Raw genomic sequence first — 53,783 nt, forward strand, 5'->3', positions numbered from 1 at the left:
ACGGCGAGGGCAACCCCGGCGCGCAGGAGACGAGCCTCGGCTCCTCCATGGGCTGCAACAACAGCGCCTTCGGCAAGTGACGTAAGGGAGTTCTCTCCCGAGGTGCCCCCGGCCGCCGGCCGGGGGCACCCGTCGTTCGGCCGGGCGGCCCCGCACCGGGGCACGAAGAAGCCGGACCCGGAGTGATCCGGGTCCGGCTTCTTCGTGTGCGGGGGGGCAGGCGTCAGAAGTCGAACTTGGGGAGCTTGAACCCCTTCGGCAGCTCCGCCCGGTTGTTGCACTCGATGACGGGACCCGAGTCCGTGGCGCCCTCGTCCACCGCCCTGCCGTCGACCCCGACGAAACGCGGCCGCTCGGTCGTCGAGCAGTCCTGCTTCTGCTGGACCACGTAGCCGTTGCGCTTGTCCTTGCGGACGACCTCGGTCTTCTTGACGCAGACGATGTCGCCCTGCGACGTGATGGTGCAGACCCCCTTGGAGTCGTCCGCGAACGCGGGTGCGGCACCGCCGTACAGGACGGCGAGCGCTCCGATGAGCCCCGAGACGGTTGCGATCTTCTGTCGACCGGTCATGTGCTGCGTTCCTCTTGTCCTGGAGATGGTCGAGTTTCGAAAAACCCGTCGCCCGGCGCGAACTCGTACGCGCCCGGCGACGGCACCGCCGCAGCCCGGCCGCGCACCCCGAAGGGTCTGCCGCGCGGCCGGGCTGCGAGTCGCTGAGGGTTTCACCGGCACACCGCGTGCGGCGTACCGGGGGAATCCGGTGCGAGGCCCTGAATCTCGTGCACCGGTTCCCGCGGGGAGATGCTTACTTGGCGGCGTACTCGCCGTAGCCGTACTCCGGGGCGGCAGCCACGGGAGCGGCCTCCGGGGCGGCCTGCTGAGCGGCCTCGGGGGCGACGACCGGAGCAGCCTCGGGAGCGGCCTCGGGAGCGGCCTCGGGAGCAGCCTCGGGAGCGGCCTCGGGAGCAGCCTCGGGAGCGGCGACCGGGGCAGCCTCGGGAGCGGCGACCGGGGCAGCCTCGGGAGCGGCGACGGGAGCGGCCTCCGGCGCGACCTGCGGCTCGGCGGCCACAGGAGCGGCCCCCGGGGCGACGGCCTTCTCGTCCTGCGGGGCACCCGCCGTGGCGACGGCGTTGGCCGAGGAGTTGGCCACCGCGGTGACGAACTGCCCCTCCCACTCACCCTCGTCGGCGAAAGCGGTACCGGCACCGATACCGAAGGCGGACAGCCCCGCAAGAGCTGCGGCTACCACCGCGACGCGCTGAAACCTGCGCATGGATTGACCCTTTCTTCCCGGGCACGAAGCCCTGGTTGACTACTTAATGTGAGCATATACAGTCAATCCGTAGCAATTTGGGATCTTTCGCTGTGGCGATAGGTGTGTCGGCGCCGTTTTCCTTCAAGGGAAAACGACGTCACCCCGGGTCCTGGTCACGGCTCGGAAGGAAGGGTCACCCAATTGCCGAATTACCGGGCCAGGCGCACAAGAAAGCGACGGCCGGATCAGGTCTCCCTGATTCCGGCCGTCCGCTGCTTCTTCCGTACCGCGGTCGCCCGCTCAGCCCAGGAGGCGGGCGATGAGCGGGCTCACCTCGCTCTGCTCGCCGCTGTCGGCGGGGGCCGCGGGCGCCGGCTCGTTCATGTCGGCGCACGTGATCTGGGGGCCGATCCGGGTCTTCCCGTTGGACAGGACACCGGGGGCGGGCAGGGTGAGGGGCTGCGACGGCTGGCAGTTCACGCTGCGCCGCAGGACGAAGTCCTCGCCCTCGGGCGTCTGCCCGGTGACCGTCTGGGTGCAGATGATGTTGCCCTGCGCGTCCACGGCGCAGGCGGGGTTCGCGGCGTGGGCCTGCCCGGCGCCGAGGCCGGCCAGGGCGAGGCCGCCGAGCAGCCCCGAGACAGCCAGGATCTTCTTGCCGTTGAACATGTGTTGCGTCTCCTTCATGGGGGTGGGCCCGGACACGCCTTCCCGGGGGCCGCGCAGGAACGGGCCCCCTCGGGGGTGACTCCGAAGGGGCCCGGGGAAGGCGTCGCGCACGACTACGCCGCCGACTGTCAGCGGGTGAAGGCGTTGTTGAACTGACCGCAGGTGGTGTCGAAGGTCTCGGAGAGGCCGAGGACGGCGACCGGGACGTCGGTGGCGGCCACGGTCTGCGGGCTGCACTCCTGGTACGGGCGGTACATGTCGGTCACGGACGGCGTGGCGTCGTGGGCGACGCTCGTACCGGCGCCGATGGCGGTGAGCCCGCCGGCGGCGGCAGCGGCGATCATGACCTGGTGAAGCTTGCGCATGGAACCCTCGGATTTCATTACATGTACATGAGGCTGATTGCCCACTGTGACTGCGTGAACACTAGCAGTAGCCACCCTATTCCATGACGGCACATGTCCCGTGTCCCCGGCGGGACATGGAGGTGTGAAAGGGGACGGGAAAAGACGTGCGGGGCGGCCTCTTTCGAGTCGCCGCCCCGCAGTCGCGAAGAGCCCCCTGTCGGATTCGAACCGACGACCTGCTGTTTACAAGACAGCCGCTCTGGACCAACTGAGCTAAGGAGGCATGCGCGCGGTGTCTCGCACGCGCCCGTGCAGTGTACCCACCCCAGCAGCGGGCTCCGTCGGGAATTCCCGCGAAGTTCACATGCTCCATGTACTGACAGACCAGGCGAACGCCAGGTAGCGTCCAGTGCCAGTCCGCGCAAGTGGACTACACCAACCACCTTCCTACAACGGATCGTCCGGCACGTTCCTGCCGGTAGAAGGGGGCCCATTCACCATGGCCACTGTTTCGTTCGACAAGGCGACCCGGATCTACCCGGGTTCCGACAAGCCCGCCGTCGACGCACTCGACATCGAGATCGCGGACGGCGAGTTCCTCGTCCTGGTCGGCCCGTCGGGCTGCGGCAAGTCCACCTCGCTCCGGATGCTCGCGGGGCTCGAGGACGTCAACGCCGGAGCCATCCGTATCGGTGACCGCGACGTCACGCACCTGCCGCCCAAGGACCGGGACATCGCCATGGTGTTCCAGAACTACGCGCTGTACCCGCACATGACGGTCGCCGACAACATGGGCTTCGCGCTCAAGATCGCCGGCGTGCCGAAGGCGGAGATCCGCCAGAAGGTCGAGGACGCCGCGAAGATCCTCGACCTCACCGAGTACCTGGGCCGCAAGCCCAAGGCCCTCTCCGGCGGTCAGCGCCAGCGCGTGGCGATGGGCCGCGCCATCGTGCGTGAGCCGCAGGTCTTCCTCATGGACGAGCCGCTGTCCAACCTGGACGCCAAGCTCCGCGTCTCCACCCGTACGCAGATCGCGTCGCTGCAGCGCCGCCTCGGCATCACCACCGTCTACGTCACCCACGACCAGGTCGAGGCCATGACGATGGGCGACCGTGTGGCGGTCCTCAAGGACGGCCTGCTCCAGCAGGTCGACGCCCCGCGCAACATGTACGACCGCCCGGCCAACCTCTTCGTCGCCGGCTTCATCGGCTCCCCGGCCATGAACCTGGTCGAGGTCCCGATCGCCGACGGCGGCGTGAAGTTCGGCAACTCCGTCGTCCCGGTCGACCGTGACGCGCTCTCCGCGACCACCGACAAGACGGTCACCGTCGGTGTCCGCCCCGAGCACTTCGACGTGGCCGGCGCCGACTCGGACCAGGGTCTCGCCGTCACGGTGAACGTGGTCGAGGAGCTCGGCGCCGACGCCTACGTCTACGGCACCGCCAAGGTCGGCGGCGACGACTCCAAGGACCTCGTGGTCCGCGTCAGCGGCCGTGACGTCCCGGCGAAGGGCAGCACGCTGCACATCGTCCCGCGGTCCGGTGAGACCCACGTCTTCTCGACGTCGACGGGCGAGCGCCTGTCCGACTGAGCCGGAGATCACCGGGTGAGGCACCCGCGGTGAACGAGGAGGGCCCCGCAGATCCCTGCGGGGCCCTTTTCCATGTCGACAAATACTCCGGCATACCGGGCATTTCGAATGATGTGCGTCAACACGCAACCCACGAAAGGGGACTGACCGTCCCTCGAACCGGTGACTAAATGTCGCCATATCCGCACTGACCGCTACCCTCACTCGCGTGAAGCACTCCACCACCCAACAGACACGACGCGGCCACCGGGGCCCCGCCCGCCAGCTCGGCCGCACTCTCGCCCTCGTCCTGCCCGTCGTCCTGGTGCTCTCCGGGACACTCGCGGTCACCCGGGTCAACTGGTCGGGGAACTCCTCGGACTCGGTGCTCACGGCGACCGACGTCACGAGCGTCGGCGGTGCGAAGAACGCCGCCCCGCGCGCTCCGCAGGACGTGCTGCGCGACCGGCTGCTGACCGAACTGCAGGAGAAGGACCCGGGGATCGCCCTGACCCATCTCCAGCAGGCGGTCGACGAACGTCCCTCGCTGGGCCGGCACTGCGCGTCCATCGCCCGCGCCCTCGGCCGCGCCGCGGTCCGCGCGTACGGCCCGAACCGCGCGCAGTCCTTCGCCCGGCCCGTCTGCGACACCGCGTTCGCGTCGGGGGTGGCGGCCGCCCACAGCTGACCGGGTGCCTCCGCGGAGGCACCCTCGCGCTTCCGGACGGTTACGTCCGATGGCGGAACGGTTTCCCGCGCATGCCCGGAGCGGGGCGCCGCGTACAGTGCGGTCATGACTGATCCGAACGCCGCGTCCCGCCCCGTTCAAGCCGTCGTCCTGGCCGGTGGCCAGGGCTCCCGGCTGCGCCCGTACACCGACGACCGGCCCAAGCCGATGGTCGAGATCCCCGGCACGGGGACGCCGATCATCGGCCATCAGCTCGTCTGGCTCGCCGAGGAAGGCGTGACGGACGTCGTGATCAGCTGCGGGCATCTCGCCGAGGTGCTCCAGGAGTGGCTGAAGACGGCCGACCTGCCGGTACGCGTCACGACCGTCGTCGAGACCGAGCCCCTCGGCCGCGGCGGCGGTCTGAAGTACGCCGCCGCCCATCTCCCGCACCCCGACCAGCCCTGGTACGCCACCAACGGCGACATCTGGACGCGTTTCTCGCTGCGCGACATGGCCGACTTCCACGCCGAGCGTGACGCCGTCGCCACCCTCGCCCTCGCGCGGCCGCGTATCCCCTGGGGCGCCGTGAAGACGGACGGCTTCGGGCACATCACGGACTTCATCGAGGCCCCGCCGTCGACCTTCGAGATCAACGCGGGCGTCTACGTCTTCTCCCCCGTCTTCGCCGGCCTGCTGCCCGAACTCGGCGACCACGAGCGCACCACGTTCCCGCATCTCGCCCGCGAACGGCGCCTGTACGGCTTCCCGATCCCGCAGGGCGCGTACTGGAGGGCCATCGACACCGCGAAGGACCTCACGGAGGCCGCGAAGGAACTGGCGGCGCTGGGCCGCTGAGCGCCGCCCGGCGGCCGTACGACGGCGCCGCACAGCGGAAGGGGCCCCGGACACGAGATGTCCGGGGCCCCTTCGGCGTCCTGCGGTGGCGGCTACCCCAGCAGACCGCCCACCAGGCCGGGCCGGTCCGGCTCGGAGCCGCCGCCCGTGGAGGCGCCTCCACCGGAGTCGGGGCCGCCGGACGTCGGGTCGGTGGTGCCGGGCTCCTGGTCGGCCGGCGAGGACTGCTGGGGCGGCGCCTGCCCGGCCGTCCCCTGCGTCTGGCTGGGCGTCCCGACACCGGTCGAGCCGGTGTCGCGGCTGGCACCCGGGGCGCTCGCCGCGCCGGACGGGGACGCGGCGCCCGAGGTGGCGCCCTGCGTCGGCGAATTGGAGGCCGACGGCGTCTGCCGGTGCCGCTTGTGGGGATCCTGCGGCAGGGGCGAGCCCGGCAGTTCGTTGCGCGGGGCCTCACCCGGGCCGGGCACCACCACACGGTCGGCGTCCCGGACGGCACCGCCGAGCAGGGAGCCGACGAGCAGGGTCAGCCCGGTGGCGAGCGCCGTGATCAGGGCGCCGCGGCGCAGCACGTACTGGCGCAGCTCCCAGATGTCGGAGCGAGGGCCGAGCCGTCGCCAGGCCATGCCCGCGAGGCGTCCGTCGATGGAGTAGACGGGCGCGCCGGCGATGATGAGCGGGGACCAGGCGGCGAGGTAGATGATGTCGGGCGCGTCGTAGGCCGGGACGCTCTTCCAGCTGACGGTGACCAGCAGCGCGGCGGACAGCAGTGCGCCGACGACCGCGGCGACCCGCTGCCAGCACCCCAGGACCGTGAGGACGCCCACGATGACCTGGAAGAAGGCGATCACGAGGCCGGAGCCGACCGGGTGCGCCAGCGCGAACTGGCGCAGCGGCTCGGCGACTTCCCACGGGTGCAGGGTGTTGAGCCAGGTCACCATGGAGCCGCGCTTGCCGCCGTCGAAGTAGACGGGGTCGCACAGCTTGCCCATGCCGGCGTAGATCGAGATGAAGCCGAGGAAGACGCGCAGCGGGAGCAGGACGACGCCGAGGTTCATCCGGCGCCCGGGGAAGTACGCGTGCCGGGCGGGATCGTCGCCGGAGCGCCTGGGCGCCGCCTCGGTCCCGTCGTCCGCCTCGTCGGCGTCGTCGTGCGGCCCGAAGTCGTCGGCGGCGTACGCGAACTCCTCGTCGTACGCGCTCTCGACCGTGCGCATATGGGGCAGCAGACGGGTCTGCAGGGACTCGTCGTACGTGCGCTGCGCGCCCACGATCGGGGTCTCGACGGTCCGGGTCAGGTCGTCGTCGTAACCGCCGTCGTCGTAGCCGCCGGCATAGCCGGCGCCGACGTCGACGCGCGGGATGACCTGGGTGCCGCCCGCGTAGGGCGCCGGTTCGTCACCGTGCCGGACGCTACCGTCCCGTGCGGCCTGGAGGAGGCGGTGGGCGCCGGTGTCGTCGGGCGCCGACATGCCGTTCCAGACGGACACCCGGCGCCGGGCGCCGGACGCCGCTCCCGCGGCGTTGGCGACGGGCACGCGGGCGGGGTTCTCGGTGGCGCTCAGGTGCCGTGCGATCCGCTGGGACGTGGGGCGCCCGGTCGACGCGCCCAGCAGCACGCGGAAGCTCGCGTGATTGACGATGATCTGCGCCGGATCGCTCGGCACCTTCACCATGCTCAGCGCGGGAGCGTCGTCGTATCCCGACGAGCGGTCCCCCGTGGGAGTGCGGGGTGTTCTGGTGTCCACGCTCAACTAACCGAGTGACGCGAGGTTAGGACACTGCCTTGACCGGTCCGATCTGTCCGGACCCCGTCAAGGATGCGCAGGTCGCACCACTGTCACCACAATTAGCCCGCACGGGTGACCCCACGGACAGGTGTTCAGCGGCGCCGGCGGGCCGCCTCGTACAGCACGATCCCCGCCGCCACACCGGCGTTGAGCGACTCCGCTCCACCGGGCATCGGGATGCGGACCCGGACGTCGCACGTCTCGCCGACCAGGCGCGACAGGCCCTTGCCCTCGCTGCCGATGACGATGACGACCGGGCCGTCCAGGGCCTGCAGCTCAGCGAGATCGGCCTCCCCGTCGGCGGCGAGACCGACGACCACGAGGCCCGCCTTCTTGTACGCCTCCAGCGCGCGGGTCAGATTCGTCGCCCGGGCGACCGGTGTCCGGGCCGCCGTGCCCGCGGACGTCTTCCAGGCGCCGGCCGTCATGCCCGCCGCGCGCCGCTCGGGCACGACGACGCCGTGACCGCCGAACGCGGAGACCGAGCGCACGACCGCGCCCAGGTTGCGCGGGTCGGTCACCCCGTCGAGGGCGACGATGAGCGGGTCCTCGCCCGCGTCCGCGGCCGCGCCCGCCAGATCCTCGGGGTGCGCGTACTCGTACGGCGGGACCTGCAGGACGAGGCCCTGGTGGTTCAGGCCGTTCGTCATGCGGTCCAGCTCGGGGCGCGGGGCCTCCATGAGGTTGATGCCGCCGCGCTCGGCGGCGAGCTGGAGGGCCTCGCGGACGCGCTCGTCGTTGTCGATGAACTGCTGCACGTAGAGGGTGCTGGCGGGCACGCCCTCGCGCAGCGCCTCGACGACCGGGTTGCGGCCGACGACCAGCTCCGAGGTGCCCTTGCCGCCGCGGCCGCGCGGCGCGGGACGGCGTACGGCCTGCTTCGCCTTGGCGTTGGAGATGCGGTTCTTCTTGTGCCCCTTGCGCATCTCGGCGGGCGGCGTCGGGCCCCGGCCTTCGAGACCCTTGCGTCGCTGGCCGCCACTGCCGACCTGCGCGCCCTTCTTGCCGGACATGCGGCGGTTGTTCGCGGCCATGACCTACCTGTCTGTCGTGAGCGTTCGAAAGTACGTACTGTGCAGTGTGCCGCCCGGAGGGCCGGGCGGCACAATCGATCTTCCCCGGGAGCCGGTCCGGTCAGCGCGGGCCGAGGCTCCAGCGCGGACCCTGCGGGCTGTCCTCGATGACGAGTCCGGACTGGTTGAGTTGGTCACGGATGGCGTCCGCGGTCGCCCAGTCCTTGCGGGAGCGGGCCGCCTCGCGCTGGTCGAGGACCATCCGGACGAGGGTGTCCACCACGCCGTGCAGATCCTCGCCCCGGTCGGTCTCACCGGCCCAGTGCGCGTCGAGCGGGTCCAGGCCCAGCACGCCGAGCATGGCCCGCACCTCGGCGAGGCGCGCCACGGCGGCCTCCTTGTCGTCGGCGGCCAGCGCGCTGTTGCCCTGCCGGACCGTCGTGTGCACGACCGCGAGCGCCTGCGGGACGCCGAGGTCGTCGTCCATCGCCTCGGCGAACGCCGGCGGCACGTCGGCGGAGGGCTCGACGACGCCGGCCTTCTCCACGACGCGCTGCACGAAGCCCTCGATCCGGGCGAACGCCGACTCGGCCTCGCGCAGGGCCTCCTCGCTGTACTCGATGGTCGAGCGGTAGTGCGGGGTGCCCAGGTAGTAGCGCAGGACGATCGGGCGCCACTGCTTGACCATCTCGGACACCAGCACGCTGTTGCCGAGGGACTTCGACATCTTCTCGCCGCTCATGGTGACCCAGGCGTTGTGCACCCAGTACCGGGCGAACTCGTCGCCGTAGGCCTTGGCCTGGGCGATCTCGTTCTCGTGGTGCGGGAAGATCAGGTCGAGTCCGCCGCCGTGGATGTCGAAGGCGGGGCCCAAGTACTTGTGGGCCATCGCCGAGCACTCCAGGTGCCAGCCGGGACGGCCCCGCCCCCACGGCGTCTCCCAGGAGGGCTCACCGGGCTTGGCGGCCTTCCACATCGCGAAGTCGCGCGGGTCCCGCTTGCCGGTGATGCCCTCCTCGGTGGGCTGGCGCATCTCGTCGAGGTTCTGCCGGGACAGCTCCAGGTAGGAGGGCCAGGAGCGGACGTCGAAGTAGACGCTGCCGTCCGCCTCGTAGGCGTGCCCGCGCTCGATGAGGCCGCGCATCATCTCGACCATCTCGGTGACATGGCCGGTGGCGCGCGGCTCGTACGTCGGCGGGAGGCAGCCGAGGGCGGTGTAGCCGTCGGCGAAGGCGCGCTCGTTCTCGTAGCCGATGGCCCACCAGGGGCGGCCCTGTTCGATGGACTTGGTGATGATCTTGTCGTCGATGTCCGTGACGTTCCTGACGAACGTCACGTCATAGCCGCGGTACGCGAACCAGCGGCGCATGATGTCGAAGTTGAGACCGGAGCGGATGTGCCCGATGTGGGGCGCGGCCTGCACGGTGGCGCCACAGAGGTAGATCGAGACATGGCCCGGCTTGAGCGGGGTGAAGTCACGGATCTGCCGGGCGCTGGTGTCGTACAGCCGAATAGTCACGACACCTAGGGTAGTGGGCCGATCCCACTGCCCGGTGCCTTGGCTGCGATTCGCCGCCGTCCCGTGCCGCGGCCGCCGTCACCCGTCCCCGGCGACCCGCACGACCAGCGCCGTCGCCACGGCCATCAGACCCTCGTCCCGGCCGGGGAAGCCGAGGCCGTCCGTGGTCGCGCCCGACACCGCCACCGGTGCCCCCGCCGCCTCGGAGAGGATCTTCTGGGCCTCGTCGCGCCGCTTGCCGATCTTCGGGCGGGGGCCGACGACCTGCACGGCGATGTTGCCGATCCGGAAGCCGGCCTCGCGCACGATGCGGGCGGCCTCCGCCAGCAGGACGGCCCCCGGCGCCCCCGACCACTCGGGGCGCCCGGTGCCGAAGTGCTGTCCGAGGTCGCCGAGCCCGGCCGCCGAGAACAGCGCGTTGCAGGCGGCGTGCGCGACGACGTCCGCGTCCGAGTGACCCGCGAGTCCGGGTCCCTCGCCCTCCCACTTGAGGCCGGCGCACCACAGTTCGCGGCCGTCCTCGAAGGCGTGGATGTCGGTGCCGATGCCGACCTGGGGCAGCGGGGGCGTCTCAGAAGCCATCGTTCAGCCTCCTGCGGGCGAGGACCGCCTCGGCGAGCAACAGGTCCAGGGGCCGGGTGACCTTGAAGGCCTCCTCGTGGCCGGGCACGACCACGACGGTCAGGCCCAGCCGCTCGACCATGCTCGCGTCGTCGGTGACGTCCTCGGTGACGGTCTCGTGCGCGCGGACCAGCGTGGCGCGGTCGAAGCCCTGCGGGGTCTGCACGGCGCGCAGCCGGGCGCGCGACGGGGTGGCCACCACCGGTTCGGGGGTGCCGGGCACCTCGGCGGGCTCCACCTCCTTGACCGTGTCGGCGAGCGGCAGGGCGGGCACGACGGCCGGCGCGCCGTCGCGGACGGCCTCGATGACGGCGTCCACCGTGTCGACGGGGACCAGCGGGCGGGCGGCGTCGTGCACCAGGACGATGTCGTGGCCCGGCGGCAGCGCGTTCAGGCCGTGCCGGACGGACTCCTGCCGGGACTCGCCGCCCGGCACGACCAGGAAGTCGGTGCGCTCGGGCAGCGCGTGCGCGTCGAGCAGGCTCTTGACCTCGGCGGCTCCCTCGGGCGGGGCCACGACGACCACCAGGGAGACGGAACGCGAGGCCGCCATGGCGCGGACGGCGTGGATGAGCATGGGCGTGCCGCTCAGCGCGCGCAGCGCCTTGGGGGCGCCCGGACCGAGGCGCACACCCCGTCCGGCGGCCGGGATCACGACGGCCGTACGGGTGCCGGCGCGCGCTTGCGGGGGCGAGGGACGCGATTCGTCGGACATCGGTTCCTGTCAGGTTTGTGTGCTCGGCCCAGGTGGGTATGGCCTGGGCGTGCCCCCTGCTCGAGCGGCAGCCTGAGCTGGGGGAGTGCCGGGCGCGACACCTCGACCGGACCCTTCCGTGACAGTCGGTCGAGTCAGCTGCCCGGGCCCGGCACGTCCAATATCGGGGGCGCCCCCGAGATCAGACGTCAGCGCAGTGCGAACATGCCGCAGCGCCCGGCGACTGGAGGGTCATCGGGCACCGCGGCACTTTTTTCGATCACACAGCACTGGTGGGTGCTGAGCTGAGGCGGATGGACCGCGTCAGGACGCGAGGACCTCGTCGAGCAGGGCCTCGGCCTTGTCCTCGTTCGTGTTCTCCGCGAGCGCGAGCTCGCTCACCAGGATCTGCCGGGCCTTGGCGAGCATGCGCTTCTCGCCGGCGGACAGTCCGCGCTCGCGCTCACGACGCCACAGGTCACGCACGACTTCCGCGACCTTGATGACATCGCCGGAGGCGAGCTTCTCCAGATTTGCCTTGTAACGACGCGACCAGTTCGTGGGCTCCTCGGCGTACGGCGCGCGCAGCACCTCGAAGACCCGGTCCAGCCCGTCCTGACCGACCACATCACGTACGCCGACGAACTCCGCATTGTCCGCTGGCACACGTACCGTCAGGTCACCCTGGGCGACCTTCAGCACCAAGTAGGTCTTGTCCACGCCTTTGATCTGGCGAGTTTCGATGGCCTCGATCAGCGCGGCCCCGTGATGGGGATAGACCACGGTGTCGCCAACCTTGAACGTCATGTGACAGGTACCCCTTCCGTGGCTATCCAGGGTAACACGGAAACGGCGGGTTCTGAATGGCGTTTTCGCAGGTCAGGGCATATCTCAGGGCTTGACAACTCCAACAGGAACGTGCTGCGCGAGCCGAGCGGAAGCAGGTATTCGCAGGTCGGAGGGGCTCTACGGGTGGACCGAAACGCGCACGCTACGCGCCTCCGAGCCCGCCCGCGAGCGCCCTAACGTACACAAATGTCCGGTTCCATGTGTGCGACTTCCGCTACTCCGTTCGGCGTCCCGGGCCGGGTCCCGGCCGAATCCGGAATTGATCACGACCCGGTCGGCGGTACGTCCGGTGATCAATTCCGGGGCGTCCGCGCATTCCTTCACAAAAATGCCGCGCGCGGCCGTGCGGCGCTCCTTATGTGAATGACGGACCACCTCACGGGCAATGCGACGGGCGGAGCACAAGTGGGTGAACGGACGGGTGGTGGAAGAGGGACTTCGGCGGCACTTGGCCGCTCAGGGGAGGGTCGGGTGCGGCCGCGCGGGAACGGATCGGTAACCTGAGGCCGCTGACAGACACTTAGGGCGGCTTCACGCGCCCGCCCCGTTCGAGTCAAGGAGTTGCCGCCGCCGTGAGCAGCAGCCTTCGACGCGGCGTCCTCGCCGCCGCCGCCCTCGCGTTCTCGATGACCACGCTCGCCGCGTGCGCCGCCGGCAACAACGCGCAGACACTGCAGATCAAGCCGGACAACGCGGCCACCAGCGTCGGAGTCATCGAGATCCAGAACGCCCTCGTCATCACCCCGTCCGAGCTGGAGTCCACCGGCTCCGCCACGGTCGCCGCGACCCTGTTCAACAACGGCGACACCGCCCAGACGCTGGACGCGGTGAAGGTGAAGGGCACCGGCGAGAAGGCCATGCTCTCGCCCGCCGAGGGCGGCAGCCTGACCATCCCGGCCGGCGGCTCGCTCATCCTCGGCGGCAAGGGCAACGCCTCCGCCGTGCTTCCCAAGGGCCGCAAGAGCATCCAGGACGGCAACGCCCAGCCGATCACCTTCACCTTCAGCAAGACCGGTGACGTGAGCCTGCGCGCCCTGGTCGTCCCAGCCGAGAGCTACTACAAGAGCTGGGGCCCGAGCGACGTCCCGTCCGCCCGGGAGACGGGCGCCACGCCGTCCGCGTCGGCCACCGGCACCCCGACCGCCAGCACCACGCCGAGCGGCGACGCCTCCGCGGACTCCACCGCGACCGCCGGGGCCGGCGCCGAGGAGACGGGTGCCGCCGTGCTCCCCTCCGACAGCGCCTCCCAGTCGGCCGGCGCCGGGCACTGAGCGCCGTGGACACGCCGAAGGGCGGGACCCGCACACGCGGGGTCCCGCCCTTCGGCGTGTCGGCACGGTCCGGGCCGGTCTACGGCTCGAACTTGTAGCCGAGGCCGCGCACGGTCACCAGGTACCGGGGCGCGCCCGGGTCCGGCTCGATCTTGGCGCGCAGGCGCTTGACGTGGACGTCGAGCGTCTTGGTGTCCCCGACGTAGTCGGCGCCCCAGACCCGGTCGATCAGCTGCATCCGGGTGAGGACCCGGCCGGCGTTGCGCAGGAGCATCTCCAGCAGGTCGAACTCCTTCAGCGGGAGGTCGATCTTGGCGCCGGAGACCGTGACCACGTGCCGGTCCACGTCCATCCGGACCGGGCCCGCCTCCAGGGCGGCCGGGGTCACCTCCTCGGGCTCGCCGCGGCGGCGCAGGACGGCCCGGATACGGGCGACCAGCTCGCGCGAGGAGAACGGCTTGGTGACGTAGTCGTCCGCGCCTATCTCCAGGCCGACGACCTTGTCGATCTCGCTGTCCTTGGCGGTGACCATGATCACCGGGACGTTGGAGCGGCCGCGCAACTGGCGGCAGACCTCCGTGCCGGGCAGCCCCGGCAGCATCAGGTCCAGGAGGACGAGGTCGGCGCCGTTGCGCTCGAACTCGTCGAGTCCGTCGGGCCCGGTGGTCGCGACCGCGACCTCGAAGCCCTCCTTGCGGAGCATGTACGACAGGGCGTCGGAGAAGGACTCCTCGTCCTCGACGACGAGCACTCGGGTCACGGAAGGACCTCCGGGGCGGAAAGCGTTTCGTACGCGGCTGACTCGGGGGTGGTGCGGGAATGCGTGGGGGCTTCGAACCCGGTCTCGTCGCCGGGACCGGGCGGCTGCTGCCCGCGATCGCGGGACTCGCCCGCCTCCGGCAGCCGCAGAGTGAAGGTGGAGCCCTGTCCCTCGGAGCTCCACACCGTGACCTCCCCGCCGTGCGAGGCGGCCACGTGCTTGACGATCGCCAGACCGAGGCCGGTGCCGCCGGTGGCACGGGAGCGGGCCGGGTCGACGCGGTAGAAGCGCTCGAAGACGCGCTCCTTGTCCTTCTCCGAGATGCCGATGCCCTGGTCGGTCACGGCGATCTCGATGTGGTCGCCGCCCGGCGCGGTGATCCGGCGGGCGGCGATGCCGACGCGGGTGCGGGCGGGCGAGTAGTTGACGGCGTTCTCCACGAGGTTGCCGAGCGCGGCGGCGAGCTGGCCGCGGTTGCCCCAGATCCTGAGGTCGGCGGTGCCGCCGACGGCCATGGTGATCTGCTTGGTCCCGGCTGCGTGCCGGCAGCGGTCCACGGCCTCGGCGACGAGTTCGTCCACCCGGACCGGCTCGGCGTCCTCCAGCGGGTCGTCGTTCTGCACCCGGGAGAGGTCGATGAGCTCCTGCACCAGGTTGGTGAGCCGGGTCGCCTCGATCTGCATGCGCCCGGCGAAGCGCTCGACGGCCTCCGGGTCGTCGGCGGCGTCCATGACGGCCTCGGACAGCAGCGAGAGCGCGCCGACCGGCGTCTTCAGCTCATGGCTCACATTGGCGACGAAGTCCCGGCGGACCGCCTCGATACGCCGGGCCTCGGTGAGGTCCTCGACCAGCAGCAGGACCAGCCGGGAGCCGAGGGGCGCGACACGCGCGGACACCGCGAGGGCCTCGCCGCGTCCGGTGCCGCGCCGCGGCAGGTCCAGCTCGACCTGCCGTATCTCGCCGTCGCGTCTGGTGTCGCGGGCCATCTGCAGCATGGGCTCCACCGACAGCCGGCCGCCGCGGACCAGGCCGAGGGCGTACGCCGCCGAGCTGGCCTTGACCACGGCGTCGCCCTCGTCGAGGACGACGGCGGAGGAGCGCAGCACCGACAGCACGGTGTCCACGCCGGGCGGCAGGACCGGGTCGGTGTGCAGGGAGGTGCGGGTGGGGCGCTTCAGGTCGCGTTCGCTCCAGCGGAACGCCAGCACGGCGATGACACCGGTGAGCACCCCGGCGATCGCAGCCGCTGCGGCGACCGCCGCGTTCACGTCCATGCGTCCAGGTTAGGCATGGCCCAGGTCATGCCCACAGCCGCCGGAGTGCGACCTCCGACACTCGTCGCCCAGAGTTCACCTGGGAGACGGAGCCGGTTCACTCGGGGTGGCGCAAACGGACGCGTGGCGCCCGCATCGTGGGACCGTCGGGAGCGGTACGGCGGCTCGGCGGGAGGCCGGGGCGGATCGGAACGACGATCCGCACCGATGATTTCCCGACCGTCGGACCATAGTGCCGTCGGACCGTAGCGCTGTCGTGCTGTCGCACCGTAGTGCCATCGGACCGTAGTGCTGTCGTTCTGTCGGCCTGTAATGCTGTCGGACCGTCGTTCTCCCGACCGTACGACTGTCGACGGTTCTACTGTCATAGGGAATGACCGTAGGACCGTCGGACACCCGGCAAAGCGGCTTTTCCGGTGAGACGACAGGCTGCCGGGCCACCCCTGAGGCAGATGTGAGAGAGGGACCCTGATGCGGGACGCGTACCACGAGGAACTGGACTCGATCGGCGACGGACTGGTCGAGATGGCCCGGCTGGCCGGGTCGGCGATCGGGCGCGCCACGACGGCCATCCTCGACTCCGACCTGAAGCTGGCCGAGAGCGTCATCGAGGCGGACCAGAAGGTCGACGACCTCCAGCACGACCTGGAGGCCCGGGCCATCGCCCTGCTCGCCCGCCAGCAGCCGGTGGCGACGGACCTGCGGATCGTGGTGACCTCCCTGCGCATGTCGGCGGACCTGGAGCGGTCCGGCGACCTCGCCCAGCACGTGGCCAAGCTGACGCGGCTGCGCTACCCGGAGCGGGCGATCCCGCAGGACCTGCACGCCACCATCCTGGAGATGGGGCAGCTGGCGCAGCGCCTGATGGCGAAGGCGGCCGAGGTGATCGTCACCAAGGACGTCGACCTCGCGCTGCAGCTGGAGCAGGACGACGACGAGATGGACCTGCTGCACCGCACGCTCTTCCAGCACCTGATGGACGAGCGCTGGAAGCACGGCATCGAGACGGCGGTCGACGTGACGCTGCTCGGCCGCTACTACGAGCGGTACGCCGACCACGCGGTGGCGGTCGCGAAGCGGGTCGTCTACCTGGTCACCGGTGAGCACGCCGACGAGCTCCAGGCCGACGTCCAGCCGGAGATCCCGTCGGCCCCGGGCGCGGACGGCGCGTAGCGCGCGCGGGCGCTGCGAGGGTCCGAGCGGGCTCGCGAGGTCCGGTCCGGGCGCGTGCGAGCCTCCGTGCGCCGTTGATGCGCCCAGCGGGGCGGGCATCCAATGGGCACAGGCACGAGCCTTCTAGGAGGGACCATGGCCGAATCTCCCAGCACCCCCGCCGCGACGCCCGACCCCACGCGGGAACGCCCGACCGAGCAGCCCGCCGACGTCCGGAGCCTCCCCCTGTTCGGGGCCTGCGGCTGCGGCTCGGGCTGCGGATGCGGGTGCCAGTCCGGGAACCCGTGCCAGTGCGGGTGAGATGAGGGGCGGGACCGCGCTCAGGGTGCCGTGGGCACGGCACCCGGCAACGCCTGCTCGGCCCAGATGACCTTGCCCTGCGAGGTGTACCGGGTGCCCCAGCGCTCGGTCGTCCGGGCGACCAGGAAGAGCCCGCGGCCGCCCTCGTCGGTCGTCGCGGCGTACCGCAGATGCGGTGAGGTGCTGCTGGAGTCGGAGACCTCGCAGGTCAGCACCCGGTCGCGGATCAGCCGTACCTGGATGGGCTCGCCGCCGTAGCGGATGGCGTTGGTGACGAGCTCGCTCAGGACGAGTTCGGTGACGAAGTCCAGCTCGGCCAGACCCCACTCCGCCAGCTTGCCGGAGACGGCCTCACGCACCCCCGCTACGGCGGACGGGTCGGGCGACACGTCCCAGGTGGCCACGTGGTCCGCCGGCAGTGCCTTGGTACGGGCGATCAGCAGGGCCACGTCGTCCTTGGGGCCGGCCGGCAGCAGTGCGTCCACCACCGCGTGGCAGCTGTCCTCCGGTGACCGCCCGGGGTGGCCGGTCAGGGCCCGGCGCAGCAGTTCCTGGCCGACGTCGAGGTCGCGGGTGCGGTCCTCGATGAGACCGTCGGTGTACAGGACGAGCTGGGTGCCGTCGGCCAGGTCGAACTCCGCCGTGCGGAAGGGCATCCCGCCCAGCCCGAGCGGCGGCCCGCCCGGCAGGTCGGGGTAGGTGACCTCGCCGTCGGCGCGGACCAGGGCGGGCGCCGGATGGCCGGCCCGCGCCATGGCGCAGCGGCCGGTGACGGGGTCGTAGATCGCGTACAGGCAGGTGGCGCCGACGACGGCGGCCCGGTCGGCGCAGGCCTCGTCCTGGTCGATACGGCCGACCAGGTCGTCGAGGTGGCTGAGCAGCTCGTCGGGGGGCAGGTCGAGCGTCGAGAAGTTGTGCACGGCGGTGCGCAGCCGGCCCATGGTGGCGGCGGCGTGCAGGCCGTGCCCGACCACGTCGCCGACGACCATCGCGACCCGGCTCCCCGGCAGCGGGATCACGTCGAACCAGTCGCCGCTCACCCCCGACTGGGCCGGAATGTAACGGGAGCCGACCTCCAGGGCGCTCTGCTCGGGCAGGGCCCTCGGCAGCAGGCTGCGCTGGAGGGTGACCGCCATGGTGTGCTCGCGGGTGAAGCGGCGGGCGTTGTCGATGCTGACCGCGGCCCGCGCCACCAGCTCCTCGGCCAGCGACAGCTCCTCCGCGTCAAACGCCTCGTGCTCCTTGCCGCGGTAGAAGTTGACCAGGCCCAGGACGGCGCCGCGGGCCCGGATCGGCGCGGCGATGAGGGAGTGGATGCCGTAGTCGAGGATCTCCCGGGTGCGGTCCGGGTCTTGGGCCTGCCAGTCGTCGGCGGTCGCGAGGTCGGCGACCAGGACGGAACGGCCGGTGCCGTAGCCGCGGGCCTGCGGGGTGGTGGGCAGGAAGTCGATGCGCCGGTCCACCTCGTAGAGGGGGTGGTCGTCGCGGACGCCGTGCGCGGCGACCCGCCGCATGTCCGTCGCCGTGAGCCTCGGCTCCTCCCCCTGCACCACGCCGTCGGCAAGGTCCACGGTGACGAAGTCGGCGAAGCGGGGGACGGCGATCCGGGCCAGTTCCCCGGCGGTGCCGATCACGTCGAGAGTGGTGCCGACGCCGAGGCCCGCGTCGTACAGCAGCTTGAGGCGTTCCCGGGCGGTCTCCGCCCGGCCGGAGACCGCCTGCAGTTCGGTGGTGTCGCGGAGGGTGACCACGGTGCCGCGGGGGCCGGCCCGGTCGGTGTGCCGCTGGTTGATCGCCAGCAGGCGGTCGCCCGCGAAGTGCACCTCGTCGGTGGCCTCCCGGCCGGAGACGAGCAGATCCACCGTCTCCGGGTCGAGCCCGGACAGCTCCGCCACATACCGGCCCTCGGCGTCCGGGGACAGCTCCAGCAGGCGCCTCGCCTCGTCGTTGGCGAGCAGCAGCCGGCCGTCGTCGACGATCAGCACGCCCTCCCGCACCGAGTGCAGGACCGCGTCGTGGTGCTCGTAGATGCGGTTCATCTCGTCCGCGGCCAGGGCGTGGGTCTGGCGCCGCAGCCGCCGGCTCACCAGGGCGGTGCCGCCCGCCGTCACGGCGAGCGCCACGGCGCCGGCGCCCAGGATGATCGGGAGCTGGCGGTACGCCTCGCCGGTCACGCTCTTGACCTTCAGCCCGGCGGAGACCAGGGCGGTGACCTTGCCGTTCCGGTCCTCGATGGGGACGGTCGCCTGGACCTCCTTGCCGAGCGGCCCCTGCACGCTCTCCGTGTACACCTGGCCCGCGAGGGACGGCTCGATCGTGCCGACGAAACGCTTGCCGATGCGGTCGGGCAGGGGGTGGGTGTAGCGGATGCCGTGGGTGTCCATGACGACGATGAAGTCGACGCCGGCGGCGCCCCGTCCGGCCTCGGTGAGCGGCTGGAGCACCTTGGAGGGGTTCTCCGACCGCAGGGCCGCGAGGACGCCGGGCGCGTGCGCGAACGTCTGGGCCACGGCGACGGAACGGCGCTTCGCCTCGGTCTGGGTGTCGCGGCTCGACTGGAGGATCAGGGCGACGACGGCGCAGACCCCGAGCAGCAGGACGAGCGCCACCTGGAGCACGAACACCTGACCGGCGACACTCCGAGGGCTCCTGCCGACCAGCGAGCGCCATCGCCCCCGCGTCCACCGGTCGAATCTGTCCGACATGTCGCTATTTGTACCATCGGTATTTTCTGCTGGCTACGGTGTGTCCACGATAGGGACGGCCACCCTGCTGTCGCGCGCGACGGGTGAGCGGCGACTGAGCGGCGATTGAGCAGTAAAGACGGAGGCGGCCGGGACCTTTCGCGACTGGGGCCTTTTCGCGACCGGGGCCTTTTCGCCGCTGCGGCCGCGCACGCTCATCCGCGCGGGAGGACACCCAGCAGCATCGAGATGAAGGCCGTCCGCAGGGCCTCGCGCAGCTCCACGTGCAGGACGCCGAGGGCGGGCTCGTCGGCGTAGGCGGCGAGGACGCTGGGCGGCGGAGGGACGTACGACGAGAGCGCGCCCGCCGAGGCGAGGCCCGTGAGGCAGAACAGCCGGGCGCCTTCGCCGAGTTCGGGCACATGGCGGCACAGCAGTCCGGTCATGGCCTCGAGCTTGGCGAGGGAGGCGCGCTTGTGCCGCTTGACCACCTCGACGGACACGTTGCGCTCGAGGACGCCGCCCTGGGCGCCGAAGAGATCACACAGCACCGTACGGTCCGCCAGCGACCGGCTGAGGATGTCCGCGAGCTGGGCCGCCCGCTTCTCCGCGGGGGCGTGTGCCTCGATCCCCTCGGCCAGCTCGCGCTCCAGCTCGGCGATCCAGCGGCCCAGGAAGTCGTCGAGGAGTTCGAGCAGGACGGCCTCGCGTGACTCGAAATAGCGCAGGACGTTCGACTTGGCCAGACCCACGCGCCGGCTGAGCTCGTTCAGGCTCAGCTCGGCCACCGGCATCTCCTCGAGCATCGCCGCCGCCGTGTCCAGGATCGCCCGGCGGCGGGCCTGTCGCTGCTCCTCGCTTCGCGCTCGCTGAAAAGTCACGCCTCAGCCTAACTTGCAGACCGGCGGTCTCTTGCTAGCAGACCGCCGGTCCCTTAGGGTCGGAGACGTAACAGACCGCTGGTCCGTTATGCCTCACGGGGCGACCTGGGCGACCCGGCGCCCCAGGCGCACGACGAGAACGAGGAGAAGACGATGACTGACGAGAAGTGGACCGAACAGCACATCCCCGACCAGCGCGGCCGGGTGGCGATCGTGACCGGCGCCAACACCGGGCTCGGCTTCGAGACCGCCCGGATGCTCGCGGAGCACGGTGCGACGGTGGTCCTGGCCGTACGCGACGTGGAGAAGGGGAAGCGGGCGGCCGCCCGGATCAGGGGTGAGGTCACCGTCCAGGCCCTCGACCTGACGTCCCTGGACTCGGTCCGGACCGCGGCGGCCGGCCTGCGCGCCGCGCACCCGCGCATCGACCTGCTGGTCAACAACGCCGGTGTGATGTACACGCCGAAGAAGACCACCGCCGACGGCTTCGAGCTGCAGTTCGGCACCAACCACCTGGGCCACTTCGCCCTCACCGGCCTGCTGCTCGACCGGCTCCTGCCCGTCCCCGGCTCCCGTGTCGTCACGGTGAGCAGCACCGGGCACCGCATCCGGGCCGCGATCCACTTCGACGACCTGCAATGGGAGCGGTCGTACAGCCGCACCCGCGCCTACGGGCAGTCCAAGCTGGCCAACCTGCTGTTCACGTACGAACTGCAGCGCCGACTCGCCCCGCACGGCACCACGGTGGCAGTGGCCGCCCATCCCGGCCTGTCCAACACCGAGCTGCTGCGCAACACCCCGGCGGCGCTCCGGGTGCCGGTCAGCCGCCTCGCCCCACTGCTGACGCAGAGCCCCGCGATGGGCGCCCTGCCCACCCTGCGCGCGGCCACCGACCCGGCCGTGACCGGCGGCCAGTACTACGGCCCCGGCGGCCGCGGCGAGATCCGCGGCTACCCGAAGCCGGTCGAGTCCAGCGCCGCCTCACACGACGAGACGGTCATGCACCGTCTGTGGACGGTCTCGGAGGAACTGACGGGGGTGTCGTTCCCGGTGGGGCGGGTCGCGACGGCCTCCTGAGCGACGGCCGGTTCCGTCCTTCGGCGTACACGACGCGGCCGTCCACCACGTCCAGGCCCGCCCCTCACGCGCCCGGCCCGGCAGGCTTCTCTCCTCCGAAGCGGACAGGAGTTCGCCGCGCTCAGCCTGAGCCGCTTCGGCGTCGTCGGGACCTCTCGGCTGGACTGGCGGGGCGCCGAAGTCCTGCGGAGCTCACCGGCGTTCGACGATGCGGCCTCCGGAAGACGGTGGTGACCTGGTACGTCCGGATGAACTGGTCGTGCTGCTCCGGGGCAACCGCGCGGTGCCGTCGACCGCCGTGGCTGCCCGGCGGGTGGCGAAGTCGAGCGGCCTCGGACGGCCTGGAGACGGCCCAGGCAACGCCCCGTTGGCAAGGCCTACGAGCTGATTGGCAGCTCCCTCGCTCGCTGCCGTGCTTGGGCCCGTAGCTCCCGCAGTCGACTGTGGAAGGCGTTGTGGCGGTTCTGGGCAAGGTTCAACGGGAGGTCGAGCTCGGAAATGAGCTGGGACTCCAAGGTCCACGGTTCGTTCTGCTCGATCCAGCACACTCGCGCGTTGTCCGCCATCCACTGACTCAGCGTGGCTTCGCCAGCCTTGCCGAAGGTCATCTTCTGACCGCTGCCCACGCGGCGCAGCTCAAGTCCGAGCAGGCAGCCGAGGGTGAGTCGTAGCGTCGAACTGGCCGCGTTGCCCCGGTAGTGGTTCCGCACCCGCTTGCGCAGGTTCTGCGCGCTGGTCCGGTTCGCCATGTACCGCGGGGCTATACCGACGTAGAGCAGGCGCCCGGCATCCAGGTACGAATGGGGCGGCTGCTTGAAGTGCCATCCATAGATCCCTGCCACTGCTGGGACAGGCGTCGGGCGAGCCAAGACCTCGCGCGCGTTCCACAACCGGTCGGGACTGACGAGAGCGGTAGCCTCCACGAAGCCTCCAGGCGTGCCACGGATGATCGTCGCAGGCTACTGGTAGACGCTGACAGGACGTGCCTGGCCTGCGCAGCGTTGGACATCAGTTTGGGGAGCCCGCATCTCCCGGCCCGGTCGCCCTGCTGACTTGCGACCAAGGGGGCTGGCGCCTCCGGGAGCCCACCCGCTACCTGGCGGCCGAAATGCCACGGCTGTCCGCTATCGGTCAGTGACCTGCCGGGGAAGCGGCTGACGGCCGAGGTCGGCGACGACGGCAGTTGTCCGGCTGGCAGCTTGCCTGACCTGCCGCAACGCGCGGGCCACGGGGGGAAGTGGGGCCGTTTTCGTCGCTGCGCCGACTTGGTCAGGGATATCTGATACAGGCTGGGGGTACCCGCGTCGCAGGATGGTCCATGGCCGAGTCCGGTACGCGGTGACAGCAACGGAGAACCAGATGAAGGCCCGCCAATCAGCAGCCCCGCCCACGCCGCTGCCGGTTCCAGCGGATGAGCAGCCCGCCGAAGTCCTCTCCGGCCGCTACCGGTTGGGCGCGAGAATCGGGTCGGGAGGCATGGCCGACGTGTACGAGGGCGTTGACACGCGCCTTCGGCGGTCCGTGGCCGTCAAGGTGTTCCGGCCCGGCCCCGACCCGCAGACGGAGGACCGTCTCACCGCGGAGGCCGTCCTTCTGGCCCGCCTGCAGCACCCGGGTCTGGTCACTGTCTACGACGCCGGCCGCCACGACGACCGCACCTATCTGGTCATGCAACTGATCAAGGGCCCCACGCTGCGGAGCCTTTTGGAGTGTGGAGCGCTGCCTGAGCGGCGTGTGGTCGATGTGGGCGCCGCCCTCGCTCGGGTGCTGGCCTACGTCCACCAGGCCGGCGTCGTCCACCGAGACGTCAAACCGTCGAACATCCTCCTCGATGCGGCCGGTGATCCTCACCTTGCTGATTTCGGCATCGCGCGCCTGGCCGATGCCACCCGCCACACGGCACCGGACGTGCTGATAGGCACCGCCGCCTATCTGGCACCGGAGCAGGTTGAGGGCAGGCGGATCGGGCCGGCGGCCGACGTCTACGCGCTCGGCCTGGTTCTGCTGGAGTGCTTGAAAGGTGAACTGGAGTACCAGGGCACCCCGTTGGAAGCGACAGTCGCCCGCCTGCACCGCCCACCCGAAGTCCCCACCTGGCTCCCCCCGGAACTCGCGGCCCTGCTGCGGGCCATGACCGCCCAGGACCCCGAGGCCCGCCCGGACGCCGAGCAGTGCGCGCAAGCCCTCGCCTCCCGGCACGCCGGACCTGATCCATACCCCCTGCCGCTCCCGGCGCCCCCCGAGGCATACCTTCCGATGCCGCCGGCCGCCCACTCCGGAACGAAGGAGCACATTCGCTCTCACGGGGCGGCAGCCACCCGACGCAACCTCCCCGGCGGCACTCGCCACATCCGTCGCGTGGCAGCGGGCACGGCCCTGGCCCTCTCCGTGGCCCTGGGCGCGGCCCTTGCCGTCACATCGAGCACGAGCGGAAGCGACGACCGGGAAGCAGCGACGCCCGCCGAAACTCCCGCGCACCCGCCCTCCGGTACGGCGTCTGCCAAGAGCGGGCCCGGCGCCCTCCCACCCACCCGATCTCACGGCGCTCAGCCCCCCTCCGGGGCATTCGGTGCGTCCCACCCCGCGGCTGCGGCAACCGGATCTCATGCCCAGCCCGTCTCCAGAACACTCGACGCCTCTTATCCGGCGGCTGCCCCGAACTCGAGCCGCAGCGCCTCCGCACCGCACGCGAGCTCCGGGCCGCCCGGACCGGCGTCACCGCCGCCAGGATCCGTACCGACCGCAACCGGGCCCGCCGGCTCAAGCCGGACGACACCCGCGGCGACGCCGACCACTGGCACGGCGTCCCCCTCACCAAGGCCCACGAAGGGCGGCGCCACTACCAGCGCACCGCCCAGCCCAAACCCGACGCAGTAGAGGCCCAGGACCAAACCCGCCGTGCCGTTACATGCTCAACCTTCTCGAGATGCACCCGCTTCAGGAGTTCGATCCAACCCCGGGCTGGTCGGGTCTCGCCTCGTGCGTCGATGCCGTCCGCGACCGTTGTGTGTGGCTCGTATCCGGGGTCGTTGACGGCATCGTTGGATGTCGGCGGAACAGCTCCGGCACCGGACATGCCACCAAAGGCTCATCTGCCCGATCGGCCCAGCGCCACCAAACAGTCCGCTGTCCGTGCTCCAGAGCGCCGGCGCCAGAGCGGAGTGGAGACAGGAGCCGGAGCCCGGAGATCGCACGGTCCCATCGCCCTGACGGCCCAGAGGCAGCGAAAAGCCCCCTCCCAGCGGAGAACTCGCAGGCAGGGGGCTTGTTCGCGGACGACTACTTCTTCTTGCCCTGGTTCTTGACCGCCTCGATCGCCGCCGCCGCGGCCTCCGGGTCGAGGTAGCGGCCGCCCGGGGTGAGCGGCTTGAAGTCGGCGTCCAGGTCGTAGGCGAGCGGGATGCCGGTCGGGATGTTCAGGCCCGCGATGTCGGCGTCCGAGATGCCGTCCAGGTGCTTGACCAGGGCGCGCAGCGAGTTGCCGTGGGCCGCGACCAGGACCGTGCGGCCGGTCAGCAGGTCGGGGATGATCGCGTCGAACCAGTACGGCAGCATGCGGACGACGACGTCCTTGAGGCACTCCGTGCGCGGGCGCAGCTCCGGCGGGAGGGTCGCGTAGCGCGGGTCGTGGAACTGGGAGTACTCGGAGTCGATGTCGAGCGGCGGGGGCGGGGTGTCGTAGGAGCGGCGCCACAGCATGAACTGCTCCTCGCCGAACTCGGCGAGGGTCTGGGCCTTGTCCTTGCCCTGCAGGGCGCCGTAGTGGCGCTCGTTCAGGCGCCACGAGCGGTGGACCGGGATCCAGAGGCGGTCTGCCGCCTCCAGCGCCAGCTGGGCCGTGCGGATCGCGCGCTTCTGGAGCGAGGTGTGGACCACGTCGGGCAGGAGTCCGGCGTCCTTCAGGAGCTCGCCACCGCGGACCGCCTCCTTCTCGCCCTTCTCGTTGAGGTTGACGTCCACCCAGCCGGTGAACAGGTTCTTCGCGTTCCACTCGCTCTCGCCGTGGCGGAGGAGGATCAGCTTGTACGGTGCGTCGGCCATGCCTCAGAGCGTAATCCACGCATTCGGGCCCCCGGCGGTCCCGCCCAGCAGGCGGACGGTTGACGGGATCTGTTAATCGAGTGGCTCGCCCTCGCCGTGGTTTTGTAAGTTGCGAATGCCGTTCTGGCTTCTTACATCCGCTGCCGGTGTCCGGCTCGTCCGTGGGGGATCCCTAATGTCACTCGCCGCCGTCAGACGCGCCACCAGGGAGAGCGTCTCCGGGCTCCCCCGTGAGTTCTGGTGGCTGTGGACGAGCACCCTGGTGAACCGGCTCGGCGCCTTCGTCGCCACCTTCATGGCCCTGTACCTGACCCTCGAGCGCGGCTACTCCGCCTCCTACGCCGGTCTGGTCGCCGCGCTCCACGGCCTCGGCGGGGTCGTCTCCTCGCTCGGCGGCGGGGTGATGGCCGACCGGCTCGGCCGCCGGCCCACCCTGCTGATCGCGCAGTCCGCGACCGCCGTGTCGGTGGCGGTGCTGGGCTTCGTGCAGCACCCCGCGGCCATCGCCGCCGTCGCCTTCGCGGTGGGCGCCGCCTCCAACGCCTCCCGGCCGGCCGTGCAGGCGATGATGGCGGACATCGTCCGGCCCGAGGACCGGGTCCGCGCCTTCTCCCTGAACTACTGGGCCCTCAACCTCGGTTTCGCGATCTCCTCCATGGCCGCCGGTTTCATCGCCGAGGTCAGCTACCGCGCCGGATTCCTGCTGGAGGCCGGGATGACGGCCGTCTGCGCGGTCGTCGTCTTCATGAAGCTCCCCGAGTCGCGGCCCGGGAAGGCGGACACCGGAGAGCCCGGCGAGGAGATCGGGCTGGGGACGGTGCTGCGCGACCGGCGTTTCATGGGGGTCGTCGGGCTGTGCTTCCTCGTCGCCCTCGTCTTCCAGCAGGGCGCGGTCGGGCTGCCGGTGGCCATGGGCGCGGCCGGGTTCTCCCCCGCCGACTACGGCCTCGCCATCGCCGTCAACGGCGTCCTGATCGTCGCGCTGCAGATCCCGGTCACCCGGTTCATCGAACGCCGGGACGCCGGCCGCATCCTCGTCGTGTCGTCCCTGGTGGCGGGCTACGGCTTCGGGCTCACCGCGTTCGCCGGGTCGGTCGGTGTCTTCGCGCTGACGGTGTGCGTGTGGACGCTCGGCGAGATGCTCAACGCGCCCACCCAGACAGGCCTGGTCGTGCGCCTGTCCCCGGCCCACGGACGCGGCCGCTACCAGGGCGTGTACACGCTGTCCTGGTCGGTGGCGGCCCTCGTCGCCCCGCTGATGTCGGGCCTCGTCATCGACCACCTCGGCGCCGGGTGGCTGTGGGCGCTGTGCGCGGCCGTCGGCACGGTCGCGGCGGCCGGGTACGGCGTGCTGATGCGCCGGCTGCCCGCCGACGCGCCCGGCGCCACCGTGCCCGTGGCCGCGTCCAGGCCGGAGACCAGCGCGGCCTGACCGGCTCGGACGGACCCGCTCAGGGACTCCGGCCGTCCCGGACGGACCCGCTCAGGGAGTCAGGGGTGCATCCGCGCCCCCTTGAGCACCTTGTCCACGGCGTTCCTCGGCCCGTACACCGCGAGCCCCACCAGGTCCAGCTCGTCCGTGCCCACGGCCCGTACCGCCGCCCGGTTGGCGCCGTCGTGGCCCGTGCCGAAGAGGTCGGAGGTGAACAGGGCGCGCGGCAGGGCGCGGGAGAGCGTGCGGGCGTGGGCGGCCGTCAGGGTCTCCTTGGTGCCCTCGAAGACCAGCACCGGCTGGCGGAACATCGGCAGGTACGGGACGCCGTCCGCGTCCTCGTACGGCTCCCCGATCACCTCGGGGACCTGCGTGCCCAGACCGCTGACCAGGAACGCGGTGACGTTCAGCCGCTGCCAGGTCTCCAGGTCCTCGCGCAGCAGCACGGCGATCTTGGTGTCGAAACGGACGGGGGCGGGTGCTTCGGCGTTCATACGGCGAGACTCGCCGACGCCGTCCGGTCCGGTCTCGTACGTTCTTTGCATGGGCACCGCCGCAGAGGTCACCGCGTGGCGTCCCCGCGTCCCCGGCGTCACCGAGGTCTTCCACGCCCGTTTCACCGACTACGCGTACCCGATGCACGTCCACGAGGCGTGGACGCTGCTCATCGTGGACGACGGCGCCGTGCGCTACGACCTGGACCGGCACGAGCACGGCACCCCGCACGACACCGTGTCCCTGCTGCCGCCGCACGTCCCGCACAACGGCTCCCCCGCGACCCCGCACGGCTTCCGCAAACGCGTCCTGTACCTGGACGGCACCCGGCTCGGCGACGACCTGATCGGCCCGGCCGTGGACTCGCCCGACCTGCGTGACCCGGTGCTGCGGCGGCGCGTCGGGCAGCTGCACGCGGCGCTCACCCACCCCGGCGACGAGTTGGAGGCCGACAGCCGGCTGACCCTCATCGGCGACCGGCTGCGCGCGTGCCTGCGGCCGGGCACGGCGACCGGGGCCGACCGCCGCGACCCCGTGCTCGCCCGCCGGCTGCGCGAACTCCTCGACGAGCGGGTGGTGCGGGGCATCGCCCTGGACGAGGCCGCGGCGCTGGTGCGGGCCCATCCCGCCCATCTGGTCCGGGCGTTCGGCGCCGCGTACGGCATCGCCCCGCACCAGTACCTGATGTCCCGCCGGGTCGACCGCGCCCGCCGGCTGCTGCTGGAGGGCCGGGCGCCGGCCGAGGTGGCCGCCGCGACCGGCTTCTACGACCAGTCGCACCTCACCCGGCACTTCCGCCGGATGGTGGGCGTCACCCCGGGCCGCTACCGCGGCAGCGCGCGCTGGGCGTCGTAGAGGTTGCGGGGCCGTACGACGTCCGTGGTGCCGTACAGCTCCAGGCGGGTGTGCAGGTCGCCGGTGAAGTCGGGCACGTCGATCTGGCCGAACTCGCCGACCTCGTTGAGGCCGACGGTGGCGGAGTACGGCGCGAGGCCGTCGAGGCGGACCATGCCGGCGCGGCCGTTGGTCACCCGGACGTTCCAGTGGGTGAAGCGCGCCCCGAACAGCGGTCCGGCGCTCGCGTCGCCGCCGTGGCGGCCGTCGTTGACGACGGTGATGTCGGTGCGGACGTTGGCGAAGGGCAGTCCGCGGTGGCTGTCGAAGGTGCCCATGCGCAGGTCGCCGCGCGACCAGACGTTGTGGGAGGACAGGCCCTCGACGTTGATGCCGTGCAGCTGGGTGTTGGCGGGGGCGGGGGTGGTGCGGGCCTCGATCGTGAAGTCCTCCACGAGGTTGTCGTGCGAGCCTTCCCGGCAGAAGTACGGGTGGTGCACTCCGCGGCCCGCCACACGTGTGTGCGTGAGCGTGCAGGCGGAGGCGGCCACCAGGCCGAAGCCGTTGTCGACGTGCCGGACCGTCACGTCGTGCACCCAGCAGTCGTAGGCGCACTGAAGGACGACGCCGTTGTAGCCCTTGTCGAGGAGGTGGGGCTGCTGCGGGGTCTCCACAGCCTCCAGGGTGAGGCCCTCCACGCCCGCCCCGGTCAGCTCGTCCACATGCGTGGTCAGCCGGGGGTCCCACTCCGGGCGCACGTCGAGCGGCAGCGGACGTTCGAGGGTGACCTCGCGGCCGCGGACCCGGGTGACGCGCACCGGCCACTCATAGGGCACGTACGAGGTCAGCTTCGTCTTGTCGTCCCAGGTGTACGCCGCGGCGCCCGGCCCGTCGCCGCTCATGTGCTCCAGGAGCGTGTGCCCGGCGTCGTCGGCGAGGCGCAGCAGCACGAGGGCGCCGGGGCGCAGCGCCGACGGGTCGGCCACCCGTACCGTCCAGGAACCGCGGCGGGCGGGGGCGACGGTGGTGAGGGTGCGCCATTCGTCGCGCCGGTTGCCGGTCCAGCCCTCGAACGGCCAGTCCTTCGCGCGGACGGCGTCGACCAGGGACCGCCAGCGCGCCTCGGGGGCCAGCCAGATCAGGCCGCCGGCCCAGGACCAGGACGACTTGTCGCCGCCGTAGCGGGAGCCGTAGACGCCGATGAGCTCGGTGAGGTTCTTCGTGGCGAGGAGGGTCGTTCGGTCGCTGCCGGCGCCGCGCAGGACGACGTTCGAGTGGCCGACGCGGATCACGTCGTCGATGCGGAAGGTGCCGGGCGGGAGGGTGACCGTGCCACCGCCGGCCCGTCCGGCGGCGGCGATGGCACGGTTGATCGCGGGGGCGCAGTCGGTCGTGCCGTCCGGCACGGCGCCGAAGGCGCGGACGTCGGCGACGAGGCGGGGGCGGGGCCGGCGGGGGTCCCCGCCGCGCCGGCCGGCCCGGCCGACGTAGGGGATCTGCGGGTGGGTGAAGGGCGTACGGGTGAACTCGTGCCAGAGGGCGGGGACTTGCAGGGTGCCAGGTGCGGGGGCGGGAAGGGCGTCCGCCCGGGCCGTCGTGCCGGTCGTCGCGCCGGTCGTCGCGCCGAGCGCCACGGCCGTGGCCCCGCCGAGCAGGGCCCGTCTGGTGAGATGCGCGTCGCCCATGTCCGTACGCCCTCCATGCTGCTTTTCATGGATGTGAACGATGTTCAGAAGTGCGTCGGGTGGTGAGCATGCCACGAGACCCCCGCGACCGGAAGAGGGTGCGCAGAGGCGAGGTGCTGTACCGGGTGTAAGTCCGGGTCTACGGGGCTGCCGTCAGCCCGTGGACTTCTGGGTCAGGTGGCTGAACGCGTCCAGGTTGCGCGTGGACTCGCCGCGCGCGACCCGCCACTCGTACTCCTTGCGGATCGCGGAGGCGAACCCGAGCTCCAGGAGGGTGTTGAAGGCGCCGTCGGCCGCCTCCAGGACCTGGCCGAGGAGACGGTCGATCTCGTCGGGGGTGATCACGGCGAGCGGGAGCCGCGCGGTGACGTACACGTCACCGAGCCGGTCCACGGCGTAACTGACGCCGTACAGCTTGAGGTTGCGCTCCAGGAGCCAGCGGTGGACCCCGGCCTCGTTCTCGTCGGGGTGGCGGATGACGAAAGCGTTCAGGGACAGGGAGTGGCGGCCGGCGATCAGGGAGACCGTCGTGGACAGCTTCCGCGTGCCGGGGAGCTTGACGACGTAGGTGCCCGGCTCGGGGCTCTCCCACTCCAGTTCGGCGTCCTTCAGTGCTCCCTCGACGACCTGCGCCGCCTTCTGTGCGTCAGCCATGGTGGGAGCGTACGCGACGGCGGTGGGCCTGGACCGCGGCCGCGTAGACCTCCGCCGTGGCGGCCGCCGCCGTGTCCCAGCCGAACGACTGGGCGTGCCGCGCCGCCGCCTCGCCCATCCGGAAGCTCAGCCGGGGGTCGTCGGCGAAGTCGCGCAGCACGGGCGCGTAGGCGGCCGGGTCGTGGCCCTGGACCAGGAAGCCCGTCCGGCCGTCGGCCACGGCCACCGGAAGCCCGCCCACCGCGGCCGCCAGCACGGGGGTGCCCGCCGCCTGCGCCTCGATGGCCACCAGCCCGAAGGACTCGCTGTACGACGGCATGACCAGCACCGACGCCGCCCGGAACCAGTCGGCGAGCTGCTCCTGCCCGACCGGCGGGTGGAACCGCACGACGTCCGCGATGCCGAGGCGGGCGGCGAGCTTCTGCAGCCCCTCCGGCTTGGCCATGCCGCTGCCGCTCGGGCCGCCGACGACCGGCACCAGGATGCGGGAGCGCAGGTCGGGGCGCTCGTCCAGCAGGACGGCGACCGCGCGCAGCAGGATGTCCGGCGCCTTCAGCGGCTGGATGCGGCCCGCGAAGAGCGGGATCAGGGCGTCCTGCGGGAGCCCGAGGCGGGAGCGGGCGGCGGCCCGGCCGTCGGCCGGCGAGAAGCGGGAGAGGTTCACCCCGGGGTGGACGACGGCGACCTTGGCCGGGTCGGCGGCGTAGTGCCGTACGAGCTCGTGGGCCTCCTCCTCGGTGTTGGCGATGAGGCGGTCGGCGGCGTCGACGATCTGGGTCTCGCCGATGACACGGGCGGCCGGTTCGGGCGTGTCGCCGTCGGCCAGGTTGGCGTTCTTGACCTTGGCCATGGTGTGCATGGCGTGCACCAGGGGGACCCCCCAGCGCTGGGCGGCGAGCCAGCCGACGTGGCCGGAGAGCCAGTAGTGCGAGTGGACCAGGTCGTAGTGGCCCGGGCGGTGGCCGGCCCAGGCCTGCATGACGCCGTGGGTGAAGGCGCACAGCTGGGCGGGCAGGTCCTCCTTGTTGAGGCCCTCGTAGGGGCCCGCGTCGATGTGCCGGACGAGGACGCCGGGCGCGAGCTCCACGACCGGGGGGAGGTCCGCGGCGGTCGTCCGCGTGAAGATCTCGACCTCGATGTTGATCGCGGCCAGGCACCGCGCGAGTTCGACGATGTAGACGTTCATGCCGCCCGCGTCGCCCGTGCCGGGCTGGTGCAGCGGTGAGGTGTGTACGGAGAGCATGGCGACCCGGCGGGGGCGGCGGTGCAGCCTGAGCCGGGAGGGGGCCGCCGGGGAGCGACGCCCGAGCCTGCTGACGTACTGGCTCACGTGGCGTTCCTCCTTGGCCTGCGGGCATGCCGGACAGAGGGGTGTGACGCCCTCCAACGCGGTGCAACGCCGGAAGACGGGGTTCCCATTCCTGGCCGGGCAGTTTTTGCCGAGGCGTTACCGGCTGTCGCTCAACCGTTCGACGTCGGGGTGCGTCGCCCGCACCGGGTTCCCCCCGCGCGGGCCCCCATGCGGCGGACGAAAAGGGGTCCCGTTCGCCCCTTACCCTCGTATCCATGACAGCCCGCGCAGCCCACCGCCCCGTGGGATCGGTGACGCGCGGCACCACCAACCCCAACCGGCTGCGGCGCATGGACCGCTGGGTCGCCCACGCCCACGGGGCCGAGCTGCGCCGGGCCGCCGACCCCGTGGCGGTCGACCTCGGGTACGGCGCCGCCCCCTGGACCGCCGTGGAACTGCTCGGCCGGCTGCGGGCCGCCGCGCCCCGGGTGCGGGTCGTCGGCATCGAGATCGAACCGGCCCGGGTGGCCGCCGCGAAACCGTACGCACGCAACGGGCTCGTCTTCCGGCACGGCGGCTTCGAGATCCCCCTCCCCCAGCGCCCGCATCTGGTCCGCGCCGCGAACGTGCTGCGCCAGTACGACGAGGACCAGGTCGCCGAGGTGTGGGAGCGGCTGTGCGCCCGGCTCGCCCCGGCCGACCCGGCGACCGGCTCGCGGGGCGGGCTGCTGGTCGAGGGGACCTGTGACGAGATCGGGCGCCGGCACGTGTGGGTGGCGCTCGGCCCGGAGGGGCCGCGCACGGTCACCTTCGCGACCCGGCTGGGCTCACTGGAACGGCCGTCGGACCTCGCCGAACGGCTCCCGAAGGCGCTGATCCACCGCAATGTCCCCGGCGAGCCCGTGCACGCCTTCCTGCGGGACTTCGACCGCGCCTGGGCCGCCGCCGCGCCCTACGCCTCCTACGGCGCCCGCCAGCGCTGGATCCGGACTGTGCGTCAGCTGACGGCGGACTGGCCGGTGACGGACGGCCCGGCGCGCTGGCGCCAGGGCGAAGTCAGCGTGGAATGGGCGGCGTTGGCGCCCCGGAGCTGACCCCTCCGGTCACGGGAGGCGGCCCGTGCCTCACCCCGCCCCGCTGACCTGCGGGGAACGATCTCCCTGAGTCGTTCGTCACAGAGTCGGGGTGATCGTCATGACCGGGAGGGGACGGGGGAAGGCAGACCTCTGTCACTTTGCGCGCCGACATGGCACGATCCCCCGGACGCCTTAAGTTACTGACGGGACATCAGTTTGGGGGCACAGGTATGGGCACGGGCAAGCGCGGCCTGATGACGGCGGCCGTGGCCGTCGTCTGCGCGGTCACCGTCCTGGCGGCACCGGGCACCGCGTTCGCGGCACCCTCCCCGACCCCCTCCCCCAGCGCCTCGGCCTCCGCCGGCACGGCTCCGGTGACCAACGAGGAGCTCGAAGCCGTCCGCGCGAAGCTGGAGAAGCTCTACCACGCCGCGTCCGTCGCCACCGACGAGTACAACGCCGCCGAGGAGGCCGCCGAGAAGCAGTCGGCCGAGATCGTCGAGCTGGCGAAGAAGATCGTCAAGGGCAAGGAGCGGCTCGCCGAGCTGAAGAAGCGCGCCGGTGCGGCGGCCGCCGCCCAGTACCGCTCCGGCGGGCTGCCGGACGAGGCGCACCTGATGCTCAGCGACAACCCGCAGCACTTCCTCGACAACACCCGCCGGGTGCTCCAGGGACAGCGCGCCACCAAGGGCCTGCTGGCCGAACTGACCCGCACCCAGCAGGACCTGGAGCAGTACGCGAAGGACGCCTCCACGCAGTGGCGGCGGCTGGAGGAGGGCCGCAAGGCCAAGGCGGCCGCCCAGAAGAAGATCGAGAAGCAGATCAAGGCGGCCGAGGAGCTCGAGTCGCAGCTCGAGAAGGAGGAGCGGGAGCGGCTGGCCGAGCTGGAGGAGGCTGCCGCGCACAAGGCGCAGACCGCCTGGCTGGACTCCGGCATCCTCGAGGACCTCAAGACGAAGGCGTCCGAGCGGGGCCGCAAGGCCGTCGCCTACGCCACCGCACAGCTGGGCAAGCCGTACGAGTGGGGCGCCGAGGGGCCGAAGACGTACGACTGCTCCGGGCTGACCTCCCAGGCGTGGGCGAGCGCGGGACGCCCGATCCCCCGGACCTCCCAGGAGCAGTGGAAGCGGCTCGAGCACATCCCGGTCGAGGACATGCGCCCCGGCGACCTCATCATCTACAACGCCGACGCCAGCCATGTGGCGATGTACGTCGGTGACGGCGCCATCATCCACGCCCCCCGGCCCGGCCGTACGGTGACCGTGGCGGGCGCCGGTTCGATGCGGATTCTCGGAGTGGTCCGGCCCGACGCGTGAGGGTGCGGGGGCCTTGTGACGTTCTCGTCGTGACCGCCACCACGTGACCCACTCCACGTCACGTTTCCCACGCCTCCGTCACGGACGTGACGTTCGTCATCCCCGGGGCACCGTCAGCCTGTCCAAGTGCGGTGGTAAACGGGGCATATGACAGCGGCGCGGGTCCACCGGACGTGCCCCGCGCCATTCCGCTGCGGCGCCGACACCCGCTATGGTCCCCGTCGGTGGATCGAGGACCCTCGTTCCACCTGCCCTCGGGGGGAGGGAAGGAACACACGACCATGCCCGTACCCGTACCGCGGCAGAGAGCGATCCCGGCCGTGGAGACAGGTCAGGCGCAGGCCGCGTCCCCAGGCGGCGGCATCCTCAAGGATGAGGCCCCGCGTAAGGAACAGACGGTCGAGAACACCTCGCACACCAATCTGACGCTGCTGCTGATCGAGGACGATCCCGGCGGCTCGACGGTCGTGCCCGAGATGCTCGACTCGGCCGGCAAGCCCATCCGGGTGCGCACCGCCCGCAACCTCACCGAGGCCGCGCGACTGCTCACCGACGACGTCCACTGCATCCTGCTGGACCTGGCGCTGCCCGCGCCCGGCCGGTCGGGCGATGCCGACGACGAGCTCGGCGTGCTCAAGCACGTCCTGGAGCTCGCGCCCCGGCACGCCGTGCTGGCCCTCACCGCCTCCGGAGACGCCGAGCGAGCCGCCGAGGCCGTGCGCGTCGGCGCGCAGGACTATCTGTTCCGGGACGAGCTGGACGGCCGGCTGCTGAGCCGGGCGATCCGCTACGCCGTGGAGAGGAAACGTTCCGACACGGCCGAGCGAAGGCTGGCCGAGGGACGGCTGCGGGCACAGGAGAACCGGCGCCTGGAGCGCGGTCTGCTGCCGACCCCCCTGCTGGAGGGCTCCTCGCTGCGGTTCGCCGCCCGCTACCGCCCGGGCCGCTCGCGCGCCCTGCTCGGCGGCGACTTCTACGACGTCGTGCGCACCGCGGACGGCACCGTGCACGCCATGATCGGCGATGTGTGCGGGCACGGGCCCGACGAGGCCGCGCTCGGCGTGGAGCTGCGCATCGCGTGGCGGGCGCTGACGCTGGCCGGGCTCTGCGGCGACCAGCTGCTGAACACGCTCCAGCAGGTGCTGGAGCACGAGCGGAGCGACGACGAGATCTTCGCGACGCTGTGCACGGTCGACATAGCGCCGGACGGGCGCCGCGCCGGGCTCTGCCTGGCCGGGCATCCGTCCCCGCTGCTGGCCCGCCCGGGGCGGGCGGCGCGGCTGCTGCCCTACGACAACAACGGACCCGCGCTCGGGCTGGTGCCCGGCGCCCGCTGGCCGCGGATGCAGGTGGAGCTCGGGGCCGAGTGGAGCCTGATGCTCTACACCGACGGCCTGATCGAGGGCCGCGTCGGCGAGGGCCGCGAGCGGCTGGGGCAGGACGGCATGGTCGACATGGTCCGGCGGCAGCTCGGCGAGGGACTGCGCGGCGAGGGACTGCTGAGGGCGGCCGTCAACGAGGTCCGGGACCTCAACGGCGGCGAGCTGACGGACGATGTGGCGGTGCTGCTGCTCGACCGGTCGGTGTGAGGGCCACCGGTCCCGGCCGGCGTCCTCCGCTCGTCAGTACCGGTCAGCGCCCGCCGTTGTACGGCCCGTAGGGGCCGTCGCTGCTGGAGCCGCCCCTGCGCGGGCGTCCGCCGCCCGACAGGCCCCGCAGGGCGGGACGGACGTCGACCATGTAGACGATCGTCGCGATGAGGCCGATGATCGGCAGGAACGACAGGATGTTGAAGATCAGGTTCACCACGAAGGCGAGCCCGAGGATGATGAGCCAGAAGGCCTTGCTCTGCTTGTCGACCGCCCGGTAGGCGTCCTCCCGGCGGACGGCGGCGTCGATCAGCGCGAAGCCGCTGAAGAGGATCAGGGCCACGCTCAGCAGCCACATGAATCCCGCGAAGCCCTGCATCAGCACAACGTCCACCACCTGAATCAGCTCGTGTCTACGCGGTCACCGTACCCGCATCCGCAGGACCGTTACCCGCAGAACGGGCCGCGCACTCGGTAAGTGCCCGGCCCGTCTCCGTACGCGTCTTTCACCCGTCCGGGCGACCCGGCGGGCCCGATCGGCGCTACTTGGCCGACGGGGGCGTCTTCTTGGCGGTGGGCTTGCGCACCGGGGCCGGCTTGGCCGGGTCCTTCTTCGCCTGCGCGGCGGCGGCCGGCTCGGTCTTCACCGGCTCCGGCCTCACGGGCGTGGGCTTGGCAGGGACGGGCGTGGGCTGGGAAGCGGCGGGCGTGGGCTGGGCAGCGGCGGGCGTGGGCTGGGCAGCGGCGGGCGCGGACTTCTCCTCGTTGTCCTCGGCCGGCTTGGTGTTCGGCTCGACGGCGATCGCGAACTCCTCGATCTCCTCGGCCGCCTCGCCGCGCCAGGTCCGCACGGTCTGCTCGCCGTGCTCGGCGACCTTCTCGTAGGCCTCGCGGGCCTTCACGGCGTACTCGGCGGCGACGCCGATGGTGCGCAGCGCGAGGTCCTGCGCGCTCTCGCCGAACTTCTTCAGGTCGGCGTCGAGGTTGCTGCCGAACTTCTTGAAGTCGGCGTCCAGGCTGCTGCCCAGCTTCTTGAGGTCGGTGTCCAGGCTGGCGACGAACTCGGTGACCTTGGCCTGCAGGGCCTCCTGGGCCTCCTTCGCCTTGGCACCGGCCTCCTTCGCCTTGGCACCGGCCTCCTTGGCGCGGGCGGCGGCCTTCTCCTGGACGGCCTTGGGGTCGGTGTTGCGCACGGCCTCGAACCGCGAAGGCGCCTCGGTGCGCAGCTGCTCCACCAGTCCGGGCACCTTCTTCGCCTGCTGGATGGCGAGGTCGGCGGTGCCGGCGGCGAAGTAGAGCGGGGTCGGGTCGCTGAGGGTCTTGCGCAGGTCGTCGGTGATGGCCATGGTGATGGTCCTCCCGGGTCGCTATCAGATGAGGGTTCTGGGTACCCGCGAACGCCGGACGGCTGACACCCGAGGGGCGGCCGACGCACGGGGTGCGTACGGCGGTTCGAGGTCAGCCGGCCGACTGCTGCGGGCCGGTCGGGTTCTCCGGGTCGGCGTCGCTGCCGTCGGACGTACGGGTCGAACGGGTCGTGCGGGTGGCTCGGGGGCGGCGCGCGGTCTCCTTGCGGCCGCTGTCACCGTCGGTCTCGCCGTCGGTCTCGCCGTCAGGGTCTCCGCCGTCCTGCGGGCCGCCGGCCAGATCCTCCACGGCGTCGGCGAGCCGCTCGGCCGCCGCCTCCGCTTCCGCCTCCGTGGCCTCGCGGGATATCCCGAAGCCGTTCTCCTTGCGGAAGGACTCGTAGATCTGGAGCAGCACCTGCTTCTGGCGCTCGTTCAGGGTCGGGTCGGCCAGGATGACGGCGCGCGTCTCCACCTCGTCCCGGTCCCGCTCGGCGTCGAGGATCCCGGCGCGGACGTACAGCGTCTCCGCGGAGATCCGCAGGGCTTTGGCGACCTGCTGCAGCACCTCCGCGGACGGCTTGCGCAGCCCGCGCTCGATCTGGCTCAGGTACGGATTGGACACCCCGGCGGCGTCGGCGAGCTGCCGCAGCGACAGCTGCGCGTTGCGCCGCTGCTCGCGCAGGTACTCGCCGAGATTGCCGACGTTGAGCGATGCCATGCCTCCACTGTGCCGCACTTTCGCTAACTCTTGCAAGCACCCGCTTGCAAAAGTGCGCCACGCCACCCGCACGGCGTCGCAGAACGGCCGGCGTGGGAGAAGGACGGCCGTCACAGCACGGACTGCCCGCTCCCCCGGCCCCCGCCCGCGATCCACTCCTCCAGGACCGCGAAGTCGTGGTCGGTGAGGCCGCGGCGGTGGTCGACGCGGTGCAGGAGGGCCGGGGAGGGATGGTGCGCGGCCACATACGCGCGGTCCACATCGGTGATCTCGTCGTCGACCCATGCGAACGCCCGGCCCGCCGCCCAGGTCACCAGGGGCCGCGTCTTCCAGTGCGGGGCGCGGGACCCGAGCCAGGGTTCGGCGTCCTCGTCCGGCCAGTCGACCAGTCGCAGCGTGGGCAGGCCCAGCCAGGGTGAGAGGGCGACGTTCGCGTCGTCCAGCCAGGTCGTGGCCCACACGAGCTCGCACCCGAGCCGCGCGAGCCGCCGCAGCCGGGCGCCGAGGGTGGGGTCCACCCGGGAGAGAAGAGGGTGGGCGGGAGGTCCGGGCAGGGTGAGGGGTGCTTCGAACAGGGGGTACGGCCGCTGCGACCCGAAGGGGATGAGCGTGCCGTCGACGTCGAGGAACAGGAGCATCGAAAACAGCATCGCCCTTGGGCGGGCCCTGCGCTACCGTCGACCGCATGACTGCCGGGTCGGCCTTGTGCCGTGAGCGAGTTGGGTGTTGCCCGGCCTCTGAGTGAGGCCGTGGGCGCGGGCCAGGGGCCCGCCTGTTTCTCTCCGCTTCCCTCCCTGACGGATACCGCGAAGAGAAAGAGACCGACACCCGAACATGCCCCACGACTTCCAGCAGCAGGTCATCGAGGAGTTCCGCGCCGGCAAGGGCCGCGTCGGCGGCCCCTTCGAAGGCGCCAGGCTGCTCCTCCTCACCACCACCGGCGCCCGCACCGGGCGCCCCCACACCACCCCGGTCGGCTATCTGCCGGACGGCGGCGACCGCGTCCTGGTCATCGCCTCGGCCGCCGGCTCCCCGAGACACCCGGCGTGGTTCCACAACCTCGTCGCCCACCCCGAGGTCACCGTGGAGTCCGGGGCGTTCACCTACCCGGCGCGGGCGGTCGTCCTGGAGGGCGAGGAACGGGACCGGGCGTTCGCGCGGGCCGTGGAGGCCGATCCCGGCTGGGCCGCCTACCAGGAGCGGACGGAACGGGTGATCCCCGTGATCGCCCTGTACGAGATCACGCAGGGCCCACCGCACATCAACGCCTCCTCCATGGGCGAGGCCATCAAGGTCGTGCACGACGCCTTCCGCCGCGAACTGGCGCTGATCCGCGACGAGATGGCGAAGGGCGGCTCCACCCTGGGCGCCCAGCTGCGCGTCAACTGCCTCACGTTCTGCCAGGGCCTGCACCACCACCACACCGGTGAGGACAGCGCGCTGTTCCCGTTCCTCGCCGACCGCCATCCCGGCCACGCACCCGTGCTGGCCCGCCTGCGCGAGGAGCACGAGCGCATCGCGGGCCTCGTCGAACGGCTGCGCCGGGCCGTCGGGGAGGACGGGGCGGCGGGCGAACCGGAGGCCGCGCGCGAGGAGGTGGCCCGGCTGACGGCCGAACTGGAGGCCCATCTGACGTACGAGGAGGAGCAGTTGATCCCCCTCCTGGACGCCACCGGCTGACGGACTGCCTCCCGGGAGGCCGCCGCTCAGAAGGGCAGCGGCCTCCCGTGCACGACCTCCAGCCCCGCCACCGCCCGCGTCAGCACCACGTACAGCCGGTGCAGCCCGCGCTCCTCCGCCTCCGCGATCGCCGCCGGCTCCACCGCGACGACATGGTCGTACTCCAGCCCCTTCACCACACTCGCCGGTACGACGACCACCCGCTCCCCGGGCTCGTCGGCCCGCCCCGCGGCGATCCCGGCGACCTCCAGCGCCTCCCGCACCCGGGCCACGTCCGCGTCGGCCGCGATCACCCCCACGGACCCCTCGCGCCCCAGCGCGTCCCGGACGGCCCCCACGACGGCACCCCGCAGATCGTCCCCCGCCGCCCGGAACCGCACCTCCCCGTCGCCGCGCGGTGAGCGGGCCGCCGGCACCGGGACCGCCAGCCGCGCCAGCAGCCCGTCGGCCAGCTCCAGGATCGCGCGCGGCACCCGGAACCCGGTGGTCAGCGCGACGACCGCCGCGTCCGGCTTGCCGAGGTGCGCCATCGCCGACGCCCAGTCCCGCGCGGCCCACGGCGTCGTCCCCTGCGCCAGGTCCCCCAGGACGGTCAGCGAGCCGAACGGGCAGCGGCGCGCGATCGCCCGGCACTCCATCGGCGACAGGTCCTGCGCCTCGTCGACGACGACATGGCCGTACCCCCGCGGACGTTCGATCAGCCCGGCGACCTCGTCGAGGAGGACCAGGTCGGCGGCCGACCAGCGGGCCGACTTCCACGAGCGCGGCGGTCTCGCCCAGAGCAGCGCCTTCCGCTCCTCGTCGTCGAGCACCCCCTCGGAGGCGTCCGCCAGCGCCTCCGGGTCCGTGAACAGCGCGGCGACGACCTCCTCGGGCCGCATCTTCGGCCAGACCGCCTCCACGTACGCGCCGACCGCGCGCCCGTGTGACACCCGCTGCACCCAGCCGGCGGTCTGCGGTCCGGCGCGCCGCTCGGCCTGCTCCCGCAGAAGACGTACGGCCCGGGACCGCACCCGCTCCCGCCCCACGCCGTACGGCGGCTCCTCGGCGCGGACGTCCTCGGCGATCCGCCGCAGCGCGTCCGCCGGGACCCGCCACCGGTAGGAGCCGTCGGCCACCACGAGCGGGGCCAGATCCCCGGCCCGTCCCACGCGCGTGTACAGCGCCCGCCGCAGCACCCGCGCCATCCGGACGTCGTGCTTCAGCCGGGCGGCCCGCTCGTCGTCGGTCCCCCGCACCGGGTACCGGGCGATCTCGCCGGCCAGCGTGGACTGGCGCACCCCGGTCTCGCCCAGCGCCGGCAGCACCTCGGAGATGTAGGAGAGGAAGGTCGGGTTCGGTCCGAGGATCAGCAGGCCGCCGCGACGGATGCGCTGCGGGTGGGTGTAGAGCAGATACGCGGCCCGGTGCAGACCGACGGCGGTCTTGCCGGTGCCCGGGGCGCCCTGCACACACAGGGAGACGGCGAGGTCGCCCCGTACGAGGTCGTCCTGCTCGGGCTGGATGGTGGCGGCGATGTCCCGCATCGGCCCGACGCGCGGCCGCTCGATCTCCCGGGCGACGATCTCGCTGACCCGGGCCTCGCCCCGCTCCAGGTGCTCGTCCTCCAGCCCGGTGAGGTCACCGGAGTCGCCCCGGCCGCCCGGCGCCCAGCCGAACCGGCGCCGCACGGCCACGCCCTGCGGGTCGCGGGCGGACGCCTGGTAGAAGGCGCGGGCCACAGGGGCGCGCCAGTCGACGACGAGGGGCGGGTCGGCGGGGTGCTCGCTGATCCGCAGCCGGCCGATGTGCAGGGCGGCCTGCCGCTCGCCGCCCGTGAAGTCCAGCCGCCCGAAGAACAGCGGCCCCTCGGGCAGTTCGCGCAGCGCCTTGGCCCGGCTGCGCAGCCGGCGGCCCAGCACCTCGGCGTCGGCGCCGGACGCGGAGGCGTGCTCGCCGATGACCACCTGGTGGTCCGCCCCGTCGACCATCGCGGCGAGGGCGCGGCGGCAGCGGTCGTGATGGGCGCGCTCGTCCAGGAGCGCGGTGCGCAGGTCGGCGGAGGGAGCGGCAGGCGTCATGCCCGCCACTCTACCGAAAAAAGCAACTCGGTTACATTATTTACCGCGACTCAGTCGGCCCTCGGCTCGGTCAGCTCCGGCAACCCGGCCTCCAGCCACCCGAACGCCCGCTCCGCCGCCGCGATCGCGTCCCTTCTGACCTCCGCCAGCGGTTCCCCGGCCTTGATCCGGCGCCAGTTCTCCTCCGCGAGGATCCGCCGTACGGCCACGATCTGTCCGGCCGCGAGCCGCGCCTCCAGCCCTTCGCCCAGCGCCTCAGCGAGCGCGGCCTCGGACCGCTCGAGGTAGGCGTACATCCGCGCGACGAGGGCGGGCGTCCCGTAGACGAGCGAGTGGAAGGCGAGCACCTGGGGGTGGTCGTTGAGACCGGTGATGGGGTCGCCGCGCTCGATCGCGTCGAGGAAGTCCCGCCGCAGCGCCTCGACGGGCGGCCCCTCCGCCGCCGCGACGACGCGCGCGGCCTCCTCCTCGTGATCGGCGATGCGGTACAGCACGAGGTCCTCCTTGGCCGGGAAGTACCGGAAGAGGGTCGGCTTGGAGATCTCGGCGGCGGCGGCCACCTCGGCGACGGACACGGCGTCGAAGCCCTTCTCCAGGAAGAGCCGGATGGCCGTCTCCGAGACGGTCTCGTACATACGCCGCTTCTTGCGTTCCCGCAGGCCGGGGGCGGGGCTGCCGTCGTCGCTCATGGACGCGAGCCTACGCGCCGGGCGCACGCGGGCCGCAGCCGTTTGGCCGGGGTCAGCCGCCGTACCGCCGGTGCCAGTCGCGCAGCGAGCGGGCCACGGCCGTCAGGGTCGGCACCTCGTCCAGGCCCAGCGGGACGGCGGCCCGCTCCAGCACGCGCTGGACCTTCACCGACTCGCCGAGCCAGCGGCGCCAGTGGAACGATCCGCCCCGGCCGAGGACCTGGGTCGCCCGGATCACGTCGGTGAAGACGCTCTGCGCCCGCTTGAAGTCCCGCAGCCGTGGCAGGTCCTCCCGCCAGCCCTCGGTGCTGCCGGGTGCGGACCGTTCCGCGACCGCGCGCCAGCGCTCGGCCACCCGGGTCTCCTGCTCGGCCGGGTACCGCATGAGGTGCAGATGCGTGGCGAGGTCGTACAGCGGGTCGCCCAGCATGGCCAGTTCCCAGTCGATGGTCCACAGACGGCCGACGGGGTCGAGGACGAAGTTCTCCCGGTGCAGGTCGGCGTGGAGGAGGGTGAAGGGCCGTCGCGTCAGGCCGGGGACGAGGACGTGCTTGCGCAGGGACCGGAACGAGTCGTCGTCCACCCCGAGCGCGGCGAAGAGTCCCTCGAAGGCGTCCCGGTTGGCCTGGTACACCCGCTCCTCCGCGAACCGGATCAGCCCGTCCAGGAACCCGGCGGAGTCCCGGTCCTCGGCCCGGTCCTCGTCCGAGCAGCGGCGTCCGGCCCGCACCGTGGCGGGGGCGACGGCCGTCAACTCCCCGAAGAGGTGGAGGATCTGGTCGAGGACGCGGTCCGGGACCGGTCGGCCGGGGCCGTGCACGGACCCGAGCGTGCGCCCCTCGATGAACCTCTGGAGCGGGATGCCCCCCACGTCGACGAGGTCCGGAATATGGGAGATACGTCCCTGCAGCGTCTCCAGCAACTGCTCCTCCGAGAGGAAGCAGCGCCGGTCGAACCACAGCAGCCGCTCACGCGGGGCCCGGCACTTGACCCGGCCTGGTTCGGCCTCCTCGTCGTCCTCACCGTCACCGGCGGCGCCGGGCAGGGAGATCACATACGTCTCGTGGTGGTAGCCCTTGAGCGGACCCTCGACCGCCCTCGCGTCACCGCCGCTCAACTCGACGGCTCGCTCCCGCGTCTGGGACACCCGCTGGGCTGACATGGCACACGCTCTCTCGACTGACCCCGCACCGGTGGCGGGAATGGCACGGCATCCCCCGTGAGGGGGCATAGTGCCAGAAGAGACGGGCGAGTTCAGGGAGAACCTCTCAGAAGAGGGGACGGTTCCCCCCTCGGCTACCCCGGCGACCCGACGGCCCGCAGCACCTCGTGCAGGTCCGTGACGACGTGGTCGGCCCCCGCCCGGCGCAGTTGCTTCTCCTTGTCCTCGCCGCGCGCGTAGCCCAGGAACGGCACCCCCGCTTCCGCGGCCGCCTGCCAGTCGGTGGGCGTGTCGCCGATGAACAGGGCACTGCCGGGAGCCGCCCCCATCGCGCTCAGGGCGCGGTTCAGGTAGTGCGGGTGGGGTTTGAGGTACTGGAGGTCCTGGGTGCGGCCGTATATGTGTGGCTGGAAGCGGTGGAGGAGCCTGCGGCCGGTGAGGTAGGTGCGGACGGCGCGGGGAGCGTTGTTCGTCGCGACGGCCAGTCGGGCGCCGACCTCCGCCCAGGTGTGGATCAGTATGTCCGCGTAAGCGGTGGGCATCGCCGAGGCGGCGGCGCGCAGTTCCTCCTGGGTGAGGCGCTCCTCCAGCTCGGCGACCAGGTCGCTGCCCGGGTGGCGGCGGTTCACGGCGCGCAGGACGACGTGCGGGTCGAGGGACTCCCGTTCGGCCTCGTCCAGCAGGCTGTGCAGGCCGCGGCCCTCCAGCCATCGCACCAGGTCCCGGGCGACCCCTTCCGCCTTGTGCCCGGCGAAGAGCCGGCAGATCGGGCCGTCGAAGTCCCACACCACCACACGTGCGCGCGCGACCAGGGCCGCCAGGCCGTCGGTCTCGCCGTCCGGGTGTGCCGCCACCGCTTCTGAGTGCGTCGTATCAGGAGTCACTAGGAGAGTGTCAGGTCAGTCGTGATGGTTTCCCAGAGGGCGTCGAACCACTTCTGCGATTCCTGCACGAACGCGGCGTCCCGCTGTCCTGCCTGCTCCACGAAGGAGAAGAGCAGGGACGTCGAGCCGAGGGCGTCGTACATCTCCAGGGTCTGGCTCTCGTACTCCTCCTGACGTTCCGTGAGGACGTAGTAGCCGATCAGCGCCTCATGCCCGTTGAGGAGATACAGCTTCACCGGAGGGGTGAACGGCAGCGCCCGGAAGGTGACCCGGGCGTCGACGCCGATCGTGGAGCGCAGGGCCTGGAGGTTGTGCCGCAGCACGCGCGCCTGGGCGTTGCGCATCTCCAGCCACCGCTTGTGCACGGGGTCGTCGTCCTCGCCGCCGGCCACGGAGACCGGGAAGGCGAGGTGGATGGTGCGGGACGGCAGGAGGACGCGGACGTCGACGGACTCGGGGCGTATCGAGCCCTCGTGGATCAGGCGGAGCGGTTCACCGAGGGCGAGCATCAGTGTCTCGGAGGTGTGGCAGACGACGTCCACGCGCACGTGGGGCGCGGAGAACGCCTCCGTCAGCCGGGGGGCGAGCCCGACCATCGTCGGCTGCGGCGCGCCCCGCGTGGGCGACGGCAGGGCGATCCGCGGCGGGCTGCCCTTGCTGACGTTGGTGAGGAGACCGTCCTCCTGGAGGGCGCGCAGGGCCTGGCGTACGGTGCCGCGTTCGACGCCGAACTCCTCGGCGAGCTCGGCCTGGGTGGGCAGGCGGTCGCCGGCCTTGAGTTCTCCGACGCGGATGCGTTCCCGCAGGATGTCGGCGATCTCCTGCGGCGAGAGTCTCCTGCTGCCGTTCACGGCCACGTTCTCCTGAGTCACGACCAAACGCTACAACTTGTGCCCATCTGACGGCAGTTGTATGTAGCTAGTTTCAAAGTAGGTACCAAGTGGGGACAACCTATTCAGAGTTGGCACCAAGTTGGTTGAGTTGGCGGAAGTAATCCTTCCATCCCCGGAAGATCGAAGGGGGAAACACCGATGCCCGTCCTCGCACTCCTCTCCGCCGTCTTCGTCGTCGGCGTCGAGCAGCTCCTCCAGTGGAAGTACGGCGCCACGGGCCTCATCGGCCTGCTGCTCCTCACCATAGGCATCAAGGCCAGGAACCCGGCCGTCAGCTCCATCGGTGCCGCCGTCCTCGCCGTCCTCTTCTCGGGCCCCGCCCTGTGAGTCAAGCGCGCGAGGGACCGGCGAAAGCGCAGGTCGAACGCCGTGGGAGACCGTCAGGTCGTGAGCGTCAGCTCCGAACTGATCGTCTCCCACAGTGCGTTGAACCACACGTGCGACTGCTCCACGAACGTCGTGTCCCGCAGCCCGGCCCCCTGTTCGAAGGCGAACAGCGTCGACTGGATGCCCGGGGCGTCGTACATCTCCAGGTGCTGCTGCCCGATCTCCACCTCGCTGCGGGTCAGCGTGTAGTAGGCGAACAGGGCCTCCGTGCCGTTGAGCAGGTACAGCTTCACCGGCGGGGTGAACGGCAGCGCGCGGAAGGTGACCTGGACGTCGACGCCGTGCGTGGAGCGCAGCGCCAGCAGGTTGTGCCGGAGCACCTGGCCCTGGGCGTTGCGCTGGTCGAGCCAGCGCCGGCGCAGCTGGACGTCGAGGTCGTCGGACGCGCCGTCCACCGGCGTGGGGAAGGCGAGCGGGATGTCCCGGCTGGGCAGCAGCACCCGCACGACGACCTTGGCCGGTTTCATACGGCCCGCGTGGATCTGGCGGAGCGGTTCGCCGATGGCGAGGGTGAGGGAGACCGAGGTGAGGCACAGCGCGTCGATCTCGACCAGCGGGGCGGCGAAGGCGGCCGCGATACGCGGGCCGAGGGTCACCATGGTGGGCTGCGGGACGGCTTCGGGGCCGGTTGCGGCCCTGCCCGGCTCGGGGGCGACGGTGGCCGGGGCGCCCTTGGAGGCGTTGGTGAGCAGGTGCTCGGACTGCAGGATGCGCAGGGCCTGCCGAACGGCTCCGCGCTCGACGCCGAACTCGTCGGCCAGCTTGGCCTGGGTGGGCATGCGCTGACCCGGCCGCAGTTCGCCCGAGGTGATCCGGGCGCGCAGCGCGGCGGCCACCTCCCGGTGTGATGTCTGTGGCCGCTGCGACCTCTTCCGCCCAGTGGCGGAGGCGTGTTTCGGCTCCACGGCCGAACATTACAACTTCCCGCCATCTTTGGGCAGTTCGCCGGATGGTGGTTATAGGACGCGTCGAGACGGTCATAACTACAGTGAAGTTGGTCGCCAACTTCAACGACATGGTCAAGCTTCAAGGAGTTGGCCACGAGTCGCCGCAGGTTCAGCCGACCGGGCTCCCTTCCGGAGGGGAGCCGGGAGCCCGGACGGCCGGCGCACAGCCACAACTTCACATCGACAACCGAACACCGACAGCACAGCCACAACCGCATACGGACGCACAGCCACAACTGAAGAAGGGCGCACAGCGCCCGCCGGCACAACTGAACAGCTCGCTACGGATGAGCGGACCCGTCACCTCGTCGCTAGGAGGTTCAGAACATGTCCGGGCACCAAGGACGCCTGGACGTACGCAGCAGGGCGTCGGCCGTCAGGGCGGCGCCCGCTCGCTCTTCCCGCACCCGTCCCAGCGCGGCGAGCCGGACGACGGACTCGTCGCCGAGCCACAGCCGGCTCAGGTCGGCGATGTCGAGGGTCAGGTCCGCGGTGGCCGTGGCCGGCGCGCAGGACGCGCCGTCCGCGGCCGCCTCCAGCCGGAACCGCCCGCCCGACAGCCCGGAGTCGTCCACGACCTCCAGCACCAGCGCGCCCCGCCCGGCGTAGGTGCGCGCCTCCAGGGCCCGTTCGACGTCCAGGATCCGCACCCACAGCCAGTCCGCCAGCGTCGTGACACGGGCGGCTCGCGGATCGGGCAGGTACAGCGGCAGCAGGTCGTCCGGGGCCCGCCAGCCGCTCTTCACCGTGGTGATCCAGTCGATGGAGCACAGGTAGAGCCACAGGGAGCGCTCGGCCTGCGGGGTCGCCGCGATCAACCAGTTCACGGTCGCCGTGTTGAGGGGCTGCTTGCCGTCGCCCCAGTGGTCGTCCGCCTTGTACGACACCAGTCCGTCGACCGTGCCGTCCGCCGAGCGGTACACGGCGAAGAAGGGCTCGGTCCACGGGGACCCGTCCGGACGCAGCCCGCCGGTGCTCACCTGCCACCACCGCTCGTCCCGGTCGACGGCACCCGGCTGCGCGCGGCGCACCCGCTCGAACAGCTCGGGACCCGCCTTGCGGACGTCGTCTCCGTCCACGAGCTCGATACGGCCGCCGTCCTCCGGCCCCGACCACCGGGGGTCGACACCGGCGCGCGGCACGTCGATGGTCCACTCGGCCGTCCACGCGGCGGGCCCGAAGCCGTAGCGGCCGTAGATCGGGTACTCGGCGGCGATCAGCGTCGCGACGACGTCACCGCGCTCCCGGGCCGCCGTCAGGTCGTGGGCCATCATGCGGGTGAGCAGGCCGCGGCGGCGGTGGGTGGGACTGACGGTGACGTTGGTGACGGCGTCCGCGGGGATCGCGGCACCGCCGACCGCGGTGACCTCCTGCGCGAACGAGCGGAAGGTGGCCACACAGCGGCCCCCGTCGAAGGCACCGAGCGTGCGGGCCGGGTCGATGTACGACTCCCGGTCCGCGACCTCCGCCTCGGTGACGCCGGGCGACCGCAGAAACCCGGTCTTCAGGGCCCGGCTCCACTCCGGGACCTCGCCGGCGGCCAGGGGACGGATGTCGATGTCGACGGGGGATGCGGAACGGCTCATGGGGCCACGGTAGGCGGGCGCGCGGAACGTGTCTCGAAAATTTATTCGCGCTCCCGCCCGTACGACGTCCGCCCGCCCCGCCGTCAGCTCAGCAGGTCGTCCACCTGGGCCTCCCCGTCGCGGTAGCGCCGGGTGATCTCCGCACCGCACTCGTCGGCCGTGCGCTGCAGGCGCTGGCGGCGACGGGAGACCTGCTGCTCGTAGCGGACGAGGCGGCCCATCGCGGCGTGCAGTTCGGCGTCGGTGCGGGCCTGGAGGTCGGAGAGCTCGACCTCGGCCAGCATCTCGGACGCCAGCCGCCGGGACTCCTCGCTCTGCGGGGTCCCCAGCGTCACGTGGCGTGCCGAGGAGCGGTGCCGTGCGGGGGCGTCGGTGAGGATCTCCGGCAGGCGGTCCACGACGGCGGCGGCTCCCGCCGGGGACCGCCGCGCCAGCTCCGCCCGCAGGATGTCGATGCGGCCCTGCAACAGGCGCCGCACATAGCTCAGATCGGCTTCGTCGCTCTGCGCGTCCCGGCGCAGGGTGCGCAGTTCGGGCAGGCTGAGAACGGTCAGGTCCTGCTCGGGCGGCTCCGGGGGCAGCGGTGCGTGCGGGCCCGGGCCCGGATCCTCGGCAGTGCGCTGCGTGGGCGGCCGCAGACCGTCCGGCCGGCCCGTATGGGCCAGCACGACAGCCCCGGGCAGCGGCCCGGTACTCGGTGTGCTCATATGCCTCAACCGTCCCCTCGACCGGCGTGTGGGAGCATCGTGCCATCCCGACCGGCCCCTACGTGACCGAGAGCCCCCGAACAGCCCCAGATGGAGGGTTACCTGTTCAAAAAGAAGCACCCGAAGGGGTCTTCGGGACAGCCGCCGCCCTCATCGGGCGGTGCCGGACCGCCTCCGGACGCACGGCATGATGGCCGTATGCGAGCTGTGGTGCAGAGAGTGGACGGCGCGAGCGTCGTCGTGGACGGCGAGACGGTCGGCGAGATCAGCGGCGAGGGGCTGTGCGTCCTCGTCGGCGTCACTCACGAGGACACCAAGGAGAAGGCGGCGCAGCTCGCCCGCAAGCTCTGGTCGATCCGGATGCTGGACGACGAGAAGTCCTGCAGCGACTTCGACGCCCCGCTGCTCGTCGTCAGCCAGTTCACCCTCTACGGCGACGCCCGCAAGGGCCGCCGCCCCACCTGGAACGCCGCCGCCCCCGGCGAGGTGGCCGAGCCGCTCGTCGACGAGGTCGTCGCCCAGCTCCGCGCGCTGGGCGCGACGGTGGCGACGGGCCGGTTCGGCGCCAGGATGCGGGTGTCCCTGACGAACGACGGCCCGTTCACCGTGCTGATCGAGATCTAGAGGAGGCCGGTCAGGGCTCGACGACCACTTCCTGGGCGGCCGCCGTGTCGCCCGCGATCAGCCGGGCGTCCACCGGGACGTTGCGCTTGATGAGGGCGAGGGCGACCGGGCCCAGTTCGTGGTGGCGGGCCGACGTCGTGATGAAACCGATCTTGCGGCCGTCGGGCTCCTCGTCCGCGAGGCGGATCTCGGTGCCGGCGGCGGGCAGGTGCACCTCGCTGCCGTCCAGGTGCAGGAAGACCAGGCGGCGGGGCGGCTTGCCGAGGTTCTGGACCCGGGCGACCGTCTCCTGGCCCCGGTAGCAGCCCTTCTGCAGATGCACGGCCGTGCCGATCCAGCCCAGCTCGTGCGGGATGGTGCGGTGGTCGGTCTCGAAGCCGAGACGGGGGCGGTGGCTCTCGACGCGCAGCGCCTCGTGGGCGAGGAGCCCAGCGGGCGGGCCGGCCTGCCCGGCGTACGCCTCCAGGTCCGCGCGGGGCAGGAACAGGTCGCGGCCGTACGCCGTCTCGCGGACGACGACACCCTCGGGGACCTCGGTGATCGACCCGGCGGGCAGGTGCACCACGGCGAACTCACCGGTGCGGTCGGCGACTTCCACCCTGTAGAAGAACTTCATCGACTCCAGGTACGCGATCAGCGCGTCCTGGGTGCCGGGCTCGACGTGCGCCCAGGTCGTCGTGCCGTCGTCGACGAGGTACAGGGCGTGCTCGATGTGGCCGTGCGCGGAGAGGATCAGCGCCTCGGTGGCCTCGCCGACCGACAGGTCGGTGACGTGCTGGGTGAGCAGCAGGTGCAGCCAGGTCAGCCGGTCCTCGCCGGAGACGGTCACGACGCCGCGGTGGGAGAGGTCGACGAAGCCGGTGCCGTCGGCGAGGGCGCGCTGCTCGCGGAACAGATCGCCGTAGTGCGCGGCGACGCCTTCGTCCACGCCCTCGGCGGGCACGGCGCCGGGCAGGGTCAGCAGGGGGCTCTTCATGGCTCCAGCCTACGACCCGGTAGTTGAAGTCTTCCCGGTCGGACCCCGGGACGCACAGTCCCTGCACCGCCCGAAGATCGCGAAATGCTTCATGTCGGTCTCGAAGCCGAAGTCGCGGCGCAGCTTCGCGGTGAACTCGGCGGCCACCGACACATCGGCCTCGATGACGTTGTCGCAGTCCCGGCAGACCAGGTGGATGTGGTGGTGGCGGTCGGCCAGGTGGTAGGTGGGCGCGCCGTGCCCGAGGTGGGCGTGGCTGACCAGGCCCAGCTCCTCCAGCAGCTCCAGCGTGCGGTAGACCGTGGAAATGTTGACCCCCGACGCCGTCTTCCTCACTTCCACGAGGATGGCGTCGGGGGTCGCGTGCTCCAGGGTGTCCACGGCTTCGAGGACAAGCTGGCGCTGCGGCGTCAGCCGGTAGCCGCGCTGCCTGAGGTCGCTCTTCCAGTCGGTGCTCACCACATGGGAAGTCTAGAACTACTTGAAGAAGGCGATGCCGTCGTCCGGCATGTCGTCGGGCAGGGCCTTGGCCCAGCGCTCGACCTCCTCCGGGGTGACGACCTTCTTCAGGTGCGCCGACATGTAGGGGCGCAGCTCGACCTCGGGGGTCTGCTTCTCGCCGACCCACATCAGGTCGCTCTTGACGTAGCCGTACAGGCGCTTGCCGCCGGAGTACGGGCCGGAGGCGGCGGTGCGGGCCACCGCGTCGGTCACCAGGTCGATCTGGGGCTTCTTGTCGGCCATCTCGCCGTACCAGATCTCGACCACGCCGTCGTCGCGGACCATGGTCACCTCGACCTTGCGGTCGGCGTCGATGCGCCAGTAGCCGTGCTCGGACTCCAGCGGGCGCACCTTGTTGCCCTCGTTGTCGAGCACCCAGGTGTGGGACTCGTACTCCAGGAAGTCCCGGCCGTCGTGCGTGAACGACACCTCCTGACCGAAGTTGCACTTCTCGGAACCGGGGAAGTCGTGCACGCCCGCGCCGGCCCAGTTGCCGAGCAGGAAGGCGAGGGGCACGAGGTCCTTGTGGAGGTCGGACGGGATCTCGATCATGAGCAGCTCAGACGTCTCGTACGTGTGGGATGGGGGTCAGCGCTGGCCCTGGTACAGCTTCTTCACGGTCAGGCCGGTGAAGGCGAGGACGCCGACGCAGACCAGGACGAGCAGGGCTTCGAAGAAGATCTCCACGGGTGCTCCTCGATTGAGCGGAGGTTGAGCGAACGTACAAGGGCCGGTCCCCAGCTTAGTCGGCCCGGGACCGGCCCTTCGTGCGAGGTGCGCCCTCGCGGGGTCAGCCGAGCAGCTGGCCCTGCAGGGTCACCGTCTGGCGGAACGGTACGGACGCGGCGGTGCCCTTGCGTGACTGCACGATCACGGCGAGGACGTCACCGGCGGCCAGGTACGCCTGGCGCACCTGTTCGGCGCCGTACGGCTTGGACTCGGTGTACGCCCAGCGCGGGAAGTCGCCCGGCCAGGACAGGTCGGCGAAGCCCTCGTCGGCGACGGACGTCTCGGTGCCGCGCAGCCGGTAGCCGGGGGCGCCGAAGGGCGCCATGCGGCCGGCCAGGTCGTCCACGATCACCGAGGTGTCGAAGTGGAGCAGGTAGATCCGGGTGCGGGTGCCGTCCTCGGTGGTCCAGCCGCGGGCCGCTGTATGCCGCAGGCCGTCGTCCTTGAGCATCTGCCGCAGATCGGCGCGCTCGTCGTCGTCGGCGAACTCCTTCAGGAAGTCCTCGGTCGGCAGCCAGCCGTCCTCGCCGCGCAGGGCGCGGTCGTCGACGGCACCGGCCGGCGCGGGCAGCAGGAGCGCGCGCGGGTCGGCGTAGTGCGCCTCGGCGGCGTTCTCCTCGTCGAAGGGCCGCGGACTGCCCTTCGGCAGGGGCGGCCGGGTCAGCGTGGGGTAGTCCCACCGGCCGTCCGACTCGGTGGCGAGGCCGGGCACGTCGGTGCGTTCCATCCCGGCGATCCCGTACGCCGTCCCGGCCCCGACGGCCGCGAAGACGGCCACGGCGGCGGTCCAGCGCAGGACGGCCCGCAGGACCCGGCGGTCCTTCGCGGGGGCCGGGGCCTCGGGGACGACGGGGGTCTCGGGGGCGGAGGTCTGCTCCGGCTCCGGTGCGGGCGTCCGCTCCGGCGCGGGCGCCGGTGCCTCCGTCGTCGCGAGGGCGCCCGCGGGCGTCGTCTCGGGGCCCGGCTCGACGGCCTGGGGTTGCTGCTCGGTCATACGGCCTTCCCGGGTTCGGCGATGCGGTCGAGCTGGGTGCTCATGAGCTTCGCGACCGCCTCGGCGTCCAGGGGGCGGGCGCCCTGCGCCGAGACCGTGACCAGCACGTCCCCGACGTATCCGAAGCAGGACAGCTCGTCGGTGCCCTCGGTGAGGTCCTTGGGCGTCAGGAAGCACTTGGCGTCCTTGTGCCCCTTGACCGCCGGGCCCTTGCGGAAGATGTCGAGGGCGGTCAGGAAGCCGTTCTGGGTCCGGACCATGTCGCGCACGGCCGTGCGGTTGTCCATCCGGCTGAGCACGACGCTCGCGCTGTAGATGTCGGAGTCGGTTCCTCCGGCGCGGCCGGCGGCGAACTCGCTGAAGTAGCTGCGCATGGCCACGCCCTTCGGGCGCATCCGGTCCATCCGCTTCTCCAGCTCACGGCGCTGGGAGCGCGGCAGGTCACGCAGCTCCTCCTTGCGCAGGGCCGTCGCCTCGGCTCCCGTGAGCTGGGCGTCCGAGCCGAACTGCCCCATGTCGGGGCCGCGGACCCAGCTGTCGGTGCCGTACGGGACCAGCATCGCGGCGAGGCCCGTGGCCTTCGGCGCCTCGGCGGGGCGGTCGGCGGCGGCCGACGGGAACTTCCACGTCGGCGCCCCGGGGTCGCGGTCGGCGTCACGCACGGTGACGACGGTGTAGCCGGTGCCGGCCACGAGCGCGGCGACGGCCAGGACCGCTCCGGCCACGGCGGCGATCCGGCCGCGGCGCCACCGCTTCCGGGTGGGCGGCTGCTCCTCGACGGCCGTCTCGGCCGGGCTCTCGGCGACGGGGGCGCTGCCCTCGTCCAGGGGACGTTCCTCGCTCACAGCCGCTCCAACTGCCGCTTGGCCAGCCCGAGAAGGGTCTTCTTGCCGACCGGCCTGGTGGAGCTCACGAAGATCTCCATCTCGATGTCGCCGCGCCAGGCGTCGGCCCTCGCCTTGTACTCCGGCAGGTAGCCCGGGTTGGCCTCGGGCTTCTTGGCGGCGTAGGCCACGCCGTCCTCCGTGCCGGGGATCGGCCAGGAGTGGTTGTCGTCGGCGTCCGCCCAGTAGTGGGCGCCCCTCGCTCTCTCGGCCGCCGCCATCGACTCCTCCTGCCGGTACTGCACGAGCCGGATCTCCACCGCGGTCTGGCCCTGCTTCCAGGCGACGACGGCCGCGCGCCGGAACTCGTCGCCGACGAGACGGGCG

General features: G+C 71.9%; 54 protein-coding genes and 1 tRNA gene (2 of these 55 running past the window's edge). 16 read left to right on the top strand and 39 right to left on the bottom strand.

Annotated elements, in window-relative coordinates:
• A protein-coding gene (locus ACFRAC_RS19045; protein ID WP_382925063.1) for a hypothetical protein crosses the window boundary here: on the top strand, nucleotides 1-80 show its 3' end. 217 nt of this gene lie to the left of the window's left edge; only the last 80 of its 297 coding nucleotides appear in the window; its start codon lies off the left edge, out of view; its stop codon occupies nucleotides 78-80.
• Between the two features lie 143 nt (nucleotides 81-223).
• On the opposite strand, the gene ACFRAC_RS19050 is transcribed toward ACFRAC_RS19045, so the two are convergent.
• From ACFRAC_RS19050 to ACFRAC_RS19070, 5 genes are all read right to left on the bottom strand, one after another.
• Nucleotides 224-571: a hypothetical protein gene (locus tag ACFRAC_RS19050; protein WP_361350226.1), complete on the bottom strand. Its 348-nt coding sequence runs from the start codon at nucleotides 569-571 to the stop codon at nucleotides 224-226.
• Nucleotides 572-806: 235 nt separating this feature from the next.
• Nucleotides 807-1,277: a hypothetical protein gene (locus ACFRAC_RS19055; RefSeq protein ID WP_382925064.1), complete on the bottom strand. Its 471-nt coding sequence runs from the start codon at nucleotides 1,275-1,277 to the stop codon at nucleotides 807-809.
• A gap of 282 nt (nucleotides 1,278-1,559) precedes the next feature.
• Nucleotides 1,560-1,928, bottom strand: a complete 369-nt coding sequence (locus ACFRAC_RS19060) for a hypothetical protein (protein ID WP_382925066.1) — start codon at nucleotides 1,926-1,928, stop codon at nucleotides 1,560-1,562.
• A 128-nt stretch (nucleotides 1,929-2,056) separates the two neighbouring features.
• The gene (locus tag ACFRAC_RS19065; RefSeq protein ID WP_382925067.1) at nucleotides 2,057-2,293 is read right to left on the bottom strand and encodes a hypothetical protein; all 237 of its coding nucleotides are present in this window, start codon (nucleotides 2,291-2,293) and stop codon (nucleotides 2,057-2,059) included.
• 190 nt (nucleotides 2,294-2,483) lie between these two features.
• Nucleotides 2,484-2,558, bottom strand: a tRNA-Thr gene (locus ACFRAC_RS19070).
• Between the two features lie 216 nt (nucleotides 2,559-2,774).
• Here ACFRAC_RS19070 and ACFRAC_RS19075 point away from each other — a divergent pair.
• The 3 genes from ACFRAC_RS19075 (at nucleotide 2,775) to ACFRAC_RS19085 (ending at nucleotide 5,370) form a co-directional block, all read left to right on the top strand.
• Nucleotides 2,775-3,866 carry an ABC transporter ATP-binding protein gene (locus ACFRAC_RS19075; RefSeq protein ID WP_382925069.1) on the top strand — a complete coding sequence of 364 codons (1,092 nt, stop codon included), beginning with the start codon at nucleotides 2,775-2,777 and terminating at the stop codon, nucleotides 3,864-3,866.
• 208 nt (nucleotides 3,867-4,074) lie between these two features.
• A complete protein-coding gene (locus ACFRAC_RS19080) occupies nucleotides 4,075-4,533 on the top strand; it encodes a hypothetical protein (RefSeq protein ID WP_382925071.1) in 459 nt (152 codons plus the stop codon).
• Between the two features lie 105 nt (nucleotides 4,534-4,638).
• Nucleotides 4,639-5,370 carry an NDP-sugar synthase gene (locus tag ACFRAC_RS19085; protein ID WP_382925073.1) on the top strand — a complete coding sequence of 244 codons (732 nt, stop codon included), beginning with the start codon at nucleotides 4,639-4,641 and terminating at the stop codon, nucleotides 5,368-5,370.
• 92 nt (nucleotides 5,371-5,462) lie between these two features.
• Here ACFRAC_RS19085 and ACFRAC_RS19090 read toward each other — a convergent pair whose 3' ends face one another.
• The 6 genes from ACFRAC_RS19090 to ACFRAC_RS19115 all read right to left on the bottom strand — a co-directional run bounded on the left by ACFRAC_RS19090 (nucleotide 5,463) and on the right by ACFRAC_RS19115 (nucleotide 11,811).
• Nucleotides 5,463-7,115 (bottom strand): DoxX family protein, encoded by a 1,653-nt coding sequence (locus ACFRAC_RS19090; protein ID WP_382925074.1) that lies wholly within the window; start codon nucleotides 7,113-7,115, stop codon nucleotides 5,463-5,465.
• A gap of 134 nt (nucleotides 7,116-7,249) precedes the next feature.
• Nucleotides 7,250-8,191 carry a 23S rRNA (guanosine(2251)-2'-O)-methyltransferase RlmB gene (rlmB, locus tag ACFRAC_RS19095; RefSeq protein ID WP_382925076.1) on the bottom strand — a complete coding sequence of 314 codons (942 nt, stop codon included), beginning with the start codon at nucleotides 8,189-8,191 and terminating at the stop codon, nucleotides 7,250-7,252.
• A 100-nt stretch (nucleotides 8,192-8,291) separates the two neighbouring features.
• A complete protein-coding gene (cysS, locus tag ACFRAC_RS19100) occupies nucleotides 8,292-9,689 on the bottom strand; it encodes a cysteine--tRNA ligase (RefSeq protein WP_382925078.1) in 1,398 nt (465 codons plus the stop codon).
• Nucleotides 9,690-9,767: 78 nt separating this feature from the next.
• On the bottom strand, nucleotides 9,768-10,271 hold the full coding sequence (gene ispF / locus ACFRAC_RS19105) for a 2-C-methyl-D-erythritol 2,4-cyclodiphosphate synthase (RefSeq protein ID WP_382925079.1): 504 nt from the start codon (nucleotides 10,269-10,271) through the stop codon (nucleotides 9,768-9,770).
• Nucleotides 10,261-11,025: a 2-C-methyl-D-erythritol 4-phosphate cytidylyltransferase gene (ispD, locus tag ACFRAC_RS19110; protein ID WP_382925080.1), complete on the bottom strand. Its 765-nt coding sequence runs from the start codon at nucleotides 11,023-11,025 to the stop codon at nucleotides 10,261-10,263. Before ispD ends, ispF begins: the two co-directional genes overlap by 11 nt.
• A 303-nt stretch (nucleotides 11,026-11,328) precedes the next feature.
• Nucleotides 11,329-11,811, bottom strand: coding sequence for a CarD family transcriptional regulator (locus ACFRAC_RS19115; RefSeq protein WP_003953493.1), 483 nt, complete (start codon nucleotides 11,809-11,811; stop codon nucleotides 11,329-11,331).
• A 614-nt stretch (nucleotides 11,812-12,425) separates the two neighbouring features.
• Here ACFRAC_RS19115 and ACFRAC_RS19120 point away from each other — a divergent pair.
• Entirely contained in the window at nucleotides 12,426-13,124 is a 699-nt protein-coding gene (locus ACFRAC_RS19120) for a DUF461 domain-containing protein (protein WP_382925082.1), read from the top strand.
• A gap of 79 nt (nucleotides 13,125-13,203) precedes the next feature.
• Here the strand turns inward: ACFRAC_RS19120 and ACFRAC_RS19125 are convergent, their stop codons facing one another.
• Entirely contained in the window at nucleotides 13,204-13,884 is a 681-nt protein-coding gene (locus ACFRAC_RS19125; RefSeq protein WP_062669081.1) for a response regulator transcription factor, read from the bottom strand.
• Complete coding sequence (locus ACFRAC_RS19130; RefSeq protein ID WP_382925084.1) at nucleotides 13,881-15,158, bottom strand: sensor histidine kinase; 1,278 nt, start codon at nucleotides 15,156-15,158, stop codon at nucleotides 13,881-13,883. The genes ACFRAC_RS19125 and ACFRAC_RS19130 overlap by 4 nt, the downstream gene beginning before the upstream one ends.
• Nucleotides 15,159-15,629: 471 nt before the next feature.
• Between ACFRAC_RS19130 and phoU the strand changes: the two genes are divergently transcribed.
• Nucleotides 15,630-16,331, top strand: a complete 702-nt coding sequence (gene phoU, locus ACFRAC_RS19135; RefSeq protein ID WP_382925086.1) for a phosphate signaling complex protein PhoU — start codon at nucleotides 15,630-15,632, stop codon at nucleotides 16,329-16,331.
• 320 nt (nucleotides 16,332-16,651) lie between these two features.
• On the opposite strand, the gene ACFRAC_RS19140 is transcribed toward phoU, so the two are convergent.
• Together ACFRAC_RS19140 and ACFRAC_RS19145 are read right to left on the bottom strand one after the other, a co-directional pair.
• Nucleotides 16,652-19,336: a SpoIIE family protein phosphatase gene (locus tag ACFRAC_RS19140; RefSeq protein WP_382925088.1), complete on the bottom strand. Its 2,685-nt coding sequence runs from the start codon at nucleotides 19,334-19,336 to the stop codon at nucleotides 16,652-16,654.
• Between the two features lie 194 nt (nucleotides 19,337-19,530).
• Complete coding sequence (locus ACFRAC_RS19145; RefSeq protein WP_382925090.1) at nucleotides 19,531-20,196, bottom strand: TetR family transcriptional regulator; 666 nt, start codon at nucleotides 20,194-20,196, stop codon at nucleotides 19,531-19,533.
• Between the two features lie 153 nt (nucleotides 20,197-20,349).
• Between ACFRAC_RS19145 and ACFRAC_RS19150 the strand changes: the two genes are divergently transcribed.
• A complete protein-coding gene (locus ACFRAC_RS19150) occupies nucleotides 20,350-21,273 on the top strand; it encodes an SDR family NAD(P)-dependent oxidoreductase (protein WP_382925092.1) in 924 nt (307 codons plus the stop codon).
• Nucleotides 21,274-21,650: 377 nt separating this feature from the next.
• Here the strand turns inward: ACFRAC_RS19150 and ACFRAC_RS19155 are convergent, their stop codons facing one another.
• Entirely contained in the window at nucleotides 21,651-22,022 is a 372-nt protein-coding gene (locus tag ACFRAC_RS19155; protein WP_382925094.1) for a GIY-YIG nuclease family protein, read from the bottom strand.
• Between the two features lie 727 nt (nucleotides 22,023-22,749).
• Between ACFRAC_RS19155 and ACFRAC_RS19160 the strand changes: the two genes are divergently transcribed.
• Complete coding sequence (locus ACFRAC_RS19160) at nucleotides 22,750-24,150, top strand: protein kinase (protein ID WP_382925095.1); 1,401 nt, start codon at nucleotides 22,750-22,752, stop codon at nucleotides 24,148-24,150.
• Nucleotides 24,151-24,552: 402 nt separating this feature from the next.
• Here the strand turns inward: ACFRAC_RS19160 and ACFRAC_RS19165 are convergent, their stop codons facing one another.
• A complete protein-coding gene (locus tag ACFRAC_RS19165; protein WP_382925096.1) occupies nucleotides 24,553-25,314 on the bottom strand; it encodes a phosphoglyceromutase in 762 nt (253 codons plus the stop codon).
• Between the two features lie 175 nt (nucleotides 25,315-25,489).
• Here ACFRAC_RS19165 and ACFRAC_RS19170 point away from each other — a divergent pair, with 175 nt between their 5' ends.
• A complete protein-coding gene (locus ACFRAC_RS19170; protein WP_382925098.1) occupies nucleotides 25,490-26,746 on the top strand; it encodes an MDR family MFS transporter in 1,257 nt (418 codons plus the stop codon).
• 59 nt (nucleotides 26,747-26,805) lie between these two features.
• On the opposite strand, the gene ACFRAC_RS19175 is transcribed toward ACFRAC_RS19170, so the two are convergent.
• Nucleotides 26,806-27,240, bottom strand: a complete 435-nt coding sequence (locus ACFRAC_RS19175) for a DUF2000 family protein (protein ID WP_382925100.1) — start codon at nucleotides 27,238-27,240, stop codon at nucleotides 26,806-26,808.
• 49 nt (nucleotides 27,241-27,289) lie between these two features.
• Here ACFRAC_RS19175 and ACFRAC_RS19180 point away from each other — a divergent pair, with 49 nt between their 5' ends.
• Nucleotides 27,290-28,096: an AraC family transcriptional regulator gene (locus ACFRAC_RS19180; RefSeq protein ID WP_382925102.1), complete on the top strand. Its 807-nt coding sequence runs from the start codon at nucleotides 27,290-27,292 to the stop codon at nucleotides 28,094-28,096.
• On the opposite strand, the gene ACFRAC_RS19185 is transcribed toward ACFRAC_RS19180, so the two are convergent.
• From ACFRAC_RS19185 to mshA, 3 genes are all read right to left on the bottom strand, one after another.
• Complete coding sequence (locus ACFRAC_RS19185; RefSeq protein WP_382925104.1) at nucleotides 28,066-29,760, bottom strand: glycosyl hydrolase family 28-related protein; 1,695 nt, start codon at nucleotides 29,758-29,760, stop codon at nucleotides 28,066-28,068. The two genes, ACFRAC_RS19180 and ACFRAC_RS19185, sit on opposite strands and share 31 nt — an antisense overlap.
• A 153-nt stretch (nucleotides 29,761-29,913) precedes the next feature.
• Nucleotides 29,914-30,414: a YbjN domain-containing protein gene (locus tag ACFRAC_RS19190; protein WP_382925106.1), complete on the bottom strand. Its 501-nt coding sequence runs from the start codon at nucleotides 30,412-30,414 to the stop codon at nucleotides 29,914-29,916.
• Nucleotides 30,407-31,744 carry a D-inositol-3-phosphate glycosyltransferase gene (gene mshA, locus ACFRAC_RS19195; protein WP_382925107.1) on the bottom strand — a complete coding sequence of 446 codons (1,338 nt, stop codon included), beginning with the start codon at nucleotides 31,742-31,744 and terminating at the stop codon, nucleotides 30,407-30,409. The genes ACFRAC_RS19190 and mshA overlap by 8 nt, the downstream gene beginning before the upstream one ends.
• Nucleotides 31,745-31,980: 236 nt before the next feature.
• Here mshA and ACFRAC_RS19200 point away from each other — a divergent pair, with 236 nt between their 5' ends.
• From ACFRAC_RS19200 to ACFRAC_RS19210, 3 genes are all read left to right on the top strand, one after another.
• Nucleotides 31,981-32,799: a class I SAM-dependent methyltransferase gene (locus tag ACFRAC_RS19200; RefSeq protein ID WP_382925109.1), complete on the top strand. Its 819-nt coding sequence runs from the start codon at nucleotides 31,981-31,983 to the stop codon at nucleotides 32,797-32,799.
• A 212-nt stretch (nucleotides 32,800-33,011) separates the two neighbouring features.
• On the top strand, nucleotides 33,012-34,097 hold the full coding sequence (locus tag ACFRAC_RS19205) for a C40 family peptidase (protein ID WP_382925111.1): 1,086 nt from the start codon (nucleotides 33,012-33,014) through the stop codon (nucleotides 34,095-34,097).
• Between the two features lie 281 nt (nucleotides 34,098-34,378).
• The gene (locus tag ACFRAC_RS19210) at nucleotides 34,379-35,686 is read left to right on the top strand and encodes a PP2C family protein-serine/threonine phosphatase (protein ID WP_382925112.1); all 1,308 of its coding nucleotides are present in this window, start codon (nucleotides 34,379-34,381) and stop codon (nucleotides 35,684-35,686) included.
• A gap of 43 nt (nucleotides 35,687-35,729) precedes the next feature.
• On the opposite strand, the gene ACFRAC_RS19215 is transcribed toward ACFRAC_RS19210, so the two are convergent.
• The 4 genes from ACFRAC_RS19215 to ACFRAC_RS19230 form a co-directional block, all read right to left on the bottom strand.
• Nucleotides 35,730-36,065 (bottom strand): DUF2516 family protein, encoded by a 336-nt coding sequence (locus ACFRAC_RS19215; RefSeq protein WP_361350315.1) that lies wholly within the window; start codon nucleotides 36,063-36,065, stop codon nucleotides 35,730-35,732.
• A 163-nt stretch (nucleotides 36,066-36,228) separates the two neighbouring features.
• Nucleotides 36,229-37,032: a hypothetical protein gene (locus ACFRAC_RS19220; RefSeq protein ID WP_382925114.1), complete on the bottom strand. Its 804-nt coding sequence runs from the start codon at nucleotides 37,030-37,032 to the stop codon at nucleotides 36,229-36,231.
• A gap of 112 nt (nucleotides 37,033-37,144) precedes the next feature.
• Complete coding sequence (locus tag ACFRAC_RS19225; RefSeq protein ID WP_382925116.1) at nucleotides 37,145-37,753, bottom strand: helix-turn-helix domain-containing protein; 609 nt, start codon at nucleotides 37,751-37,753, stop codon at nucleotides 37,145-37,147.
• A gap of 110 nt (nucleotides 37,754-37,863) precedes the next feature.
• Nucleotides 37,864-38,391, bottom strand: a complete 528-nt coding sequence (locus ACFRAC_RS19230) for an HAD domain-containing protein (protein ID WP_382925118.1) — start codon at nucleotides 38,389-38,391, stop codon at nucleotides 37,864-37,866.
• A gap of 196 nt (nucleotides 38,392-38,587) precedes the next feature.
• Here ACFRAC_RS19230 and ACFRAC_RS19235 point away from each other — a divergent pair, with 196 nt between their 5' ends.
• A complete protein-coding gene (locus ACFRAC_RS19235) occupies nucleotides 38,588-39,433 on the top strand; it encodes a nitroreductase/quinone reductase family protein (protein WP_382925120.1) in 846 nt (281 codons plus the stop codon).
• Nucleotides 39,434-39,459: 26 nt separating this feature from the next.
• Here ACFRAC_RS19235 and ACFRAC_RS19240 read toward each other — a convergent pair whose 3' ends face one another.
• From ACFRAC_RS19240 to ACFRAC_RS19260, 5 genes are all read right to left on the bottom strand, one after another.
• Nucleotides 39,460-41,493 carry a HelD family protein gene (locus ACFRAC_RS19240; protein WP_382925122.1) on the bottom strand — a complete coding sequence of 678 codons (2,034 nt, stop codon included), beginning with the start codon at nucleotides 41,491-41,493 and terminating at the stop codon, nucleotides 39,460-39,462.
• 50 nt (nucleotides 41,494-41,543) lie between these two features.
• Nucleotides 41,544-42,182: a TetR/AcrR family transcriptional regulator gene (locus ACFRAC_RS19245; protein ID WP_382925124.1), complete on the bottom strand. Its 639-nt coding sequence runs from the start codon at nucleotides 42,180-42,182 to the stop codon at nucleotides 41,544-41,546.
• 52 nt (nucleotides 42,183-42,234) lie between these two features.
• Complete coding sequence (locus tag ACFRAC_RS19250; protein ID WP_382925125.1) at nucleotides 42,235-43,344, bottom strand: phosphotransferase; 1,110 nt, start codon at nucleotides 43,342-43,344, stop codon at nucleotides 42,235-42,237.
• 134 nt (nucleotides 43,345-43,478) lie between these two features.
• Nucleotides 43,479-44,198, bottom strand: a complete 720-nt coding sequence (locus ACFRAC_RS19255; protein WP_382925127.1) for an HAD family hydrolase — start codon at nucleotides 44,196-44,198, stop codon at nucleotides 43,479-43,481.
• Nucleotides 44,199-44,227: 29 nt separating this feature from the next.
• A complete protein-coding gene (locus tag ACFRAC_RS19260; RefSeq protein ID WP_382925129.1) occupies nucleotides 44,228-45,106 on the bottom strand; it encodes a winged helix-turn-helix domain-containing protein in 879 nt (292 codons plus the stop codon).
• A gap of 153 nt (nucleotides 45,107-45,259) precedes the next feature.
• On the opposite strand from ACFRAC_RS19260, the gene ACFRAC_RS19265 reads away from it, so the two are divergent.
• A complete protein-coding gene (locus tag ACFRAC_RS19265; RefSeq protein ID WP_055624770.1) occupies nucleotides 45,260-45,448 on the top strand; it encodes a hypothetical protein in 189 nt (62 codons plus the stop codon).
• Nucleotides 45,449-45,501: 53 nt separating this feature from the next.
• Here the strand turns inward: ACFRAC_RS19265 and ACFRAC_RS19270 are convergent, their stop codons facing one another.
• The 3 genes from ACFRAC_RS19270 to ACFRAC_RS19280 all read right to left on the bottom strand — a co-directional run bounded on the left by ACFRAC_RS19270 (nucleotide 45,502) and on the right by ACFRAC_RS19280 (nucleotide 48,748).
• Nucleotides 45,502-46,413, bottom strand: coding sequence for a winged helix-turn-helix domain-containing protein (locus ACFRAC_RS19270; protein ID WP_382925131.1), 912 nt, complete (start codon nucleotides 46,411-46,413; stop codon nucleotides 45,502-45,504).
• Between the two features lie 362 nt (nucleotides 46,414-46,775).
• Nucleotides 46,776-48,041: a GNAT family N-acetyltransferase gene (locus tag ACFRAC_RS19275; RefSeq protein ID WP_382925133.1), complete on the bottom strand. Its 1,266-nt coding sequence runs from the start codon at nucleotides 48,039-48,041 to the stop codon at nucleotides 46,776-46,778.
• 83 nt (nucleotides 48,042-48,124) lie between these two features.
• Nucleotides 48,125-48,748: an aerial mycelium formation protein gene (locus ACFRAC_RS19280; protein WP_382925134.1), complete on the bottom strand. Its 624-nt coding sequence runs from the start codon at nucleotides 48,746-48,748 to the stop codon at nucleotides 48,125-48,127.
• Nucleotides 48,749-48,946: 198 nt separating this feature from the next.
• On the opposite strand from ACFRAC_RS19280, the gene dtd reads away from it, so the two are divergent.
• The gene (gene dtd, locus ACFRAC_RS19285; RefSeq protein WP_382925136.1) at nucleotides 48,947-49,372 is read left to right on the top strand and encodes a D-aminoacyl-tRNA deacylase; all 426 of its coding nucleotides are present in this window, start codon (nucleotides 48,947-48,949) and stop codon (nucleotides 49,370-49,372) included.
• A gap of 10 nt (nucleotides 49,373-49,382) precedes the next feature.
• Here the strand turns inward: dtd and ACFRAC_RS19290 are convergent, their stop codons facing one another.
• From ACFRAC_RS19290 to ACFRAC_RS19315, 6 genes are all read right to left on the bottom strand, one after another.
• Nucleotides 49,383-50,348: a YgfZ/GcvT domain-containing protein gene (locus tag ACFRAC_RS19290; RefSeq protein WP_382925138.1), complete on the bottom strand. Its 966-nt coding sequence runs from the start codon at nucleotides 50,346-50,348 to the stop codon at nucleotides 49,383-49,385.
• A 9-nt stretch (nucleotides 50,349-50,357) separates the two neighbouring features.
• Nucleotides 50,358-50,810: a Fur family transcriptional regulator gene (locus tag ACFRAC_RS19295; protein WP_382925139.1), complete on the bottom strand. Its 453-nt coding sequence runs from the start codon at nucleotides 50,808-50,810 to the stop codon at nucleotides 50,358-50,360.
• Nucleotides 50,811-50,825: 15 nt separating this feature from the next.
• Entirely contained in the window at nucleotides 50,826-51,401 is a 576-nt protein-coding gene (locus tag ACFRAC_RS19300) for an FABP family protein (RefSeq protein ID WP_361350145.1), read from the bottom strand.
• A 238-nt stretch (nucleotides 51,402-51,639) separates the two neighbouring features.
• Complete coding sequence (locus tag ACFRAC_RS19305; RefSeq protein WP_382925142.1) at nucleotides 51,640-52,572, bottom strand: hypothetical protein; 933 nt, start codon at nucleotides 52,570-52,572, stop codon at nucleotides 51,640-51,642.
• Nucleotides 52,569-53,417: a hypothetical protein gene (locus ACFRAC_RS19310; RefSeq protein WP_382925143.1), complete on the bottom strand. Its 849-nt coding sequence runs from the start codon at nucleotides 53,415-53,417 to the stop codon at nucleotides 52,569-52,571. Before ACFRAC_RS19310 ends, ACFRAC_RS19305 begins: the two co-directional genes overlap by 4 nt.
• Nucleotides 53,414-53,783: the 3' end of a hypothetical protein gene (locus ACFRAC_RS19315; RefSeq protein ID WP_382925145.1), read on the bottom strand. Its footprint extends 437 nt past the window's final position; the window shows 370 of its 807 coding nt (coding positions 438-807); its start codon lies beyond the right edge, outside the window; it ends in the stop codon at nucleotides 53,414-53,416. Before ACFRAC_RS19315 ends, ACFRAC_RS19310 begins: the two co-directional genes overlap by 4 nt.

This window comes from Streptomyces sp. NPDC056628 (assembly GCF_042792555.1).
GTDB lineage: Bacteria > Actinomycetota > Actinomycetes > Streptomycetales > Streptomycetaceae > Streptomyces.

Excerpts from the sequence above, each read along its gene's own strand:
- rlmB (WP_382925076.1), bottom strand. The coding sequence starts at position 8,191 with ATGGCCGCGAACAACCGCCGCATGTCCGGCAAGAAGGGCGCGCAGGTC.
- ACFRAC_RS19215 (WP_361350315.1), bottom strand. The coding sequence starts at position 36,065 with ATGCAGGGCTTCGCGGGATTCATGTGGCTGCTGAGCGTGGCCCTGATC.
- ispD (WP_382925080.1), bottom strand. The coding sequence starts at position 11,025 with ATGTCCGACGAATCGCGTCCCTCGCCCCCGCAAGCGCGCGCCGGCACC.
- ACFRAC_RS19180 (WP_382925102.1), top strand. The coding sequence starts at position 27,290 with ATGGGCACCGCCGCAGAGGTCACCGCGTGGCGTCCCCGCGTCCCCGGC.
- ACFRAC_RS19075 (WP_382925069.1), top strand. The coding sequence starts at position 2,775 with ATGGCCACTGTTTCGTTCGACAAGGCGACCCGGATCTACCCGGGTTCC.
- ACFRAC_RS19085 (WP_382925073.1), top strand. The coding sequence starts at position 4,639 with ATGACTGATCCGAACGCCGCGTCCCGCCCCGTTCAAGCCGTCGTCCTG.
- ACFRAC_RS19140 (WP_382925088.1), bottom strand. The coding sequence starts at position 19,336 with ATGTCGGACAGATTCGACCGGTGGACGCGGGGGCGATGGCGCTCGCTG.
- ACFRAC_RS19265 (WP_055624770.1), top strand. The coding sequence starts at position 45,260 with ATGCCCGTCCTCGCACTCCTCTCCGCCGTCTTCGTCGTCGGCGTCGAG.
- ACFRAC_RS19155 (WP_382925094.1), bottom strand. The coding sequence starts at position 22,022 with ATGGCGAACCGGACCAGCGCGCAGAACCTGCGCAAGCGGGTGCGGAAC.
- ACFRAC_RS19225 (WP_382925116.1), bottom strand. The coding sequence starts at position 37,753 with ATGGCATCGCTCAACGTCGGCAATCTCGGCGAGTACCTGCGCGAGCAG.
- ACFRAC_RS19115 (WP_003953493.1), bottom strand. The coding sequence starts at position 11,811 with ATGACGTTCAAGGTTGGCGACACCGTGGTCTATCCCCATCACGGGGCC.
- ACFRAC_RS19170 (WP_382925098.1), top strand. The coding sequence starts at position 25,490 with ATGTCACTCGCCGCCGTCAGACGCGCCACCAGGGAGAGCGTCTCCGGG.
- dtd (WP_382925136.1), top strand. The coding sequence starts at position 48,947 with ATGCGAGCTGTGGTGCAGAGAGTGGACGGCGCGAGCGTCGTCGTGGAC.
- ACFRAC_RS19165 (WP_382925096.1), bottom strand. The coding sequence starts at position 25,314 with ATGGCCGACGCACCGTACAAGCTGATCCTCCTCCGCCACGGCGAGAGC.
- ACFRAC_RS19150 (WP_382925092.1), top strand. The coding sequence starts at position 20,350 with ATGACTGACGAGAAGTGGACCGAACAGCACATCCCCGACCAGCGCGGC.
- ACFRAC_RS19250 (WP_382925125.1), bottom strand. The coding sequence starts at position 43,344 with ATGTCAGCCCAGCGGGTGTCCCAGACGCGGGAGCGAGCCGTCGAGTTG.
- ACFRAC_RS19245 (WP_382925124.1), bottom strand. The coding sequence starts at position 42,182 with ATGAGCGACGACGGCAGCCCCGCCCCCGGCCTGCGGGAACGCAAGAAG.
- ACFRAC_RS19240 (WP_382925122.1), bottom strand. The coding sequence starts at position 41,493 with ATGACGCCTGCCGCTCCCTCCGCCGACCTGCGCACCGCGCTCCTGGAC.
- ACFRAC_RS19160 (WP_382925095.1), top strand. The coding sequence starts at position 22,750 with ATGGCCGACGTGTACGAGGGCGTTGACACGCGCCTTCGGCGGTCCGTG.
- ACFRAC_RS19055 (WP_382925064.1), bottom strand. The coding sequence starts at position 1,277 with ATGCGCAGGTTTCAGCGCGTCGCGGTGGTAGCCGCAGCTCTTGCGGGG.
- ACFRAC_RS19050 (WP_361350226.1), bottom strand. The coding sequence starts at position 571 with ATGACCGGTCGACAGAAGATCGCAACCGTCTCGGGGCTCATCGGAGCG.
- ACFRAC_RS19220 (WP_382925114.1), bottom strand. The coding sequence starts at position 37,032 with ATGGCCATCACCGACGACCTGCGCAAGACCCTCAGCGACCCGACCCCG.
- ACFRAC_RS19210 (WP_382925112.1), top strand. The coding sequence starts at position 34,379 with ATGCCCGTACCCGTACCGCGGCAGAGAGCGATCCCGGCCGTGGAGACA.
- ACFRAC_RS19065 (WP_382925067.1), bottom strand. The coding sequence starts at position 2,293 with ATGCGCAAGCTTCACCAGGTCATGATCGCCGCTGCCGCCGCCGGCGGG.
- ACFRAC_RS19190 (WP_382925106.1), bottom strand. The coding sequence starts at position 30,414 with ATGGCTGACGCACAGAAGGCGGCGCAGGTCGTCGAGGGAGCACTGAAG.
- ACFRAC_RS19060 (WP_382925066.1), bottom strand. The coding sequence starts at position 1,928 with ATGTTCAACGGCAAGAAGATCCTGGCTGTCTCGGGGCTGCTCGGCGGC.
- ACFRAC_RS19275 (WP_382925133.1), bottom strand. The coding sequence starts at position 48,041 with ATGAGCCGTTCCGCATCCCCCGTCGACATCGACATCCGTCCCCTGGCC.
- ACFRAC_RS19235 (WP_382925120.1), top strand. The coding sequence starts at position 38,588 with ATGCCCCACGACTTCCAGCAGCAGGTCATCGAGGAGTTCCGCGCCGGC.
- ACFRAC_RS19130 (WP_382925084.1), bottom strand. The coding sequence starts at position 15,158 with ATGGACGTGAACGCGGCGGTCGCCGCAGCGGCTGCGATCGCCGGGGTG.
- ACFRAC_RS19200 (WP_382925109.1), top strand. The coding sequence starts at position 31,981 with ATGACAGCCCGCGCAGCCCACCGCCCCGTGGGATCGGTGACGCGCGGC.
- ACFRAC_RS19290 (WP_382925138.1), bottom strand. The coding sequence starts at position 50,348 with ATGAAGAGCCCCCTGCTGACCCTGCCCGGCGCCGTGCCCGCCGAGGGC.
- ispF (WP_382925079.1), bottom strand. The coding sequence starts at position 10,271 with ATGGCTTCTGAGACGCCCCCGCTGCCCCAGGTCGGCATCGGCACCGAC.
- phoU (WP_382925086.1), top strand. The coding sequence starts at position 15,630 with ATGCGGGACGCGTACCACGAGGAACTGGACTCGATCGGCGACGGACTG.
- ACFRAC_RS19185 (WP_382925104.1), bottom strand. The coding sequence starts at position 29,760 with ATGGGCGACGCGCATCTCACCAGACGGGCCCTGCTCGGCGGGGCCACG.
- ACFRAC_RS19300 (WP_361350145.1), bottom strand. The coding sequence starts at position 51,401 with ATGATCGAGATCCCGTCCGACCTCCACAAGGACCTCGTGCCCCTCGCC.
- ACFRAC_RS19205 (WP_382925111.1), top strand. The coding sequence starts at position 33,012 with ATGGGCACGGGCAAGCGCGGCCTGATGACGGCGGCCGTGGCCGTCGTC.
- ACFRAC_RS19280 (WP_382925134.1), bottom strand. The coding sequence starts at position 48,748 with ATGAGCACACCGAGTACCGGGCCGCTGCCCGGGGCTGTCGTGCTGGCC.
- ACFRAC_RS19230 (WP_382925118.1), bottom strand. The coding sequence starts at position 38,391 with ATGCTCCTGTTCCTCGACGTCGACGGCACGCTCATCCCCTTCGGGTCG.
- ACFRAC_RS19175 (WP_382925100.1), bottom strand. The coding sequence starts at position 27,240 with ATGAACGCCGAAGCACCCGCCCCCGTCCGTTTCGACACCAAGATCGCC.
- ACFRAC_RS19305 (WP_382925142.1), bottom strand. The coding sequence starts at position 52,572 with ATGACCGAGCAGCAACCCCAGGCCGTCGAGCCGGGCCCCGAGACGACG.